The following is a 55,124-nucleotide window of genomic DNA, read 5'->3' as shown; positions in this document are numbered from 1 at the left end:
GTCGTCACCGCCGCCGCAGGCGACGGAGAAGGCGAGTACGGGCACGGCCACGAGGGTGGCCATGCGCAGCCGGGCGGTGGCGCGGGGGTTCGTCCTGAGGAAACTCATGCGCTTCACGTTCGCCGCCGCAGATGATGGCCCGTCCATGGCCACATGATGGGAACGTAACAATGCCCCCGGCCTGCGCGTCCACCCCCAGTACGGAGTAGGCGGAAACGGTCCCCGTGTGCCCATAATCGGCCCCATGCCGCATGTACTGCTCATCGAGGACGACGCGTCCGTACGGGACGGAATGGAGCTCGTGCTGCGCCGTCACGGGTACGACGTGGACACCGCCGCCACCGGCGAGCAGGCCCTTGCCCTGCTGGCCGGGGAGCGGGGCGCGCGGGTCGAACTGGCCGTACTGGACCTGATGCTGCCCGGCATGGACGGCTTCGAGGTGTGCCGCCGCATCCGCGCCCGCTCGGCGAGCCTGCCGGTCATCATGCTGACCGCGCGCGGCGACGACTCGGACATCGTGACCGGCCTGGAGGCGGGCGCCGACGACTACGTCGTCAAGCCGGTCACCGCGCCCGTCCTGGAGGCCCGCATCCGGGCCGCCCTGCGGCGTGCGGAACCGTCCGCGCGACAGCGTTCGGACGCCGATCTCGCCGGGCTGGTGATCGACCGCGCCGGGCTGACCGTCACCAAGAACGGCACACCGGTCGCGCTGCCGCCCACCGAACTGCGGCTGCTGCTGGAACTGTCGGCCTCCCCCGGCCGGGTCTTCAGCCGCGAGCAGCTCCTCGAATCCGTCTGGGACCACACCTACCTGGGCGACTCCCGGCTGGTGGACGCGGCGGTCGGCCGGCTGCGTGCCAGGCTCGAGGACGTACCGGCGAAGCCGCGCTACGTACAGACGGTGCGGGGCTTCGGCTACCGCTTCGGGCCGCTGTGAACCGTAGGGACGAAGGCAGGCGCGGCGTCGCCCCGAAGCGGCGCTCTTGGCGGCTCGTCGGCGGGCTGCGCGTCCGGCTCGTCGTCACCTTCGTCGTCGTCGCCCTGATCAGCGCAGTGACCGCGACCGCCCTCGCCTACCGGGACGCCCGTACCGCCGTCCTCCAGCGCACCCAGAACGCCGCCGTGAACGACCTCCGGGAACAGGTCGGCGCGGTCGCCGCCGACTTCGACGTACCGCCCGACCAGCAGTCGCTGTCCCGGTTCGCGGCGAAGGTCTCGGACGGCATCGGCGGGAAGATCGTGGTCGCCCGCTACCAGGACCTCACCGCGGTCTCCGACTCGCTCGCCGAGACGGAGGGCCGGATCACCGTCGAGCTGCGCAGCGCCGTCATGACCGGCGACGACGCCGCGTTCCAGCGCGTGCAGTGGCGGGGCGAGCCCTATCTGGTCGTCGGCACGCCCGTCACGTACGCCGACGGGGACCGCCGCACCTCCGACCTGGAGGTCTACGCGATCGCCGATCTGCGGGCCGAGCGCGACGACACCGCCGCCCTGCTGGACTCCGTACGCACAGGCATCGTGCCGGTGGTGCTGCTGGCCGCCGTCCTGGCGCTGCTGGCCGCGGGGACGGTCCTTCGTCCGGTACGGAAGCTGGGCCGGGCCACCCGTGAGCTCGCGGCCGGAGACCTCGGCAGCCGGGTCGCCGTCACCGGGCACGACGAACTCGCCGACCTGGCAACGACGTTCAACGAGACCGCCGACGCGCTCCAGGCTTCCGACGCGGAACTGCGCGAGCAGGAGGCGAAGGCACGCCGCTTCGTGGCGGACGTGTCGCACGAACTGCGCACCCCCCTCGCGGCGATGACGATGGTGGCGACCGTCCTGGAGGAGGACGCCGACCAGCTGCCGCCGGACGCGGCGCGGGCGGCCCGTACCGTCGGCGCGGAGACGGCACGGCTGTCCCGGCTGGTCGAGGACCTGATGGAGATCTCCCGCTTCGACGCCAAGGCGGTACGGCTGAACGCGGCCGAGACGGACCTCGCCGAAACCGTACGGGCGTCGCTGGCGCTGCGCGGCTGGACGGACCGGGTGCAGACGCACCTCCACGAGGGCGTACGGGCGGTGGTCGACCGGCGCCGCATCGACGTGATCGTCGCCAACCTGGTGGGCAACGCGCTGCGGCACGGAGCCCCGCCCATCACCGTGACCCTGGGGACGACCGTCGAGGCGGACGGGGAGTGGGTGACGCTGGAGGTCGCCGACCACGGTCCCGGGCTGCCGCCGGGGGCTCGGGAGCGGGTCTTCGACCGGTTCTACAAGGCGGACGCGGCCCGCACGCGTGGCGCGGCCGACGACAGCGGACAGGGCAGCGGCCTCGGCACTGCGATCGCGCTGGAGAACGCACGGCTGCACGGCGGCACGATCGACGTGGCCGACGGACCGCAGCGCGGCGCGGTGTTCACGCTGCGGCTGCCCCTGCGACGTACAGGAGAGGGGACGGAGTGAAGGTCCGGCAGGGGGTCGTGGTCGCCGCGCTGGGGATCGCTCTCATGGGCTGCGGCGTCAAGCCGACCGGAGTGATAGGCGCGGGCGAGCCCGCGTCCGGGCTGACGCGCGGCATGCGGCTGTACTACGCGTCCGCCGGCGGGCTGCGCGCAGTGCCCCTGATCGACAAGGAGGTCAAGGACCTCAACGCGGTGCTGAAGCTGCTCGCCGATGGGCCGGTACCCGCCGAGCAGCGCGAGGGGCTCACCTCTCTCGTCCGGATCGGCGGCTATTCGGTGACCGGATCGGGCACCCGCGTCACGGTGCGCCTCGACGGCCCCTATGCGGAGTCGGGGCGCGACCAGGGCACGGGGCAACTGGTGTGCACGCTGGCGCGCGCCCAGTCCGTGCTCGACCCGAAGGTCAGGACCGACGACGTCGAGGTCACCCTGCGGCCGTCCGAGGGCGCCGCGCTGGGCCCCTACCGGTGTGCGGAGTTCCTCAAGGGGTGAGGCCGGGCAGGTGGCCTTCTTCGTGCGCGCCCGCGCGCGATGAAGGCGGCCCGGAAAGTCCACAGACCCCGTCGCCGTGCACGGCCCCGCGACGATCCTGACGAGCGCACCGGCAGGAGAGGGGGAGTGTCAGCGCTGCCCGCCATCTCCTTCTTTCACGACAGTTGCACCGCGAAATGGGCCGGTCAGTTCCCGAAGGAGCGGGTCCGGGTCCTCGAGGAGGAACAGGTGTCCGCCGTCGGGGACGGTGCGCAGCTCGGCGCCGTCGATCTGCGCGTGCGCCCAGCGCGCCACCTCGATGGGGACGTTGCCGTCCGCCTCGCCGTGGAGGAACACGGTCGGTACCCGGACCGATCCCAGCGACTCGGGCAGCGGGCGGGAGTATCCGGCGAGATCGGCCATGGCCGCGTCCATGCCCTGGCGCCGGGCCTCGGTGGTGTCCAGCTCCGACAGTTCCTGGAACTCCGGTTCCCTCATGATCAGTTGGTCGGCGAGCGGCCAGGCATCGAGGTGCGGCTCACGGCTTTTCATGCGCTTGAAGATCCCCGTCCCCGCGAGCATCGGCCGGGCGATCACCGGGGCCCAGCGCACCAGCCTGTCCAGCCACTTCACGATCGGGATCCGGCGCGCGTACGCCTGTCGGGGTGCTCCGGGAACGGCGGCGCACGCAAGGATCAGCTTCGTCACCCGCTCGGGGTGCGCCTGGGCGGCGGACAGCGCGTATCCGCCGCCGCCCGATATCGCCACGAGCGGTGCCCGTTCGTGGCCGAGGTGGTCGAGCAGGGCCAGGAGGTCGTCGTTCCAGCGGTGGAAGCCACGGCCGGGCACGGGGTCGGTCTCGCCGTATCCGGGGCGGTCCGGGAAGACCAGACGGACGCCCGCCTCCGTCGCGGCCTGCCGCAGCGCCATGCCTTCGAAACGGCTGCCGGGGGTGCCGTGGAGCACGATCGCGGGCGGGGCGGCCAGGTCCCCGTACGAGCAGTACGCGATACGGCGCCCGCCGGGGGCCGTCAGACGGACGGTCCCGGGCAGATCCTGCAAGGAGGGGGTCATCTCTGCTCCTCATGCGATACGGGGGCGGCGGCAGCGGCGATCCCGCCGATGACGAGGTCGAGGCCGTAGGCGAACCGGCGGTCGTAGTCGTGGTGGTCGGCGAACACCGACATGGCCCGGCGCTCGGGCGGGAGCTGGAGCTGCTGCGGATCGCCGCGGCCGAGGTGGATCGCCACATGGCCGGTGACGAAGTCGTGCAGGGCGCCGTACGCGTACACGGCGGCCTCCTCGTCGAGTCCCGCGGTCTGCAGCGCGGCGACGACCCGGAGTGCGACGTCGTCCGCGCCGGGCCCGACGAGGGAGGCGCGGCGGTGCGCCTCAAGGATGACGGGGTGCCGCATGAGCAGGTCATGGAGCGTGTCCGCGAACAGCCGGACGACGCCGCGCCAGTCGTCCGGCCAGTCCACGGACCGGGTCACCTCGCCGACGATCCGGGACACCAGCGCGTGCTGGAGCGCGTCGATGCCGCCCGTCGTGCGGTGGACCGCCATCGGCGACACATCCAGCCGGTCGGCCACCACGCGGAAGGTCACCGCGTCGAGACCCCGTTCGTCGGCGATCTCGGTCGCCGCGTCCAGGATCGCGTCGAGCGTGACCGCCCGGGGACGGCCGTTCTTCGCAGTGCTTGCCTTCTCGACCACCATGCCGTCACCATATCGATACGCGTAACGAAACAGCAATGGGAGCATCCATGCCGCAGTTGCACGACCTCACGGCTCTCCAACTGGCCACCGCCTACGAGCGCGGAGACACGACTCCCGCCGAAGTCGTGGATCATCTGCTGGCCCGGATCGAGGACGGCGACCGGGTGGGTGCGTTCACCACCGTGTCGGCGGACCGGGCCCGTGCCGCCGCGGCCGAGGCCGGACGCACCCTGCGCGCCCGGGACCGCACGGAACTGCCGCGCCTGTTCGGCGTGCCCACCGCCGTCAAGGACCTGGAGGCCACCGCGGGCGTACGCACCACGCTGGGTTCCGCGCTGCTGCGCGACTGGATTCCCGACCACGACGACGAGATCGTCGATGTCATGGCCGACGCCGGACTGATCAGCCTGGGCAAGACCACCGTTCCCGAGTTCGGGGCCGCCTGCTACACCGAGCCCGAGGTGTCCGCCCCCGCGCGCAGCCCGTTCGACCTCACCCGCAGCGCGGCCGGCAGCAGCGGCGGTGCGGCGGCAGCGGTCGGTGCGCTGCTGGTGCCGATCGCCCAGGGCAGTGACACCGCCGGGTCCGTACGCTCCCCCGCGAGCGCCTGCGGCGTGGTCGGGCTGAAACCGAGCCGTGGGCTCGTCACGGCGGGCCCGAACGGCAACGACGGGATGGGGCTCTCCGTACGGGGGCCGCTCGCCCGCACCGTGCGCGACACCGCGGCGTTCCTCGATGCGCTGACCACCCGTACCGGAGTCGGCACCGTGCATCCGCCCCGCGTCGACAGCTACGAGCGCGCCTGCGACGCACCTGTCCCGCGGCTCCGGGTGGCGCTCGCGCAGGGCTCGGTCTCGGGGGCGCCCGTGGACGCCGAGGTCGCCGCCGCCGCCGAACTCACCGCCCGTACGCTGGCCGGGCTCGGCCATGCCGTCTTCGCCCGGGACCAGGCGCCGGACCCCGGGTTCACCGAGGGCTTCCGGGTGATGTTCACCGCGCTGGTCGGGGCCAGGACCATGGCGTTCGACGAGGCGGCTCTGCGTCCGGTCGTCCGCCATCTCCGGGCCGGCTCGAAGCAGTTCACCTCGGGCGAGCTGGCCGCCTCGATCGGTGTCGTCCAGGCCCGCGCGCGGGCCTGGACGCTCGACTACGCGGACGCCGACATCGTGATCACCCCGACCGTCACGACACCTCCGACGCTCATCGGCCGGCTCCGCAACGACGCGGATCCGGCGGCGGAGCTGGCCGCGATGACCGCCTTCACAGGCAACACCGTGATCGCGAACGCCACCGGGTTCCCGGCCATCAGCCTTCCCCTCGGCTGGAGTTCCGAGGGCCTGCCGCTCGGGGTTTCGCTCACGGCCGGATGGGGCCGCGAGGACCTCCTGCTCGGCATATCCGCGGCCCTGGAGGAGGCTCTGCCCTGGGCCCACCGCTACGTCGACCGGGCCGAGGCGCGGACACCTGCGGCGCCTTGAGCACGGACGTGGCCGCGCGGCCGACCGGGAGGGAACCTACTCCCCGGCGGCTTGCCCGAGGATCTCCTCGATCCGGGCCAGCTCCTCGTCGGCGAACTCCAGATCACGGACCGCCTCGACGCTGTTCTCCAGCTGGGCGACGCTGCTCGCCCCGACCACGGCGGACGTGATCCGGCCGCCCCGCAGCACCCACGCGAGCGCCATCTGCGCGAGGGACTGCCCGCGCGCGGAAGCCACCTCGTCGAGCGCCCGCAGCCGGTCCACCAGCTCCGGGGTGACCGAATCGGGCGTCAGGAAGGGGCTGCTGCCGGCCGCGCGCGAGCCTTCCGGGATGCCGCGCAGATAGCGGTCGGAGAGGATGCCCTGCTCCAGCGGCGAGTAGGCGATGGATCCGGCGCCCAGCTCATCGAGCGCCGTGAGCAGGCCGTCCTCGACCCAGCGGTCCAGCATCGAGTAGCGCGGCTGGTGGATGAGGAGCGGGGTACCCAGCTCCTCGAGGATCCGGGCGGCCTGACGGGTCTGCTCCGGCGAGTAGTTGGAGATGCCGACGTAGAGCGCCTTGCCCTGCCGTACCGCCGAGTCGAGCGCGCCCATCGTCTCTTCGAGCGGGGTGTCGGGGTCGGGGCGGTGCGAGTAGAAGATGTCGACGTGGTCGAGGCCGAGCCGGGTGAGGCTCCGGTCGAGCGACGAGAGCAGATTCTTCCTGGATCCCCACTCCCCGTACGGGCCGTCCCACATCAGATAGCCCGCCTTGGTCGAGATGACGAGCTCGTCCCGGAGCCGGGCGAAGTCCGTCCTCAGTGCGCGGCCCATCGCGGTCTCGGCGGCGCCGGGCGGCGGTCCGTAGTTGTTGGCGAGGTCGAAGTGGGTGATGCCGAGATCGAATGCCCGGCGCAGGATCTGCCCCTGGGTCTCCGGCGTCCGGTCGCCGCCGAAGTTGTGCCACAGACCGAGGGAGAGCGCGGGGAGCAGCAGTCCGCTGCGTCCGGTGCGCCGGTAGGGCATGGCTTGGTAGCGGTCGGCGGACGGGAGGTACATGCGGGCTCCACGGAAGAGGGGCGGTTGCGGTGCGCGGGGTCCAGGTTCGCCGACAACCATCCAGCAGTCCAACAGGAGATTCTGCTTGGATTCAGCGCTTATATTTCTCAATCATGGAGTTGCGTCAGCTGGAACATTTCGTCGCCGTCGCCGAGGAACAGCACTTCACGCGTGCCGCCGAGCGCCTCGCCGTGTCGCAGTCCGGTCTTTCCGCCTCCGTCCGGGCCCTGGAGCAGGAGCTCAGGACACCGCTCTTCAGCCGCACCACGCGCAGCGTGCGGCTGACCGAGGCGGGGCGCGCCCTGCTGGTGGAGGCCGAACGCACACTGGCGGGGGCGCGAGCGGCGAGGGACGCTGTCGATGCGGTACGGGGACTGCTGCGCGGCACGCTGTCGGTGGGCGTCGAGCAGTGCGTGCCCGGGGTACATCTTCCGCGTCTGCTGGCGGCCTTTCACCGTAGGCATCCGCTCATGGAGATCCGGCTCCGCCAGGAGGGCACCACGAGTCTGGTGGACGGGGTGGCCGGTGGGCGGCTCGATGCCGCCTTCGCCGCGACCGTCAGTGCCGTCGAGTGGCGAGGCGAGCTGATCCCGCTGGCGCGTGAGTCGATGGTCGTCCTCTGTGCCCCCGGTCACCGGTTCGCGACGGCGGACCGCGTCGCGTGGGGTGAGCTGCCCGGTGAGTCCTTCATCGACTTCCATCCGGACTGGGGTCCGCGGCGGGCGGCGGACGGGGCGTTCGCCGAGGCACGGGTGCGGCGCACGGTGGGGCTGGAGGTGAATGACGTGCACAGCCTGCTGGAGCTGGTGCACGAGGGGCTGGGGGTCGCGCTGGTGCCGCACCACTTCTCCCGTAAGCCCGAGGCCCGGGGACTGGTGGCGGTGGAGCTCGAAGGGCCCCGACAGCCTTACTACGAGAGCGTCGTGGTGCTGCCGGCGGCCCGGGCCATGAGCCCGGGCGCGCGGGAACTGATGGCGCTGCTCCGGAGTGACAGCGGGCTGTGAGGGCAGCGGGGGCGAGGGCGGTGCGACCGGTCATCCGCCCAGCGCCCTCGCGAACGCTCCCGCCTCCTGCGCGACTCCGCTGCAGGTGTCGACGGCCTTCGAGGTGTCCTCGTCGGTGCACTCCTGATCGCGAAAGGTGGCCCACTGGGAGAGTGCGCCGATTCCCTTGCGCCCGGCGAAGGTGCGCAGGGACGCCGCGTCGGCGAGGGTGAACGTCTCCCCGCCCACGTCGTTGACGCCGATCATCACGGTGATGTGCAGCGCCCGCCAGGCCGCGGTGTCCGACAGGCCCAGTACGTCGGTGAGCTGGTCGTGGGTTGCCTCGGCGGCCTGCTGCGCGTAGTCGCCCATGTCTCCGTCGTGGGAGGAGCTGTAATTCATCGCCATGATGTTCACCGCGGACACGTCGACGTTCCGCTGTGCGGTGTCGCTCAGCAGATCGGTCCCGGTCGCCTCCAGACCGTCCGGCATCACGGGCAGGGTGTACGTGACATCGAGGTCCCGCTCCTTCTGGAGCAGGCGCAGCGCCTGGTCGCGGCGGGTGATCGACGTCTGGTCGGTGAGTGCGGCGCCCTCGATGTCGAAGTCGGCCTTGTCCGCGCCGACCGCGTCGAGCACCTGCGCGTAGGCATCGGCCAGTTCCCGGGCGCTGTCGCAGGCGAGCGCGAGCTCGTTCCCCGCGGCCCCGCCGAAGGAGACCCGGACATCCGCGCCGGTCGCGGTGAGCGCGGCGATGCGCGAGGTCACCGCCTGGTCGCCGGCCTTCGCGGTGCCTCCCCACAGCGGGGTGCAGCGGTCGCCGTCGGCGATGACGAAGGCGAGGTTGTACGTGTCGGGGGAACCGGCCGAGTCCGTGCCGGCGGCGGTCGTGGCGCTGACGTACGGGGTGTACGCCGTCGAGGCCGTGGAGGAGCCGGGGCGGGCCCCCGGGCCCGCTTCCCGGTCCTGGTTCGCCGCCGTGCCGGTCGCGCAGGCGGAGCAGGCGAGCCCGAGTGCGAGCAGTCCGGCGACGACAGGAGTGATTCGCTTCGCGCGGCCGGCCGTGCCACCGGGGGAACGCTTCGGTGAAATACGCATGGTGTTTGCACCTGCTCTCGTGAAGGTTGTCCCGGAACGGCAACAAAGAGGGACCGGAACACACCGAAAACCTCTCACATGCCCGCCCTGGGTCCACACACAGGAAATTCATGGCCCGGAGTCGGAGAGAAGCGCCCCGAAAGCCCAAGCAGCAATCAGCAGCGGTGATTTGAGGATGAGTGGAGTACGGCGAAGCGGACCGTGGGGGCACTCGCTCTCTCAGCTCGTCAACAGGTTGACCGTGCATCCACAGCATTCGGCCAGCAAAGCCCCAGACTTCGCACATCGCCATTCGTCAACATGCGCAAATGCAATCCGACACCGCCATCGAGAATGATCCGGCCCCGTCCGTCCGCCGCCGCAAGCACGCCGGCGTGCCCAGGTCCCGTGCCGGGGCAGGAGCCGGGGCCCAGGAAGGGCCCGTATTCGTGGACAGCTCCGGGCGCCGGGCCAGGCTGCTGCGCCGCGCGGGCATCGCACTGGGCGTCGCCTGTGTCGGTTACGCAGCCGTGCTCGGACTCGCCTTCGTGGGAGGCATCTCCATGTCGCCCTCGCAGCTGCTCCCCTTCGACGGCGCACCCGCCGCGCAGGGTGGGCCGGCCGGGAACATGCCTCCGGGCACTGAAGAGGCACCACCGGGCGACCGGCCCGGCGTCGGGGCGGACGGGCAGCTGTCACCCGCCGCCTCCCCCTCTGTCTCCGCCACCACCGGCGCGGCCCGATGATCCGGACCCACGACCGTTCCGCGGCCGGACGACGGCACGCCACACCGGGCAGGATCGCGCGTGTCCGTCGTCAGGCGGTCCCCGAACCGCGGGTGGTCATCGCTCTTCTGCTGCTGCTCGGTCTCGTCTCCGTGATGCTGCTCGACGGCTATCTGCGGGCCGAAGTCGGAAACGACCAGCGGGTCCGCTCCGACGCGAGCGCGAGCGAGGTTCCACAGGGTGTCCTGGACGGTGGCCCCTTCCTCAGCTTCGAGGGTGGCACGGCGCACACTCGATCGGTGCCGGACAAGACGATCGTGCTCACCTTCGACGACGGCCCCGACCCCGAGTGGACCCAGCAGGTGCTCGACATCCTGGACGACAACGATGTGCCGGGCACATTTTTCCTGGTCGGCTCGATGATCTCGCGCTACCCGGATGTGGTGCGCCGGATGGTCGACGCCGGCAACGAGGTGGGCGTCCACACCTTCACTCATGTCGATCTCTCCTACCAGAGCGCGGCCCGCGTCACGCGGGAGATCGCACAGACACAGCTCGCTCTGGCGGGCGCCGCGGGCATCACGACGACCCTGTTCCGCGCCCCGTACTCGTCGACGAACGACGCCATCGACAACTACAGCTGGCCCGTCTACAAGAAGCTCGGCGCCATGGGCTACACCAGCGTCTTCATCGACACCGACAGCGAGGACTGGCAGAAGCCCGGAGTCAGCAGGATCGTCGAGTGGGCCACTCCGAAGAGCGGAAAGGGCGCTTCGGTGCTCTTCCACGACGCGGGCGGCAACCGGGCCCAGACACTCAAGGCGCTGCCGCGGTACATCAAGAAGATGAAGGCGAAGGGTTACACCTTCACCACGGTCAGCGGCGCACAGGCCACACGGAGCGCAGAGAGCACGCAAGGCGCACCGGGCGCACACGCCGCCCCCGGCAACGCCCTGCAGAGCAACCCCGACCAGGCCGCTCACCGGACCGCCGACACCGCCACCCGCTGGGAGGGCCGCGCCCTCCTCGCCGCGGTGGCCGTCGCGGAGTGGACCGTGCCCGGCCTGGCCGCCGCGCTGGTGGTGGTCGGAATCGCCGTGCTGGGCAGGTTCGGCATGATGCTCCTCCTCGCCCGGCGTCACTACCGGCAGCGCAACAGACGCCGGTTCGCCTGGGGACCCGCGGTCACGGAACCGGTGAGTGTGATCGTCCCCGCGTACAACGAGAAGGAGTGCATCGCCAATACGCTCAACTCACTGGCGGCGAGCACCCATCCGATCGAGATCATCGTTGTCGACGACGGTTCGACCGACGATACCGCCGAGATCGCCGAGTCGCTGGGACTGCCCAATGTCCGGGTCGTCCGCCAGGAGAACGCGGGCAAGTCGGCGGCGCTCAACAACGGTGTGCGGCAGGCGCGTTACGACATCGTCGTGATGATGGACGGCGACACCGTCTTCGAACCCGACACCGTGCACCGGCTCGTGCAGCCGTTCGGCGACCCGGAGGTCGGCGCGGTGGCCGGAAACGCCAAGGTCGGCAACCGCAACACCGTGATCGGCGCCTGGCAGCACATCGAGTACGTGATGGGCTTCAACCTCGACCGCCGGATGTACGACCTGCTGCGCTGCATGCCCACCATCCCGGGCGCGATCGGTGCGTTCCGCCGCGAGGACGTACTGGCCGTCGGCGGGATGAGCGAGGACACGCTCGCCGAGGACACCGACATCACGATCGCCCTGCACCGGGCCGGCCGGCGAGTCGTGTACGCCGAGCACGCACGTGCCTGGACCGAGGCGCCCGCGTCGCTGGGACAGCTGTGGCGGCAGCGCTATCGCTGGAGCTACGGCACAATGCAGGCGCTCTGGAAGCACCGCGGATCGGTCACGGACCGGGGACCCTCGGGACGCTTCGGCCGGATCGGCATGCCACTGGTCGTCCTCTTCCAGATCGTCACGCCCCTCTTCGCACCGCTGATCGATGTGTTCACGGTCTACGCGATGATCTTTGTGGACCTCAGGGCGTCCCTGCTGGCCTGGCTGGCCGTACTGGTGGTCCAACTGGTCTGTGCGGCATACGCGTTCCGCCTCGACGGTGAGAAGTACCGCTATCTGCTGATGCTCCCGCTGCAGCAACTGGCCTACCGGCAGCTGATGTATCTGGTGCTGATCCACTCGTGTGTCACCGCAGCCACCGGCGGCCGGCTGCGCTGGCAGAAGCTGAAGCGCACCGGCGAGGTCGGTACGCCCACGCCCGGCACGGAGGTGCGCTGATGGCGGGCGCACACCGCAGGGGGGCACCGCGGCCGTCGCCGCGTACGAAGGAACGGGGGGCACTCGTCGTCATCGACAGGCCGAACCCCGCACTGTCCGAGCCCTCGGATCCCGCTGCCCGAGGCGGCGGCCGTGACCGCTATTTCGACGCGCTGCGGGCCTTCGCCCTGGTGCGCGTGGTCACATATCACACCTTCGAATGGCCGTGGCTGGGACTGGTCTTCCCCTCGATGGGCGTGATGTTCGCGCTCGCCGGATCGCTCATGGCGCGCTCCCTGGAGCGCCCCGCCCGGCAGGTGATCCGCGGCCGGCTGCGCAGGCTGCTGATCCCGCTGTGGGCGTTCGCCCTGGTGCTCGGCGTGGCGATGCTGCTGCACGGCTGGCTGCCCGGCGCAGACGTCCTGTACTGGGTGCTGCCGGTGGGCGACCCACCCGGCAACGCATGGGGCGAACAGGCGTGGGCGGTGCTCTGGTACCTGCGCACCTACCTGTGGTTCGTCCTGCTGTCACCCCTTCTGCTGCGTGGATTCCGGATCGCCCCGCTCCCCGTCCTCGCTCTGTCACTCGTCCCCGTCCTGCTCCTGACGACGGTGTGGAGCGTGCCGGACGGACGTCTGGGCAGTGCGCTCAGCGATCTGTCGGTCTTCCTGTTCTGCTGGCTGCTGGGCTTCGCACACCGGGTGGGTGTCCTCGACCGGCTGCGCCCCGCCGTCGTCCTGGCCTCGGCGCCGGTTCTGATGGCGGCGGGCGGCTGGTGGGCCTTCCACCACCGGATCGACGGTTCCTACGACCTCGACGACATCCCGCTCGCCCAGGCGCTGTGGTCCGCGGGATTCGTCCTGCTGCTCCTGCGCTTCCGGCCGGACTTCGAGTGGCTCGCCCGCCATACGGTGGCGGACCGGATCGTGAAGGTCTTCAACGCCCGTGCCGTGACCATCTATCTGTGGCACGAGGTCGCGCTGATGGTGAGCGTGCCGTTGATCGACCTGATGTGGAATGTGCCGGCCCTCGAATGGGATCTTCCGCTGGACAGCATGTGGTTCCAGTTCGCCGTCGCCTGGGTGCTGATCGCCGCGGCGGTGGCGCTGTTCGGCTGGGTCGAGGACCTCGCGGCGAAGCGGGGGCCACGGCTGCTGCCGTGACCTCCTCGCCCGCCGGTCCCTGTGCTGCCGACCGACGGTGTTGTCAGCCGACGGCGCAGGACGGGGCCAGCACGAACCAGCGTGCGGGCAGGTCGATGCGGGTTCCGTCGGGCAGATACTCGGTCTGGGCCAGGACGGTGTCGCCGCCGGCCAGCGTGGTCAGACCGGCCGCCCGCAGCAGCTGAGGCACCTCCTCCTGCGTGGCGCCGGCCGGCTTGAGACCGTGGTCCAGGACCCGGCGCAGCTTCTCGGGCGGGCCGCCCGGTCCCTGCGCCACCTGCTGGAGCACCTCCTTGGAGGCCGGGGTCAGCTCGGCGACGAACGCCCGGCCCCGCTCCCCCACCATCGTCGCAACCGCCGCGGCCACGGCGGGCCTGGCCTCGGCCTCGCTCTGGTGGATCACCGCACGCATATAGACGTTGGTGTCGCCGATCCGCTCGTGCAGGGCAGCCACGGCCTCCGCGTCGACGAGGTCGAGCTGGGCGAACTCGGCCACGCCGTCGGGATCCGCGCGGTGTGCGTGCGCGATCGCCGCGTGCGAGAGGTCCACACCGATCGCGCGGGGGAAGCGGGTGGCGAGATAGCGGGTCTGGGTGCCGTTCCCGCAGCCGAGATCGACGACGGGCAGCGAGCTGTCGGCGTAAGGCAGGAGCAGCTCGCTGTGGGGTCCGGAGCTGAGGGAGGGGTCGGCGTCCCAGATCGCCTCACCGGGCGCGTCCGAGGTGGCGGACCAGAAGCCCTCCCACGCCTCGCGGTATCGCTGTGACACGTCCATATGCACTCCCGAGTCCGATTTTCCTGAGGCATTTCGCTCAGGTACGGACTACCGCCCCCGGGGCGGGCGCGGCAAGACCACGCGCAGCATCCACCGCCCGTGGAGACGTTCTTCACCAGGTGTGCGACCGGGGGCTCGGGATACGGCTGAGCGCCTGTTCGAACCAGACGGTCCTGCCGTGTGCCGTGCTGCTGCTGCCCCGTTCGCGGGCGAGGCTGCTCACCACCAGCAGTCCGCGGCCGGACTCGTCGTCGGCAGCGGCGTCGAGCAGCGCGGCAGGGGCGGGTTCGTCGTCGCTGACCTCGCAGAGCAGGGCGCCGGTGCGGACCGGACGGAGTCCGATGTGGTGGGTGCGGCCGTGCCTCGCCGCGTTGGTGACGGGCTCGGCGGCCATCAGCTCGGCGGCCTCCATCGCCTCCGGCAGCTCCCGGTCGAGGAGCTTGCCTCGGACCAGTCACCTCACCGTGCGCGGGCCACTTCGCCTGGGGCCAGGGCGAGTTGCCACCCTGCCACGTCGCCGTCCGGGATGCCGTTCAACCGGGCCATCAGCCCAGCGCCATGTCGTCCTTGCGGCCGCCGCCCGGGTTCAGGGCCGAACGGCCCCGTCACGGTGCCGGGCCGGCCGGTGAAGCCATCGGCCGGCCCGCACCCTCGGAACGGTCAGTCCTCGTGGCCGAGTTGGAGGTCGCGTTCGGTCCGTCCGCCACCCGCGACCTGGAGGACGGTGGCCACCGGCGGATACCCGGCCGCGATCACCGTGTACTCACCGGTGGACAGGTCCACGAACCGGAATGCGCCGTCGGGCCCGGTGGTGAGCGTGTCGACCACATTGCCCGCCGCGTCCAGGAGCGTGACCCGGGCGTCCTCGACGGGCCGGCCGCCGCTGGCCCGTACGACGCCGCGCAGCACCGCTCCACCGGCGAGTTCGATGTCCTGCCGGGTCTCCCTGGCCGCCTGCACGCTCACCGGCAGCGCGGCGGGCCGGAAGGCGGGCGCGCTGGCGGCGAGGGTGTACTCGCCGGCCACCAACTCCGTGATCACATAGCCGCCTTCGCGACCGCTGCGGGTGGACGCGACCACTTCGCCGCGTACATCGGTGAGGGTGACGGCGGCGTCGCGCACCGGGATGCCGTCGGCGGTGACGACGGTCCCGGCAAGGCGTCCCGCACCGCCGAGCACCACATCGAGCTCGACGGGCCGTTCGCCCACGGTGACGCTGACGGCCTGCGGCTGGTGGCCGCCGGCCGCGGCGATGAGGACGTACGAGCCGGAGCCGGGCACGCTCAGCGCGTACCGCCCGTCGTCCCCGCTCGCGCCCCGTCCGACCTGCTGTCCCTGGACGTCGATGAGAGTCAGGGCGGCGCGTGGGACCTTCGTACCGTCGGGGTGCTGGACGCTGCCGCACACCGGCACACCCGACAGGTACACGGGCGGCGGCGGTGCGGCAGCGGTGGTGCGGGCGGCGGGGATCGGTGCGGACTCGGCGGCGCTTTCGGAGCTGTGATGGGACACCAGCGGTTTCTCCTTGAGGAAGAAGGCGAAGAACAGGCCGAGCGCGAGCACCGGCACGAGGTAGAGGAAGATCCGCGGCATCGCGTCGGCGTATGCCTGGATGTAGCTGTCGCGCAGCGCGGGCTCCATGGCATGGACCAGCTGCGGGGTGATCGACTCGGGGTCGGGGAGGTCGGCGCCGGACGGCAGGCGGACGGCGAGCGCGTCCGCGAGGCGGCCCGCGAAGAGCGTCCCGAAGACGGCGGCGCCGACGCTGCCGCCGATCTGCCGGAAGTAGTTGTTGGCACTGGTGGCGGCGCCCAGGTCGGCGGGCTCCACGGAGTTCTGCACGGCGAGCACCAGTACCGGCATGACCAGGCCGATCCCGATGCCGAGCACGGCCTGCGCGATGCCGTATTCGAACCGCGGGGTGTCGGTTTCGAGCCGGGAGAGCAGCCACATGCCGGCCACCGAGACGGCGCCGCCCAGAATCGGATAGACGCGGTAGCGGCCTGTGCGGGAGATCAGCTGACCGGAGACGACGGAGGCGCCGACGATGCCGCCCATCATCGGGAGCATCAGCAGCCCGGATTCGGTGGCCGTGGCGCCGTCGACCATCTGCAGGAACGTCGGCAGATAGCTGGCGGCGCCGAACAGTGCGACCCCGACGACCGCGCCGACGAGCGCGGTGACATTGAAGATCGAGTCACGGAACAGCCGCAGCGGAATGATCGGTTCGGCTGCCCGGTGCTCGACGACGACGAACAGCAGGGCCGTTCCGGCGGCTCCGGCGGCGAGCCCCAGAATGGTGCGCGATCCCCAGGCGTACTCCGTACCGCCCCAACTGGTCAGCAGCACCAGGCAGGTGGAGGCGGCCGCGAGCAGCAGCGCGCCGAGAATGTCGAGGCGGGGCCGGACGGTGGGCCTGGGGAGTTTCAGTACGACGGTGATGACGGCGAGGGTGATCAGGCCGAACGGGACGTTGATGTAGAAGCACCAGCGCCAGGAGGCATGGTCGGTGAAGAAGCCGCCGAGCAGCGGGCCCGCGACCGAGGCGAGGCCGAAGGCTGCGCCGATGAGCCCCATGAAGCGGCCGCGTTCCCGGGGCGGTACGACATCCGCGATGATCGCCTGGACACCGATCATGAGTCCGCCGCCGCCGATGCCCTGGACGGCGCGGAAGGCGATCAGTTCGTCCATGCTGCGGGACCAGCCGGCCAGCGCGGAGCCGATGACGAAGACGACGATGGCGAACTGGAAGACGCCCTTGCGGCCGAAGAGGTCGCCGAGCTTTCCGTAGATCGGCAGCCCGATGGTGGAGGCGAGAAGGTACGCGGTGACGGCCCAGGACATCTTCTCCAGGCCGTGCAGCTCGCCGACGATCTTCGGCAGTGCGGTGGCGACGATCATCTGGTCGAGCGCCGCGAGCAGAAGCGTGAGCATCAGCCCGAGGAAGACCAGCCGGATATGGCGGGGGGTGGTCTCCGGCACGGCGGAAGGCGCGATGACTGCGGCTTCTTCCGCCTCTTCCGTCTTTTTCACGACAGGGAGCGGCGAGGGCGGCGTGGCCGCCGCCTCGTCGGCCCCCGCACCGCTCGGCTCGTCCTCCAACAGAGTGATCCCACCCACCACGTGCCGCTCCCCTTCGTCGCATCTGCGCCGCCCATTTCTCGCATTGAGCGACAAGGGAGGGCAAACGCGACGGGGGGCGCTGACGGCGCACTCGGGGGGCTTAGCCGCCGGTGGGAGCCACTACGGCGCACAACCGACGGGCCGAGAAAACCACCCGAACCGGTGAGGCCGGTCAAGAGAGGTCGGAGCTACTTCTCGACCTCGGTGGCAAGGTTCTGCAGCAGCTCGTCGTAGATCCGCCCAAGTCCCTTGGGCGCAAAGGTCTTCTCGAAGAATCCACCGATGCCGCCCGCGCCGTTCCAGACGGTCGACACGACCGCCTTCGACTTGCCCTCACCGGCCGGAGTGACGGTCCAGGTGGTGACCATCGAGGAGTTGCGGTCCTTCTCCACGAGCCGGCCGTCGGTGGGCTCGGTGACCTCCAGCAGACAGTCGCGCACCCGCTTGCTGGTGGCCTGGAGCTTCCAGTGGACGAGGGTGCCCTCGCCGTCACCGCCCTCACGCACCTCGTACTCGCTGAAGTGTCCGGGCAGCACCTTGCCCCGGACCTCCTTGTAGTCGGCCAGCGCGTCGAACACCGTCTCCGCGTCCGCCGCGATGACTCGCTCCGTCGTTGCCTCGACCTGCGCCATGGCTGTTCCTCCAGCACTCGGTTGTTCGGGGGTGTGCTGAGCCAACCACCTCCGGGACGCCGCTCAAAATCCGGGCCGGGACGAAGGGGAGAAAACGATCAAGGGAACAAGTGTTCTATTCTCTGTCCAGTGCTACCGAGGAGGCGTCCATGCGCTGGGACAATCTGGTCGACAACCCCACCAATACCGGGGCCAGCGCGCTCTTCACCGCTGACGCGGTGACCACGCGCACCTTTGACACCCCCGAATTCCGGGGGATCACCTTCCACGAGATCCGGGCCCGCTCGATCGTGAACCGGGTGCCGGGCGCGTCGCGGATGCCGTTCGAGTGGACCGTCAATCCGTACCGGGGCTGTACGCACGCCTGCGTGTACTGCTTCGCACGCAAGACCCACAGCTATCTGGACCTCGACACCGGAATCGACTTCGACTCCCAGATCGTCGTCAAGGTCAACGCCCCGGAGCTGCTGCGCAGCCAGCTGGCGTCCAGCCGCTGGCACGGCGCACACATCGCGATGGGGACCAATGTCGACTGTTATCAGCGCGCCGAGGGCCGCTACCGGTTGATGCCCGGCATCATCTCGGCCCTGCGCGATCACGCGAACCCGTTCTCGATCCTGACCAAGGGGACTCTGATCCTGCGCGATCTGGAGCTGCTGCGGCAGGCGGCCGAGGTCACCGATGTCGGCATCTCCGTCTCGGTGGGCTTCGTCGACGACGGGCTGTGGCGCACCGTGGAGCCCGGCACGCCCTCCCCCGAGCGCCGCCTCGACGCCGTCCGCACGCTGAGCGAGCACGGCATCGACTGCGGCGTGCTGATGGCGCCCGTCATCCCGTTCCTCGGCGACCACCCGGACCAGTTGCGCGCCACGGTCCGGGCGATCGCCGCCGCCGGGGCGACCTCGGTGACCCCTCTCGTCCTCCATCTGCGGCCCGGCGCCCGGGAGTGGTACATGCGGTGGCTCGGGCAGCGCCACCCCCATCTGGTACGGCGCTACGAGCGGCTGTACGCCGAGGGGGCCTATGCGCCCAAGTGGTACCAGCGGCGCATCACGCGGTACGTCCACGAACTGGCGGCCGAGTTCGGCATCGGCCCCTCGCACCGCGGCTCGGCCCGCCGGCTCCCCGTGCGTCAGGAGCAGCGGTCACCGCTCGACGGCCCCGAGCCCACCCAGCTGACCCTGCTCTGACCCGGCGGATCCGACACGGGCAGGCCTGGCGCATCCGACGCGGGCAAACGGGTCAACTCTCAACAGAACATGTCCTTCCGAGCGCGAATGTGGGGAGCATGCGGCGGGGGCTGCGCCACGCGCAGCCGTCTTTTCCCCACCACGGGAGGCCATATGACGAAACGTCCAGGAATTCTGTTCGCCGTCGGTGCGACGGTCGCCGGTCTGGTGACCGCCGCCCCGTCCCCGGCGACCGCCGACAACGGTGCGCAGCACACCGCAGCCGAGCTCAGATGGACCGGCTGCGGCACCAAGTCGTACCCGAGTCTGCAGTGCTCATCGGTCAGTACGCCGCTCGATCATGACGATCCGTCGGGCCGGCAGATCACCCTCGCCCTGTCCCGCATCCCACACACCGCGAAGACCTTCCAGGGGCCCCTGCTCGTCAACCCGGGCGGCCCCGGGGGCAGTGGCCTCTCGATGGCCGGCTTCGTGGCGTCCTCGCTGCCGAAGTCGGTTGCCGCGCAGTACGACGTGATCGGGTTCGACCCGCGCGGCGTCGGCAGGAGCGAGCCCGCGCTGGACTGCGTACCGAAGTATTTCGATCCGCTGCGCCCCGACTCGGTGCCGGACTCGCTCGCGGTCGAGGAGGCCAACCGCAACCGGGCCCGTTCGTTCGCGCAGGCATGTGGCGAGAAGTACCCGGATCTGCTGCCCTACATGGACACGGTCAGCGCCGCCAAGGACCTCGATGTGATCCGGCAGGCAACCGGTTCCCAGCAGCTCAACTACTTCGGGTACTCGTACGGGACCTACCTCGGCGCGGTGTACGCCAAGCTGTTCCCGCAGCGGGTGCGACGCCTGGTCCTCGACTCGAACGTCGACCCGGAGGGCGTCTGGTACGACGACAACATCGGCCAGAACTACGCCTTCGATGCCCGCCACAAGGCGTTCGCCGCCTGGGTCGCGAAGCACGACACCACGTACCGGCTCGGCAGCGACCCGGCGAAGGTCGAGGATGCCTGGTACGCGATGCGTGCCGCCGTCAAGGCGCAACCCGCGGGCGGGCAGGTCGGGGCGAGCGAGCTGGAGGACACCTTCCTGCCCGGCGGTTACTACAACGGCTACTGGCCCTATCTGGCCGATGCGTTCGCGGCGTATGTGAACGACCGGGACCAGGACGCGCTCGTGAAGGCGTACAAGAAGTTCGGCGCGGTCGACGCGAAGGCCGACAACGGGTACTCGGTCTACTCGGCCGTGCAGTGCCGCGACACCCAGTGGCCCCGTCAGTGGAACACCTGGCGCAACGACAGCTGGAAGGTGCACGACAAGGCACGCTTCTTCACCTGGAACAACACCTGGTACAACGCCCCGTGCGTCGACTGGCCGGTGGAGCCGCTGAACCCGGTACGGGTCTCCAACAACAGCCTGCCGCCGGTGCTGCTCTTCCAGGCCACCGAGGACGCGGCCACGCCGTACGAGGGTGGAGTCACCCTGCACCGCAAGCTGCGCGACTCCAGCCTGGTGGTCGAGCAGGGCGGCGGCAATCACGGCATCACACTGAGCGGCAACGACTGCCTGGACACCTATCTGGCGGACTATCTCGACAAGGGCACCGTCCCGCGCGGCAAAGGCATCCGGGCCGACGCGGACGCGGTCTGCGCCAAGTCTCCCGACCCGAAACCGCTGACCGGCAGGGCGGCGGCGAAGACGGCCCGGGGAACGGATTCCGGCAGCAGGGGCAGCACCCTGCACGGCCTGCTCGGCTTCCGCGGCTGACAGCCACGGACCCGGGCCGGATTCCCGTACGGGTCATCCTGACTCATGCGTCAGGATGACCCGTATGACGATACGGACCACACCCGATGTGCTCGTACGGGACATGACTGTCGACGACTGCGAGGCGGTCGCGAGAGTCCGGGTGCGCGGCTGGCAGGCCGCGTACGCCGGACTGATGCCGCAGTCGCATCTGGACGCCATGGACATCGCCGAGGACGCGGAACGGCGCCGTGGATTCTTCGCCGAGGGCAACCCGGTCGTGAATGTGGTGGCCGAACGGGCGGGCCTCGGTGTGATCGGCTGGGCCTGCTACGGCCCGTACCGCGAGAACGGCAGACGGCTGGCGCGGGGTGAGTTGTACGCGATCTATGTGCTGCCCGAGCAGATCGGGACCGGGGCCGGCCGCGCCCTGATGGCGCAGATGCTCACCCGCGCCACTGCGGACGGCTTCCCGGACCTGGCGCTCTGGGTGCTGAAGGAGAATGCCCCGGCCCGCCGCTTCTACGAGCGCTCGGGTTTCCTCCCCGACGGCGCCGAGGAGCCCTTCGAGGTGGACGGCGTACTCGTGCCCGAGGTGCGGTACGTGCGCCCCCTCGGCACCCCTTGAACGCGTCGGTGCCGGACCGGCCGGCAGAGGTCCGCGCTCTCAGACCCCCCGCAGGCAGCTGAGCGCGTCCCGTGCCGCGCCGCCCAGTCTCGGGTGCGGCAGCGCCGCCTCCAGAAGCGGGCGGGCCCGTTCGTCCCCGAGCTGCCCGAGCCCTTCCACGCAGGCGAGCGCCACCCGCCAGTGCGGATCGTCCGGGGCCAGGAGCCGCTCCAGGGTGCTCATCAGCGCCGGTACGGACTCCGGGGCCCGGAGCGCGGTGAGCAGCCGCACCGGGTGCAGGGCGTATGCGGTGCGCAGGGTGTTCGTTGCCAGGGCGGCGGCGGCCCGGGGTGTGCGGGGGTCGCCCAGGCGCGCCAGGGCGTGGGCGGCACAGACGCAGCGCTCCGGATCGCGGTGGTTGAGCAGCAGGACCAGCGGCTCGAAGGCCCGTCGGTCACCGCCGCAGCCGAGCCTGAACGCGGCGATCTCCCGCGCCCAGAGCGGGCGTTCGCGTTCCACGAGGACCCGGGCCAGTTCCTCGTCGTCGTCGGTGGCGAGCAGTCTGCGGTACGCCGCCGACTCCCCCGCCTCGTCCGCAAGCCGGTCCGTCAGCGACCGGAACTCCTCGTCCATGACCGTCAGCGTATCGGCGATGACAGTGAGTGTGAGCCGGACCACAGCAACTCGGGGCTGGCGTGCTCGATACCCACCGGTTAAGCTCATGTGAGCGGGACACACTCCCCGCCTGCTCCGGTGGCCTGGTGACGCAGCCACCCGGAGTGCTTGTCGGTTCGGCAGCTTCGCGAGACGTGACTCCGGGACAGAGTCCGTCACCCCTTCCCGGTCCGGGCGTGCCCAAAGCGCCTCGGCCTTGAGCACCACGACACGCAATTCCCGCACGCCCTGCGCCGGTTCACCTCTTCAGCGCGCACGCCGTGCTCCTCACAGTCGTCACTCATTGTCTGGAGTCCCGTGATGGACACCCCGCTCAGCACCATTGCCGTCGTCGGTCTCGGCACCATGGGCACCGGCATTGCCGAAGTCCTGGCCCGCGCCGGCCACGAGGTCATCGGTATCGACATCAGCGACGCGGCCGCCCGTCAGGCCGTCGCCGCCCTGGAAGCCGCGACCGCCCGCGCCGTGCGGCGCGAGCGGATCACGGAGGAGGAGCGCAGCGACGTCCTCGCCCGGTTCCGTACCTTCGGTGACCTCCGGGCCGCCGCGGAGGCGGAGCTGGTCATCGAGGTCGTGCCCGAGTCGTACGACATCAAGCAGCAGCTCTTCCGGGAGCTCGACGCGATCGTCTCCCCCGCCGCGATCCTGGCGACCGGCACCAACGCCCTGTCGGTCACGCGGCTCGCCGCCGAATCGCTGCACCCCGAGCGCGTGCTCGGTCTGCACTTCTTCAACCCGGCGCCCGCGATGAAGCTGGTCGAGGTGGTCTCCTCGGTGCTGACCGCGCCGCCGGCCGTCGAGGCGGTCACCGCGCTCGCCCGCAGCCTGGGCAAGGAGCCGGTCGCGGTCGGCGACCGGCCGGGCTTCGTCGCCGACGGGCTGCTGTTCGGGTACCTCAACCAGGCCGCCGCGATGTACGAGGCGAACTACGCCTCCCGTGAGGACATCGACGCGGCGATGAAGCTGGGCTGCGGCCTGCCGATGGGCCCGCTCGCCCTCCTCGACCTGATCGGGATCGACACCGCCCGTACCGTCCTGGAGGCGATGTACTCCGCGTCGCACGACCGGCTGCACGCCCCGGCCCCCATCCTCAGGCAGCTCAGTGAGGCGGGGCTGACCGGCCGCAAGTCGGGCCGCGGCTTCTACACGTACACGGAATCCGGCAGCCAGACCGTGGTGCCCGACGCACTGACCCCGCAGGAGAGCGCGTCGGAGGCAGGCGGGCGCACGGTGCGGTCGGTGGGCGTCGCGGGCTCCGGGACGATGGCCTCGGGGATCGCCGAGGTCTTCGCGAAGGCGGGCTACGACGTGGTGCTCGCCGCCCGCAGCCAGGAGAAGGCGGACACGGCGAAGGGCCGGATCGCCAAGTCCCTGGAGCGTTCCGTCACCAAGGGGCGGCTGACCGCCGAGGCGCGGGACGAGACCCTGGCCCGGATCACCGCAGCCGGTTCGCCGGACGCCTTCGCCGATGTCGATCTCGCGGTCGAGGCGGTCGCCGAGGACCTGTCGGTCAAACAGCAGTTGTTCGGGACGATGGACAAGGTCTGCAAGCCGGGTGCGGTGCTCGCCACCACCACCTCGTCGCTGCCGGTCGTGGCGATCGCGCGGGCCACCTCGCGCCCGCAGGACGTCATCGGGATGCACTTCTTCAACCCGGCGCCCGCGATGAAGCTGGTCGAGGTCGTCCGTACGGTGCTCACTGCCGACGATGTCCACGCCACCGTCCGCGAAGTGTGCGTCAAGGTCCGCAAGCACCCGGTGGACTGCGGGGACCGGGCAGGCTTCATCGTGAACGCGCTGCTGTTCCCGTACCTCAACAACGCGATCAAGATGGTCGAGGAGCACTACGCGAGCCTCGACGACATCGACGCCGCGATGAAGCTGGGCGGCGGCTACCCGATGGGCCCGTTCGAGCTCCTCGACGTCGTCGGACTCGATGTCTCGCTCGCCATCGAGAAGGTGCTGCACAGCGAGTTCCGCGACCCGGGCCTGGCCCCGGCTCCGCTGCTGGAGCATCTGGTGGCCGCCGGCTGCCTCGGCCGCAAGACGGGGCGCGGCTTCCGCGAATATGCCCGGCGCTGAGCCGGGAGCCGGGTGGGGCGGGCTGCTCGATCCTTCGGGCGGCCCGCCCCCACGGGCGCATTCCCCTGCACCGATGCAGTACGTTCACACCATGTCCCAGCCCGCCAGGTCCCCCCGTGTCTCCGCCGCGCCCGACACCCAGGAGAGTGCCGCAGGCACCCGCGCCGCCGCCCAACGGCTCAAAATGCGCCGCGAACTGGCCGCCGCGGCAATGGAACTCTTCGCCTCGAAGGGGTACGAGGCGACGACGGTCGACGAGATCGCGGGCGCCGCGGGAGTCGCCCGGCGGACCTTCTTCCGGCACTTCCGGTCCAAGGAAGAGGCGATCTTCCCGGACCACGACGACACCCTCGTCAGGGCCGAGGCCGTCCTCAACGCCGCCCCCGCGCACGAGCACCCGCTCGACACCGTCTGCCGCGGCATCAAGGAAGTCATGAAGATGTACGCGGCAAAGCCCGCGGTCTCCGTGGCCCGCTACAAGCTGACCCGTGAGGTCCCCACACTGCGCGAGGCCGAAATCGCCTCGGTGGCCCGCTACGAGCGGCTGTTCACGCGCTATCTCCTGGGCCACTTCGACGAGCGCGACCACCATGTCGGCAATGACGACCCGCTGCTCGCGGAGGTCGCGGCATCCGCCGTCGTCACCGCGCACAACCATGTGCTGCGCCGCTGGCTGCGGGCGGGCGGCGAGGGCGATGTGGAGGCCCAGCTCGACCACGCCTTCTCGATCGTCCGCGACACGTTCGGGACCGGCATCGGTGCGGGCCGGATCGCCGGCACCGAACCGGCGAAGCAGCCGGCCGCTTCGGTGACGTCCCAGGGCGAGGTACTCGTCACCGTGGCGCGGACGGACGCGCCGCTCGAAGAAGTGATGCGCACGATCCAGCAGGCACTCAAGAACCGCTGAACGGGGCGGCCCGGCCGGGCGGCCCCCGCTCGACTGGCGGGGGCGGTTCCCGGCCCGTACCGGAAACCCGGTTGCCGCGCCCGCACCCCGGTGCTGTGGTGTGCGGATGAATCATGATCGCGACACACTTCTGACCCTCTTCGACCGCGAAATGCGCGAGCACGCCCGCCCCGACGGCCCCGGCGTCCGGGTCGAGCGCACCGGTGATGTCGTACGGCAGGTCGGTGCGGCCGACGACTGGAACGGTGTCGTGTGGTCGGCCCCGGACCTGGATGCCGTACGGGCGGACGCGGCGATCGCGGCACAGGTGGCGCACTGCACGAGGCTGGGGCACGACGAGTTCGAGTGGAAGCTGTACGGGCACGACCGGCCGGCGGATCTGGCGGAGCGGCTGCTGGCGGCCGGTTTCGAGGCGGAGGAGCCGGAGACCCTGCTGGTCGCCCCGGTGGCGGACCTCTCGACGGCGGTGGAGCTGCCCGAGGGCGTCCGGCTGCGCACCGTGAGTGACGCGGACGACGTAGAGCTGATGGCCCGCGCCCATGAGCAGGCATTCGGCTCGGACTGGTCGCGGCTGCGGCATCAGGTGCTGGCCAGGCTGACCGAGGACCCGGACAGCTTCGTCGGCGTCCTTGCCATGGTGGGCGACGAGCCGGTGAGCTCGGCCAGGATGGAGCTGTACCCGGGCACGGGCTTCGCAGGGCTCTGGGGCGGCGGAACGGTCGAGGCGTGGCGCGGGAGGGGCATCTACCGGGCTCTGGTCGCCTTCCGCGCCCGGATCGCGGCGGAGCGCGGCTACGGCTACCTTCAGGTCGACGCCTCCGAGCAGAGCAGCCCGATCCTCCAGCGACTCGGATTCCTGGCCCTGAGCACCACGACTCCTCACGTGTACCGGCCCCAGCACTGACCGCATCCGGCGGGACAGAACCGCCGAAACACCTCTTGTGTTGCTCATGCGTGCCCTGCGGGTGACAAGTGAGAGAAATTGTTGGCACCGAGTGCCTTGCCAGGTGTCACGGAGTGCCATACGTTGAAGTTGTCCGGGCGGCCGGCGTGCTGAGACCTCACGTACGCCGGCTGTCCCCGCAAGCAATATGCCTGCGCGCCCGGGCGCCTGCGTCACAGGCAACCCCTTCCGCTCCACAGAGCAAGCCGAAGCTTTACCAGCCGAACCGACGGCAGCACCTCCACACCACACCGCTCCCCTCAGCTTGCAGGGACCCTCAAGCGTTCCCTCAGCGCCCCCATCCGCCGGAGGCACACCGTGAAGGAAATCCTGGACGCGATCCAATCGCAGGACAGCACCGCCGCAGACTTCGCGGCCCTGTCCATCCCTGAGTCGTACCGCGCGGTGACCGTGCACAAGGACGAGACGGAGATGTTCGCCGGGCTCACCACCCGCGACAAGGACCCCCGCAAGTCACTGCATCTCGACGAGGTTCCGGTGCCCGAGCTCGGGCCCGGTGAGGCGCTGGTCGCCGTCATGGCCAGCTCGGTGAACTACAACTCCGTGTGGACCTCGATCTTCGAGCCGATGTCCACCTTCGGCTTCCTGGAGCGCTACGGGAAGCTCAGCGAGCTCACCAAGCGCCACGACCTGCCGTACCACGTCATCGGCTCCGACCTGGCGGGCGTCGTCCTGCGCACCGGCCCCGGCGTCAACGCCTGGCACCCCGGCGACGAGGTCGTCGCGCACTGCCTCTCGGTCGAACTGGAGTCCTCGGACGGCCACAACGACACGATGCTCGACCCCGAGCAGCGGATCTGGGGCTTCGAGACCAACTTCGGCGGCCTCGCCGAGATCGCGCTCGTCAAGTCCAACCAGCTGATGCCGAAGCCGCAGCACCTCAGCTGGGAGGAGGCCGCGGCTCCCGGCCTGGTCAACTCCACCGCGTACCGCCAGCTCGTCTCGCGCAACGGCGCGGGCATGAAGCAGGGCGACAACGTGCTGATCTGGGGCGCCAGCGGCGGACTCGGTTCATACGCCACGCAGTTCGCGCTGGCCGGTGGTGCCAACCCGATCTGCGTCGTCTCCAGCGACCAGAAGGCGGACATCTGCCGGAAGATGGGCGCCGAGGCGATCATCGACCGCAACGCCGAGGGCTACAAGTTCTGGAAGGACGAGCACAACCAGGACCCGCGCGAGTGGAAGCGGTTCGGCAAGCGCATCCGTGAACTCACCGGCGGCGAGGACGTGGACATCGTCTTCGAGCACCCGGGCCGCGAGACGTTCGGCGCCTCGGTGTACGTGACCCGCAAGGGCGGCACGATCGTCACCTGCGCCTCGACGTCCGGCTACAACCACGAGTACGACAACCGCTACCTGTGGATGTCGCTGAAGAAGATCGTGGGCTCGCACTTCGCCAACTACCGCGAGGCGTGGGAGGCCAACCGGCTGGTCGCCAAGGGCAAGATCCACCCGACGCTGTCGAAGGTCTACTCGCTGGAGGAGACCGGCCAGGCCGCGTACGACGTGCACCGCAACCTCCACCAGGGCAAGGTCGGCGTGCTCGCGCTGGCACCGCGCGAGGGTCTGGGCGTGCGCAACGAGGAAATGCGCGAGCAGCACATCGACGCCATCAATCGCTTCCGGGACGTCTGACATGAGCGGGCGTCAGAAGGACCGCCCGTGGCTCATGCGGACGTACGCCGGTCACTCGACCGCCGAGGCGTCCAACGAGCTCTACCGGCGCAACCTCGCCAAGGGCCAGACGGGCCTGTCGGTCGCCTTCGACCTGCCGACGCAGACCGGGTACGACCCCGACCACATCCTCGCCCGCGGCGAGGTCGGCCGGGTCGGCGTGCCCGTGTCGCACCTCGGTGACATGCGCCGGCTGTTCCAGGACATCCCGCTGGAGCAGATGAACACCTCGATGACGATCAACGCCACCGCGATGTGGCTGCTGGCGCTCTATCAGGTGGTCGCGGAGGAGCAGGGCGCCGACGCCACGAAGCTCCAGGGCACGACGCAGAACGACATCGTCAAGGAGTACCTCTCGCGCGGGACGCATGTCTTCCCGCCCGGTCCTTCGCTGCGGCTGACCACCGACATGATCACGTACACGGTCAACCACATACCGAAGTGGAACCCGATCAACATCTGCAGCTACCACCTGCAGGAGGCGGGAGCCACTCCGCTCCAGGAGATCGCGTACGCCATGTCGACGGCGATCGCCGTGCTCGACGCGGTCCGTGACTCCGGGCAGGTGCCCGAGGAGAAGTTCGGCGATGTCGTCGCCCGTATCTCCTTCTTCGTGAACGCGGGCGTCCGCTTCATCGAGGAGATGTGCAAGATGCGCGCCTTCGGCCGCATCTGGGACCAGGTCACCCGTGAGCGGTATCGCATCACCGACGCCAAGCAGCGCCGCTTCCGCTACGGCGTCCAGGTCAACTCGCTCGGCCTGACCGAGGCACAGCCGGAGAACAACGTCCAGCGCATCGTCCTGGAGATGCTGGCCGTCACCCTCTCCAAGGACGCCCGCGCCCGGGCCGTCCAGTTGCCGGCCTGGAACGAGGCACTGGGGCTCCCCCGGCCCTGGGACCAGCAGTGGTCGCTGCGGATCCAGCAGGTGCTCGCGCACGAGAGCGATCTGCTGGAGTACGAGGACATCTTCGCCGGATCGCACGTCATCGAGGCCAAGGTGGACGAGCTGGTCACCGAGTCGCTCGCGGAGATCGACCGGATCCAGCAGATGGGCGGCGCCATGGCGGCCGTCGAGTCCGGCTACCTGAAGTCGGAGCTGGTCTCCTCGCACGCGCAGCGGCGGGCCCGGATCGAGGGCGGCGAGGAGAAGATCGTCGGCGTCAACATCTACGAGACGACCGAGCCGAACCCGCTCACCTCGGACCTCGACGGGGCGATCATGACGGTCGACCCCGCCAATGAGGCCAGGGTCGTCTCGGCGCTCCACGAGTGGCGCGACAACCGCGACGAGGCCCGTGCCTCCGAGGCGCTGGCCTCGCTGAAGAAGGCCGCGGCCGGCACCGACAACATGATGGAAGCGACTGTGGAGTGCGCCCGCGCGGGTGTCACCACCGGCGAGTGGTCGTGGGCGCTGCGCGATGTGTTCGGCGAGTTCCGGGCCCCGACGGGCGTCTCGTCCGCACCGGTCGCGGTGACCGCGGAGGCGGGCACGCCGCTCGCCCTGGTCCGCGAGAAGGTCGCCCGCACCGCCGGCGACCTCGGCACCGGACGGCTGCGGCTGCTGGTCGGCAAGCCGGGCCTGGACGGGCACTCCAACGGCGCCGAGCAGATCGCCGTACGGGCCCGTGACGCCGGGTTCGAGGTCGTCTACCAGGGGATCAGACTGACCCCCGAACAGATCGTCTCGGCCGCGCTCGCCGAGGACGTGCACTGCGTCGGTCTGTCGATCCTGTCCGGCTCGCACGCCGAGCTGGTGCCGGACGTGCTGAACCGGCTGCGCGAGGCCGGCGCCAACGACATACCCGTCATCGCGGGCGGGATCATTCCGCCCGCCGACGCCACCGCGCTGATCGACGCGGGCGTCGCCGCCGTATTCACCCCGAAGGACTTCGGCATCACGGAGATCATCGGCCGTATCGTCGACGAGATCCGGAAAGCGAACAAGCTCGACCCTCTGGAGGTCCCCGCATGACCCAGCCTGTGAACCGTCTGCGTCCGCGTCGCTCGTGCCTGGCTGTGCCGGGCTCGAACCCGCGGTTCCTGGAGAAGGCCCAGGGTCTCCCTGCCGACCAGGTCTTCCTCGACCTGGAGGACGCTTGCGCGCCGCTCGCCAAGGAGGGCGCCCGGCACCACATCGTCGACGCGCTGAACAACGGCGACTGGACGGGCAAGACCCGGGTCGTGCGCGTCAACGACTGGACGACGCACTGGACGTACCGCGATGTGATCACGGTGGTCGAGGGCGCCGGCCAGAACCTCGACTGCATCATGCTGCCGAAGGTCCAGGACGCCCAGCAGGTCGTCGCCCTCGATCTGCTGCTCACCCAGATCGAGAAGACGATGGGCTTCGAGGTCGGGAAGATCGGCATCGAGGCGCAGATCGAGAACGCCAAGGGCCTGGTGAACATCGACGACATCGCCGCCGCCTCGCCCCGTCTGGAGACGCTGATCTTCGGCCCGGCCGACTTCATGGCGTCGATCAACATGAAGACCCTGGTCGTCGGTCAGCAGCCGCCCGGATACGGCGCGGACGCGTACCACTACATCCTGATGCGCATTCTGATGGCGGCCCGTACGCACGACCTCCAGGCGATCGACGGTCCTTTCCTCCAGATCCGCGACGTCGACGCGTACCGCGAGGTCGCGGGCCGCGCGGCGGCGCTGGGCTTCGACGGCAAGTGGGTGCTGCACCCCGGTCAGGTCGACGCGGCCAACGAGGTGTTCTCGCCGTCGCAGGAGGACTACGACCACGCCGAGCTGATCCTCGACGCGTACGAGTGGTGCACCTCGGAGGAGGGCGGCAAGAAGGGCTCGGCGATGCTCGGCGACGAGATGATCGACGAGGCGAGCCGCAAGATGGCGCTCGTCATCGCGGGCAAGGGCCGCGCGGCCGGTATGCAGCGCACCTCCAAGTTCGAAGCGCCGGAGGCCTGACCATGCAGTTCGGACGCACATTCGAGGAGTTCGAGGTCGGTGCGATCTACAAGCACTGGCCCGGAAAGACGGTCACCGAGTACGACGACCACCTTTTCTGCCTGCTGACCATGAATCATCACCCGCTCCACATGGACAGCAACTACGCGGAGAGGACGACCGACTTCGGGAAGAACGTTGTCGTCGGCAACTACATTTACTCGCTGCTGCTCGGAATGTCCGTTCCGGATGTCTCCGGAAAGGCGATCGCCAACCTCGAAGTCGAGTCGCTGAAGCATGTCGCGCCGACCTTCCACGGCGACACGATCTACGGCGAGACGACCGTTCTGGACAAGACTCCGTCAAAGTCCAAGAACGACCGTGGAATCGTTTATGTGGAGACCAGTGGGTACAAGCAGGACGGCACGCTGGTCTGCGTGTTCCGTCGCAAGGTGATGGTCCCCACCCAGACGTACATCAAGGAGCGCGGCGGGGAGCAGCCCGGCCGCCCCGAGCTGAACCAGCCTTCGCAGAAGAACGTGGAGAAGTAGCCATGACGCGACTTGCCCAGACTGCCGGTCTCAACGATGTCCAGCAGGAAATTCTCTCCACGGTCCGGGATTTCGTCGACAAGGAGATCCTTCCGGTCGCGACCCAGTTGGAGCACCGCGACGAGTACCCGACCGAGATCGTCGAGGGGCTCAAGGAGCTCGGCCTGTTCGGGCTGATGATTCCCGAGGAGTACGGAGGTCTGGGTGAGTCGCTTCTCACATATGCGCTCTGCGTGGAGGAAATTGCCCGCGGCTGGATGAGCGTGTCGGGAATCATCAATACGCACTTCATCGTGGCGTACATGCTCAAGCAGCACGGCACACAGGAGCAGAAGGACACATTCCTGCCGCGGATGGCGCTGGGCGAGGTCCGGGGCGCGTTCTCGATGTCCGAGCCGGCGCTGGGCTCCGATGTCGCGGCGATCACTTCCAAGGGCGTCAGGGACGGCGATGAGTACGTCCTGAACGGCCAGAAGATGTGGCTGACGAACGGTGGCACGTCCTCGCTCGTCGCCGTGCTGTGCCGGAGTGACGAAGGCCACCCCGAGGGGACCGCCCCGCACAAGTCGATGACCACGTTCCTGGTGGAGAAGGAGCCCGGTTTCGGCGAGGTCCGGCCCGGTCTCACCATTCCCGGCAAAATCGACAAAATGGGCTACAAGGGCGTCGATACGACCGAACTCATCATGGACGGGCTACGTATTCCGGCCAATCGAGTACTGGGCGGCACCACCGGCCGAGGGTTTTACCAAATGATGGACGGCGTCGAGGTCGGCCGGGTAAATGTGGCTGCGCGTGGCTGTGGTGTCGCACAGCGTGCATTCGAGCTGGGTATTTCCTACGCCCAGCAGCGTCACACCTTCGGAAAGCCGATCGCCCAGCACCAGGCGATCCAGTTCAAGCTGTCCGAAATGGCCACCAAGGTCGAGGCCGCCCATGCGATGATGGTAAATGCAGCGCGCAAAAAGGACTCCGGGGAACGAAACGACCTGGAGGCAGGGATGGCGAAGTACCTCGCCTCCGAGTACTGCAAGGAAGTCGTCGAGGACGCCTTCCGGATCCACGGCGGTTACGGCTTCTCCAAGGAGTACGAGATCGAGCGCCTCTACCGGGAGGCCCCGATGCTGTTGATCGGTGAAGGTACCGCCGAGATCCAGAAAATGATCATTGGGCGCCGACTCCTCGAGGAGTACCGGTTCCAGGGGTGATTGTCCCTTTCGAGGCGATTTCGTCGCGAAGAAGATCACACCCTGTCACCCTCAGGCGGTGCCTTCAAGCCGTCCGACTCGGCTGCTGGCTTGCCCAGTTGCGGCTCGCAACCGATAACATCGCCGGAAAAGCCGCCGTCCCCCGTTGCCAGCGCGGCATCATCCGCTACGAAGGTCATCCATGCCCGACAGCCAAACCTCTGCACCACGCGGCGGAGTCCGCCTTGCGCGCGGAGCTTCGCCGTGGCTCCTCCCGACCGTCGCCACCGCGGCACTCAGCCTCGCCCGGGCCCGCAAGTCCGGACGCTGGGCCGCGGTGGCCGTGCCCACCACTGCGCTCGCGGCGGGCATGCTGTGGTTCTTCCGCGACCCCGAGCGTGAGATCACCCGGGGCCGGGTCATTTCGCCGGCCGACGGCGTGGTGCAGAGCATCATGCCGTGGAAGGACGGGCGCACCCGCGTCGCGATCTTCATGAGCCCACTGAATGTCCATGTCAACCGTGCGCCCCTGGCCGGCACGGTGACATCGGTCGAGCACATCCCCGGTGGGTTCGTTCCGGCGTTCAACAAGGAGAGCGAGAACAACGAGCGCGTTGTCTGGCACTTCGACACCGAGCTCGGTGACATCGAGATGGTCCAGATCGCGGGTGCGGTCGCCCGCCGCATCGTCCCCTATATCCCGCAGGGCACGAAGGTGGAGCAGGGCGAGCGCATCGGTCTGATCCGTTTCGGCTCCCGGGTCGACATCTACCTTCCGGAAGGTATCGATGTCGCGGTCGAGGTCGGCCAGGCCACCACCGCGGGGGTGACTCGAATTGACCGTGATTGATCCTGACACGCAGGCCGGCTGGGTGCCGGAGGCGGAGTCCGAGGAGGATGCCGGCGAGGACATGCCGCTCTCTCTGCGGCTGTCGATAGCGGACACCCTCACTCTCGGCAACGCGACATGCGGTTTCATGGCGGTGTACTTCACCACCACCGGAATCCTCATCCCGCACCTCACGGGCAGCGACGAGAGCGGTATGGCCCGGCACTCCGCGGCCACCGCCGTGATCCTCATGCTCATGGCCGCGGTGTTCGACCTCTTCGACGGGCTCGTGGCACGCAAGCTGCGCTCCTCGCCGATGGGTGCCGAGCTGGACAATCTCTCGGACCTGATCAGCTTCGGGCTCGCCCCGGCGTACTTCGTCCTCGTGTACGGCATGGTCGCGGACGACGCACACCAGCGGGTTTCGGCGCTGGCGGCGATCGTGGTGCTGCTGGCTGTGGTGCTCAGACTTGCCAGGTTCTCCTGCGTGACCATGAAGGACGGCATGTTCCAGGGCATGCCGAGCCCCTTCGGAGCGCTCACGGTCGTCTCGATCGTCCTCCTGGAGCTGCCCTTCGTACCGACGCTGCTCGCGATCGTCGGAGTGGCGTGGCTGATGGTCAGCCGGGTCGAGTACCCGAAACCCCGGGGCGTCCTCGCGGTGGCGATGCTCAGCTGGATCGTGGCCGCGATGGGTCTCCTTGCCGCTTGGGCGTTCGACGCCCCGGGCGGTCAGCTGCTTCTCCAGACCGGCTGTGCGCTGCAGGTGGTCCTGGGAGCGGTCATCCCGCTCTTCGCGACGGCACGGCGGGTGAACACCTTCCGCGGCAACCGGCGTGAGGCACGGGCGGCGCAGCTGCCGTAGCGGTACAGCAGATACGCAAGAGGGCCCCGGGTGCTCCCCAGCACCCGGGGCCCTCTTGCGTGTGCCGGTGATCCGACGACCGGCTGACGCACGTGTCCCGGTGCTCCCGCCCGCTGCACACCGCCCGGCCCTCAGCCGGGAACGAGCACGGCGGCCCCGTTCACCCTGTCGGCCGCCAGATCGGCCAGTGCCTGGTCGGCCCCGCTCAGCGGGTAGGTGCTCACCGTGACCCGGATGCCCACGCGCCCGGCCAGAGCGAGGAATTCGCGGCCGTCCTCGCGGGTGTTGGAGGTGACGCTGCGCAGATTGCGCTCCTGGAACAGGTGGCGCTGGTAGTTCAGCACGGGAATGTCCGACAGATGGATTCCGGCGATGGCGAGCGTGCCGGACCTGTCCAGTGCCTCCATCGCCACCGGCACCAGGTCGCCGACGGGCGCGAACAGGATCGCCGAGTCCAGGGGCTCCGGCGGACGGTCGTAGGCACCGCCAGCCGACGCGGCGCCGAGGTCGAGAGCGAGCGCGCGTGCCTGTGCCGAGCGGGTCAGCACATGAACGGTGGCGCCCTCGGCTACGGCCACCTGGGCAGCCAGATGGGCCGACGCGCCGAAGCCGTAGATTCCCAGCCGCCCGCCCTCCGGCAGCGCACTGCGCCTCAGCGACCGGTATCCGATGATTCCCGCGCAGAGGAGTGGTGCGAGCCGGACGGCGTCCTGGTCTTCCGGGAGCCGGTAGGCGAACGCCTCCGGAACCAGCGCCGTGTCGGCGAAGCCGCCGTCCGCGTCCCACCCCGTATAGGTGGACCGCGGGCAGAGGTTCTCCCGGCCGCCCAGGCAGTACCGGCAGCGCCCGCATGTTCCGCGCAGCCACGCTCCACCCGCCCGGTCGCCGACACGGAAGAGGCCGGCGCCGGCGCCGACGGCCGCCACCCGGCCGACGATCTCATGACCGGGGACCGTGGAGGGACGGCGCGGCAGGAGATCGCCCTCCGCTAGGTGAAGATCCGTGCGGCAGACACCGCACGCTTCCACGTTCAGCAGCAGCTCCCCGGGACCGGGGGCAGGCACCGTGCGGTGCACGCGTGCCAAGGGCCCGGTGCCGATCGGACCGGGTGTCCGGACGGCCCAGCCGCTCTGCTCAGCCGGGACGGACGCGGAGACATCCACACATCCAGCGTGCGGCGGCGGAGTCGGCGGGGCAACCGGCCCGTTGTCCGTAGGCGCATGAATGGGCCGACCGCAGTCGGTACACGGTTCGACAGCCGGGTCGACTCCCCTACTCTGCGGGACCACTACATCCTGGTGGTGGGCTGCGGCATACGCTCGGCGGCATGAGTCCCGTATCCCCCGGAACGCAGGTGAATCCCCGTCACAGCGGGTACGCGCAGCTGGTCGTCGTCCATCCCCCCTTCGCAGCCCCGCTCCGGCCCGACGAGCGGCCGTCCGCCACTGCCCACGACCCGGGGGCGGCCAGGGCTGCGGTGCTGTCCCTGTCAACCGTCTCGGTGATCCGCCATGAGCACGCTCCGTCCCGGCTGGAGCATCCGGGAAGCCCGGCCGGCCGGGAAGAGCTGGACGGCGTACGCGCGGCCGTATGGGGCTCCACGGTGAAGATCGGCGACCCGGCGCTTGTCGAGGACGGGGTACTGGCCAGTGCTTTGGAGGACGAGTTCCAGGCGCAGAAGAAGAAGCATCCGGATGCCCGGATCGTCGCTGTCTGCGAACGCGACTTCGGCGCCTCCTGCACGAAGATCCTTGTCGCTGTGCCCGGCACCCCGGATCTGATGGTCGAGGGCTTCGACGAGCTGGAGATCACCGGCGACCGGCGTGCGACTCTGGCCGCTGTGGGGATCGACCCCGACCGGCTGGGCAAGGGATACGACGTCAGTGGTGAAGGGTTCTTCGACTACGACGGCTTCCTCCACATGCTCACCGGCGGCGCCCTGTCCGTCTACGCGGATGAAGAGCGCTTCGAGTCGGCGTTCGTTGTCGATCGGAGCCAGGAGGGCGAGGACAGCATCTGCGAGGTCTGGTTTCCATAGCTGACGCCCTGGTGCCACAGCCGGAGATCTTGTGGCTGAGGCGGTGTCGCACGAAGCGGGCGGGAAGCGCGGTGAGGGCAGGAGCGCGGCCATGGCGCGGGCCGTCTCGGTGAGCAGGAGCGGGGCGGCGGCCAGGAACCGGAAGATCGTTGACAGCCGACAACTGACAGCTGCTGAACGTTACCGATGCTCATGACCACGCGGAATTGCTCACGAAACCGCGGAACCCGGAGTTCACCCGCGCTCCTGCAAGTGGCGGCAGGAGGGCTAAGGTTTCAACAGGGGCGCACCAAGAACGCCCAGGGACGTCATGCACCGACACCGCAGCGCACCGGACAGCACCCAGGAGCTCCTGGTCACCCTTGGACGTCTGGTCGATCAGGCGTTGGAGAACATCAGGCTGCAGCGAGCCCGGGCCGAGCTGGGTATTGCGCTGCAGCGGCACATGCTCCCGGCCGAACTGCCGGACTTTCCGGGAATCCGGATCGCGGCCCGGTACTCGCCCTCGCAGAACGGTCTGGCTGTCGGCGGTGACTTCTACGACGCGTTCTCGATGAGGGACGGAGTGGCGGGGATCGCCATCGGTGATGTGCAGGGTCACGGGGTGGAGGCCGCCGCCTTCATGGGTGAGGCCCGCGCCAGTCTCAGGGCCCTCGCCAGCGTCACGGACGACCCGGGGAAGGTGCTGGCCTGCGCCAACGATCTGCTGATCTCACTGGGCGGTGACCTGTTCACGACCTGTTCTCTGCTGAGCATCGACCCGAAGAGCGGTGAATTGTGCGTCGCCCGGGCCGGGCATGTCCCGGTCGTCTGGGGCAGCGACGGCGGCGCCTCGGGCATCTCCCTGGACACCGGCGGGGTGCCCCTGGGGATACTCCCCGGCCAGCGGTACCCCGTGACCCGCCGACGGCTGAAGCAGCCCGGGTATCTGGTCATGGTGACCGACGGGGTCGTGGAAGGACCGGCCTACCCGATGGACGAGGGACTGGCTGCGGTGTCCGCACTGGTCGGTACGGCGGACGGGGCCGATCCCGGCGAGCTGGCCTCGCGAGTGATCAAGGTGGCGGACCTGACCGGTCATGAGGACGACGCCGCTGTCCTCGTCGTCCGCTACGACGGTGTGCCGGGCGGCGGCTAGCGGGACGTCCCCGTTCGTCGGCCACGGCGGCCACGGCGGCCACCCGGGCTCCGGCCCGGCAGGGACGTACCTCGTTCGTCCGCTTCGTCGGCGTGGCGTCGGCGTGCCTGACCGGCCGGTCCGCCTCGACGTGGTGTCTGATGCTGTGGTGGTGGACAGCGCACAGCTCCGGCAGCACACGGCCACGGTCCTGACGTTCCTGGCGGTGGCCGTCTGCTACTTCGCGACGGCCCGTCTGGGGCTGCTCCAGCAGCTGGTGCGCGGCCAGGTCACGCCGCTGTGGCCGCCGACCGGGATCGCGGTCGCGGCGCTGCTCGTGTTCGGCATGCGGATCTGGCCGGGAATCGCGCTCGGCGCCCTCGTCGTCAACATTTTCATCGGGCCTTCCGTTGTACCCGTCCTGGTCATCGCGGCCGGAAACACCCTCGCTCCGATCTGCTCCTACCTGATGCTGCGCCGTGCCGGCTTCCACAACGACCTCGACCGCCTGCGGGACGCGCTGGCGCTGGTCTTCCTCGGCGCACTGGGCGGCATGCTGATCAGCGCGACCGTGGGCACCGGCATCCTGGTCCTGTCGGGGGCACTCCCGGCCGGTGACTTCCGGCCGACCTGGTCGGTCTGGTGGACGGGCGACGCCATGGGCGTCATGGTCGTCACGCCGTTCCTGCTCGTCGTCCGAAGGGCCCGATGGCCGCACGGCGTCGCCCTGCTCAGGTGGGCCGAGGCCGCCGCGCTGGTGGCGTGCACGGTGACCGTCACCCTCCTGGCGACCGACACCTCCAACGCTTCCCTGCTCTTCCTCGTTTTCCCGTGCCTGATCTGGGCCGCCTTCCGCTTCGAGCGGGCCGGCGCCGCGTGCTGCGCACTGGGCGTGTCCATCTTCGCGATCCTCGCCGCCGGCCGGATGACAGGTCCCTTCGCCCTCCACGGACTCCTCACCAACATGATCACGCTCCAGGCATTCAACGGAGCCACCTCACTCACGGCTCTGCTCCTCGCGGCGGTCGTCACCGAACGGAACCGCACATACCAGGAGATCAAGCGACTCTGTGCGCAACTCTCCGAGAAGGTGTCGCAGCAGGACACCTGAATCACTCCATCGGCCGTGCGGAGAGTGCGCGGAACCGTGATCCGAAGCAAGCTGATGGGCGAACGGCACCGCAACGAGGGCAACCGGACGCCGAGACTCGGCGGACGGGCGCCATAAGAGGTGGAGCCATGCCCCATGTGTCTGCGAGCGTCCATGTGTCCCGCCCCGCCGACGAGATCTTCTCGTTCCTCCGGGATCCGCGGAATCTGGCCGTGTGGTCATCGAGCATAGATCAGGTGATCGAGGGCCCGATCAGCACGGAACTCGGCGACGAGTACACCTGCAAGTTCCCGGGCAGGCGGCGGATGCATCGCCTCACGTGCACCGCGAGTACACCGGTCGAGTACCTGGCCTTCCGCGGTGCGCGCATGTGGACCCCGCTGGGCCGCCACTCCCCGGAACTCGAGTTCCGGCTGAGTCCGAGCCGGCAGGGAACGATGGTCAACGTTTCGGTCAAGCCCCATCTGGACGGCGGCATGATCATCCTTGCCCCGTTCGTGACGATGGCGTGGCGTCGTGATCTGCCGGCGGAGCTGCGGTGTCTGGCTGAGCTGCTCGCCGACGGGGACCGTCCCGATGCGGACACTACTGACGGTCAGGGGGCGGCACCCTCTGTGGGGTGACGCGGAGGGTGAGGCGGGGGTGCGGTTCCGGGAAGGGGCTGCTCCTGCCCGCCCTTCCCGGAACCGGGGCGGACTACAGCAGGAAGTCGCGCGCGATCGCCTCGGACGCCCGTTCCAGTAGTGGTCCCGCCTGGGCCATGGAGACCGCGGGGTCCGGTTCCAGGTCCGCGAGGGCGTACGCGCGGCTGATGCCCGCGCCGGCCAGGGCTTCCGGCTGCAGGGCGAGGCGGCCGCAGACCGCCACGACCTCGACGCCCGCGGCACGGGCTGCCGCGGCCACGCCTGCCGGGGCCTTGCCATGGAGGGTCTGCTCGTCGAGCGAACCCTCCCCGGTGATCACCAGCGTGGCGCGTGCCAGCGCGGGGGCGAAGCCGAGGACGTCGAGCATGACCTCGATGCCGGGGCGGAACCGGGCGCCGAGAGCGACCAGCGCCCCGTAGCCGATGCCGCCCGCGGCGCCTGCTCCGGGCAGCCGGGCGTGGTCCGGGCCCAGGACCGACGCGTAGTGGGTGAGCGCGGCATCGAGCGTCGCGATGTCGTCGTCGGTCGCGCCCTTCTGCCGGCCGTAGATCTCCGGTGCACCCTTCGGGCCTGTCAGTGGGTTGTCCACGTCGCTGGCGAGGACCAGGTCCACATCGGCCATTCGCGGGTCGAGGCCGGACAGGTCCGCCTCGGCCAGGTCTGCGAGGCCGCCGCCACCGGGGCCGACGGGCTTGCCGTCCGTGTCCAGGAAGCGGGCTCCGAGGGCGGCCAGCATGCCCGCGCCACCGTCCGTGGTCGCGCTGCCGCCGACGCCGAACACGATCGTCCGGGCACCCGCGTCGAGCGCCGCGGCCAGCAGCTCGCCGGAGCCGTACGTCGTAGCCGTGAGCGGGGCGAACACCCCTGCGGGAAGGTGCTGGAGGCCCGAGGCCTCGGCCATCTCCACCACCGCCGTGGTGTCGCGCAGCGCGTACGCCGCGGTCACCGGATCCCCGAGCGGCCCCGTCACCCGCACCTCGCGGCGCTCGAACCCGGCGGCCACCGCCGCCGCCACCGTGCCGTCGCCGCCGTCCGCCACAGGCAGGGTCTCGACCTGCACCCCGGGGACGACGCGCCGCAGCCCGGCCGTCACCCGCTCAGCGACCTGTACGGCCGTGAGCGAGCCCTTGAACTTGTCCGCCGCCACGAGCACGCGTGCGGTCTCCATCACTGCTCCGTCCGCCACCTTGAATCCCTTGCTTTCGAACAGGCAGTCGCGCCGTCCCGACCCTATCCGCAGCGGATACCCGCTGCCCAGAGCCGTCGTCGCACCGGCTCCGCTCCTACTACGCTGCCCGCGTGACCACCACTGATTACGCCACTTACATCGCGGGACTCCCCAAGGTTCTCGCTGCCGCGGCCACCGTGTTCCGGGACGTCCACGGGCGGGTGCTGCTCGTCGAGCCGAACTACCGGGACGGCTGGGCGCTGCCCGGCGGAACGGTCGAGTCGGACGAGGGCGAGAGCCCTCGGCAGGCCGCGCGACGCGAGACGGCCGAGGAGATCGGTCTCGATCTGGAGCCGGGACGGCTGCTCGCGATCGACTGGGCACGCGGCCCGAAGCGGCCACCGATCGCCGCGTATCTGTATGACGGCGGAGTGCTGGACGAGGCGGAGTTGAAGGCGATCCGGCTGCAGGAGGAGGAACTCCTGTCCTGGGAACTGGTCGAGCGCGACGACCTCGACCGCTATCTGCGCGGCGGTCTCGCGCTGCGTCTGAGGGCGGCACTGGATGTGCTCGATTCCAGCAGCGGTGCAGTGGAGCTGGAGGACGGCCGCCCGGTGGCCGGCTGACGTGCGCGCCCGCTCGCGCCCCGCACCCACCACCCGTCACGTATAGCCCGTATTCCCTTTGTGTCCCGTTGCCTTGACAGGGCGTCAGCTGATAGTCCGGTCGACAGCTGCCGGACACCCGAGTTCATGTGTCATTTGTCCGCAGTGCACGCTCGACCGGCATCATCCGAACTCCACGACAGCGGAGGGATCATGCGTACGCACACGGGACACCTCGGCGGGCTGCTGGCCACGATCGTCGCAGCGTTCGCCTGTACGGCAGTTGTCGCCACGGCGTCGACCGCGACCGCGGAGCCTGCGTCGGCCCCGGCCGCACACCGCAAGGTGCCGCTGTCGGTCGACGGCGGCGCGTGGCAGTCGGGTCATGTCCAGGGCATGGCCATCGACCGCCGCAAGGGCTTCATGTACTTCTCGATGACCAACCTGCTGGTCAAGACCGATCTCAAGGGCAACCCGGTCGGCTCGGTCACCGGATTCACCGGTCATCTCGGCGATCTGGACTTCAACGAGAAGGACGGCAGGGTCTACGGCTCGCTGGAGTACAAGGAGGCGAAGTCCTTCTACATCGCGATCCTCGACGTCGACCGCATCACCCGGATGGACATGGACGCCCAGTCCACTGGTGTCGTGTCGACCGTCTATCTGAGGGAGGTGGTGAAGGACTTCACCGCCGATATGAACGGCGATGGCGTCTTCGACGGCGACACGGCCGATACGCCCGATCACCGCTACGGCTGCAGCGGCATCGACGGCGTCGCGTTCGGCCCGGCGTTCGGCGACCGGCGCGGCAACCGCGGTGAGCGGAAGCTGACGGTCGCGTACGGCGTCTACGCCAACACGGGCCGCACGGACAACGACCACCAGGTGCTGCTCCAGTACGACGTCACACGGTGGAAGAAGTACGAGCGCCCGCTGACCGAGTCCGCCCCGCACACCAGCGGCCCCGCACGCGTCGACGGAAAGTTCTTCGCGTACACCGGAAACACCACGTACGGCGTGCAGAACTTGGAGTACGACGGCCACAGCGGCAACTGGCTGATGGCCGTCTACAAGGGCACCAAGCCGGGCTTCCCCAACTACTCGGTCTTCGCGCTGGACGGTGCGAGGAAGCCGGAACGCGGCCCCGTCCTCGGTCAGCAGAGGCCGGAGCGCGGTCTGCTGCTCCCCCTGCTGCGCGACGGGGCGCACGATGCGGCGACCGGCACGTACGGGTGGCCGGTGCCGGGGCAGTACGGGCAGTACGGGCTGGTCTCGCTCGACGACGGGCGGTTCTATGTCGCTCGGAGCGGCACGGTCCAGGACGGCGGCGTCACCAAGCAGACAGCCCGCGCCGTGCTGAACACCTGGACGGGCCGGACCCCGTCACCGTTCAGCCCTGTCGGTCCTGCGGCTTGACGTCCACCTCGCGCAGCGACTCCTCGCGCGCGGCGGTCCGCTTCGCTGCGGTGGCCGCGCGCGATGCAGTCGCGCACGACGAGTTCGAGCGTCCTGCGGGCTGCCGACGCCCGCGAGCACCATCGCTTCCACCACGGGTTCCGCATCGAGACCTGCAGTGACCACGGCCATGGGACGGGACCATGGCACCGGGTGAAATGACCTCGCGGGAGACGGCCGGCGCTGCGTACGCTCGTGCCATGACTCTCGTCGCGATCCTCAGCGGCGCCGGTATCTCCACGGACTCCGGCATCCCCGACTACCGCGGGCCCAATGGGCTTTGGCGCAAGGATCCGGAGGCCGAGAAGCTTGTCACGTACGACTTCTACATGGCCGATCCGGAGATCCGCCGCCGCTCCTGGCAGATGCGCCGCACCAGCGCGACCTGGGGCGCGGAGCCGAACGCGGCCCACCGGGCGGTGGCGGAGCTGGAGCGGTCCGGCACCGCGGTGCGGGTGATCACTCAGAACGTCGACGGTCTGCATCAGCGCGCCGGTCTGCCCGCCCGCAAGGTACTCGAACTGCACGGGAGCGCGCGCGAGACGGTCTGCACCCGCTGCCATGCCCGCTCCCCGATGGCCGAGGCGCTGGCCCGGGTGGAGGCGGGCGAGGCCGACCCGCCGTGCACCGTCTGCGGCGGCATCCTGAAATCGGCGACGATCATGTTCGGCGAGCGGCTCGATCCGGTGGTACTGGGCGAGGCGATGTCGATCGCCAAGGCCTGCGAGGTCTTCATCGCAGTCGGCACGACGCTGCAGGTGCAGCCCGCCGCCTCGCTGGCCGGGATCGCGGTGGACAACGGGGCGCGGCTTGTCGTGGTGAACGCGGAGCCCACACCGTACGACGAACTGGCCGACGAGACCATCCGCGAGCCCATCGGCACGGCGCTTCCCGCTCTGCTGAAGTCACTGGCCGCAGGCCCGGACACGGGTACGGGCTCCAGGGGCTGAGTGGTCGCCACGGCCGAGGAACGCTCAACCCTGCCGCAGTGGCGACGATCGAGCCGGGGGCGAAGGCGGGCTGTACGGTCCCCCGCAGGACCGAAGCATGGTTGCTGTGGCCCGCCGGGCACACCCTGACCTCATGTTCGACGAGGGGTCGACGACTGCCCCGGATCCGGCGGACGGCAGCCTGGCCGGTGCCCTCGCCCGGTACTCCCTCGTTCACACCCCGCCGGAGCAACTGCCGGACATTGCGCAGCGGCGCGGCCGACGGGGCGGTGGACACGGCCCGATCCGAAAGAAACGCCCTAGTGATCGAGTTCCTGCTGTATACGGCGCGAGGGGCGGAACGTGTACAGGTCGAGGATCTCGGGTGGGTCCACCAGCCCCGGGCCGCCCGCCTCGACCCAGGCGGCGATGTCCGTCACGGCGTCCGGGTCGTTGACCAGCCCGAGCCAGACCGGGCGGCCGCCCGCCCTGCGCCCCTGGGCGGAAGGCTGTACGACGATGACGTTGGCCTGCTCGCAGGCGTCCAGGCACTCGACAGCGCGGACCGTGGCGGCCTCGCCGAGTGAGCGGCGCAGCTCGGCGAGCTGACCGGCGTGGTCGACGTCCGGGATCTTCGGTGTCCCGCAGCAGCAGCCGCGGCAGACGCTGACGGTGGGGCGGGGCGTGCCCTGGGCGGGGTCGGCCTTGCGGGTACGGCGGCTCATACGGGGACGCCTCCGGTGTCGGCGCGGATGATCAACGTGGGACTCTACCGATCACTTCGCCGGATCGAACACCTGCACTCCCCCGTCGGCCGGTGAGGTAGAGTGGATGGCTGCGAAGGGGAGTAGCCCCGCAAACCGGTCGTCGACACACTGGAGCCCCCGGGTTCCCGGTGGCCGGGCCCGTAGTTCCTTACGGGCGGGCGAGACCTTCGGTCAGGTATGACGCGCCCGCGCCCCGTGGGCGCTGACGTCATGCCGGGCCGAGTGGTCCTCCGAAAAGCCCGAGTGGCGCTTCGCGAAGGCCCGGGGCCCGGCTCCTACAGAAAGCCACCCGGAATGCACCTCGACCCCCTGGCGATCCTCACCGCCTTCGGGCTGATCTTCCTCGCGGAACTCCCCGACAAGACGATGTTCGCGTCGCTTGCCATGGGCACCCGTATGCGACCGCTGTATGTCTGGTTCGGTACGTCGTCCGCCTTCATCGTGCACGTCGCCATCGCCGTCGGGGCGGGCAGCCTGATCGGGCTGCTGCCCGACTGGATCGTCAAGCTCGTCTCGGCGTCCCTCTTCGCGTTCGGGGCGTTCATGCTGCTGCGCAACGGCGGCGGCGATGACGAGGAGGAGGGCGGCACCAAGACGGTCACCGGCTTCTGGCCGGTCTACTCGACCGCATTCATGGCGGTCTTCATCAGCGAGTGGGGCGACCTCACCCAGATCACCACGGCCAATCTGGCCGCGAGCAACGGCACCTGGTCCACCGCGATCGGGTCCGCGGCCGCCCTGATGTCCGTCTCGGCGCTGGCGCTGCTCGCGGGGCGCTTCATCGCGAAGCGGGTGCCCCTCAAGACGGTTCAACGGATCGGCGGGCTCTGCATGCTGGGGCTGGCGATCTGGACCCTCGTGGAGATCTTCACCGGCTGACGCCTCCACCGCTGCGGCGCTGCTTCGGCTTTTTCGTGTGTGGCTTCCGGACGGGCTCGGACCAGGTCTTCCGAGCCCGTCCTCGCGTTTCTCGCACGGGCGGCGTCAGAAGAGTGCCGGGGTGTCGTCCTGCGTACCGTTCTCGAAGGCCAGCAGCCGCTGCTTGCGGTCGAGCCCGCCGCCGTAGCCGGTGAGGCTGCCGGAGGCGCCGATGACACGGTGGCAGGGGACGATGATGCCCACCGGATTCTTGCCGTTGGCGAGGCCCACCGCGCGTGAGGCGCCCGGTTTGCCGAGGAGCTCGGCCAATTCGCCGTACGAGCGGGTCTCGCCGTACGGAATCAGCTGGAGCTGCGCCCAGACGCTGCGCTGGAACGGGGTGCCGTCCAGATGCAGCGGCAGGTCGAACTCGCGCAGTTCACCGGCGAAGTAGGCGTCGAGCTGGCGGATCGTCTCCGCGAAGGGGCGTGGGTCGAGGTCGCCGAAGGTCTCCTCGGGCGGGCGGTGCCGCTGGTCCGTCATATAGAGGCCTGCGAGGACTCCGTCAGTGGCCACGAGAGTGAGCGGACCGTACGGGCTGTCGACGACCGTGTGCTGCCGGGTCACGTCACGCGTATGTGTCGCGGTCATGGATGAACTTCCCAACTTGCTCATGCGGGCAGGTGGTTGATGGGGTGATCGTCCACGGTCCAGAGATACTGGACCGCGTACGCCCGCCAGGGCCGCCAGGCCGCCGCGCGGGCGGTGAGCGCTGCGGGTGTCGACGGGAGGCCCAGTTGCTCGGCCGCGCGCCGGATGCCGAGGTCGGTGGGGAGGAAGGCGTCCGGGTCGCCGAGCGCCCGCATCGCGATCACTTCGACGGTCCAGGGGCCGAAGCCGGGCAGGGCGGTCAGCTCGGCCCGCGCCTTCTCCCAGTCGGTGTCGGTGCCGAGTTGCAGTGTGCCGTCGGCGAGTGCGCCGACGAGTGTGGTGAGGGTGGTGCGGCGACTGCGCGGCAGGGCGAGCTGTTCGGGGTCGAGCGCGGCAAGGGCCTCGGGGGTCGGGAAGAGATGGGTGAGGCCACCCTCCGGGTCGTCGACGGGGAGGCCGTGGGCGGTGACCAGGCGGGCCGCGTGGGTGCGGGCGGCCGCGGTCGAGACCTGCTGACCGAGCACCGCTCGTACGGCGAATTCCGCACCGTCGACGGTACGCGGCACCCGCCGGCCCGGCGCCTTGTCGACCAAGGGGCCGAGCAGTGGATCGACGCGCAGCTGGTCGTCGACGGCCACGGGGTCGGCGTCCAGGTCGAGCAGCCAGCGGCAGCGGCTGATCGCGAGAGTGAGATCGCGCGGATCGGTGAGGGAGAGCCGGCAGGCGATGTGGTCGGGGTGCGGGGTGAGGGCGACGATGCCGTGTCCGTAGCGGAGGGTGAGCGTGCGGCGGTAGGCGCCGTCGCGCCACTCCTCGACGCCGGGGACCGCGGTCGCGGCCAGGTGCCCGAAGAGGTTGGTGGGGTTGAGCGGGGCCCGGTACGGCAGTCGCAGCGCCATCACGCCCGGAGTGGGCGACGGTGTCGCGGACCGGGCGGCGCGGCTGCGCAGCTCGCCCGGGGCCAGTGCGAAGACCTCGCGGACGGTGTCGTTGAAGGTACGGATCGAGGAGAACCCGGCGGCGAACGCGACCTCGGCCATGGGGAGCCCGGTCGTCTCGATGAGCAGACGCGCGGTCTGGGCGCGCTGCGCACGCGCCAGGGCCAGCGGGCCGGCGCCCAGCTCGGCGAGCAGCTGGCGCTCGATCTGCCGGGCGGAGTAGCCCAGCCGGGCCGCAAGACCGGGGACGCCTTCGCGGTCGACGACGCCGTCCCGGATGAGTCGCATCGCACGGGCGACGGAGTCGGCACGGGCGTTCCACTCCGGGGAGCCGGGGCTGGTGTCGGGGCGGCACCGCTTGCAGGCCCGGAATCCGGCCTGCTGGCAGGCGGCGGCGCTGGGGTAGAAGGTCATGTTCTCGACCTTGGGCGGCACGACGGGGCAGCTGGGGCGGCAGTAGATCCGGGTGGTCAGGACCGCCGTGAAGAACCAGCCGTCGAAACGGGCGTCCTTGGACCGGACGGCCCGCACGCAGCGCTCGGTGTCGGTGTGCATGGTTCAAGGATCGGTCACCGGGCTCCTGCGGGCTGGCGAAAATCCGACATCAACCTTGCGCTGCCAGGACCTCTTCGAATTCATCATCTCGCGAACAAAACAGACGGGATCGTGATCGACCTTGAGCAGAATGACCCAAAGGGCGATCAACGAGCATGGACAGCACCCTGCTGGTCCTCTCCGGACACCCGGCCCTGGAGTTCCGGTCGCCGGCGCAGGACAGACAGCCGGGTGCGGAGTGTTCGGAGGAACCGGTCCGGTTCGTCCTCAGCAAACAGGGCCGGCCGGTGGTCTCGGGGCAGGAGATCTTCCTGCCGCCGCGACCCGGCCGGACGCGCAATGGTCACCGGCGCCGAGGACGACGGCCGAAGCGCGGCCCCCTCCGGGCCGGGTGGCCGGCCGGCCGCACCCCTCCCGCCGGGGATCACGACCGACCGCCACCCGTCACGAACGACCGGGTCACCAGGAGGACTTGGTGACTCCGGGGAGGAATCCGGCATGGGCCTGCTCGCGCATACGGACGCGAGAAAGCCCGAACTTCCGCAGATACCCCCGCGGCCGCCCGTCCACGCCGTCCCGGTTTCGCACCCGGGTCGCGCCGGCGTCGCGCGGCTGGCGCCGGAGCTCGTCCATGGCGGCGCGGCGTTCGGCATCCGTCGAGGACGGCCGACGGATGACCTCCTTCAACTCGGCGCGGCGGGCGGCATATCGCTCGACGATCTCCTTGCGCTTCTCGTTCTGCGCGATCTTGCTCTTCCTGGCCATCAGACCTTCACTCCCCTGGCACGGATACGGGCGACGGCCGCCTCGATCCCGATGTTGTCGATGGCCTTGATCGCCTTGGCGCCGAGCGTCAGCCGGACGCTCCGGCCTTCGCTCGGCAGCCAGTACCTCTTGCGCTGAATGTTGGGGTCGAAGCGGCGCGAGGTGCGCCGGTGCGAGTGGGAGATGTTGTTGCCGAAGCCCGGCCGGGCGCCGGTCAGTTGGCAGTGGGCGGACATGGCGCTACCTGCTTCCCACGGCGGACCGCTTGTTGGAAATGGAAATCATTGCCATATAGTAGCGCCCATGGCTCGCAACGAACTACGCCCGGTCATCAGGCTCCGCTCCACCGCAGGCACCGGCTACACGTACGTCACCCGTAAGAACCGCCGGAACGACCCGGAGCGCACGGTTCTGCGCAAGTACGACCCGGTCGCCCGCAAGCACGTCGACTTCCGCGAACAGCGCTGACCGCCCCACCCCACCCAGAAGGACACCGTCATGAAGCCCGGAATCCACCCCGCCTACGGTCCCGTCGTCTTCCGCGACAAGGCCGCCGGCTCCGCCTTCCTCACCCGTTCCACCGCGACCGGCGACAAGACGGTCGAGTGGGAGGACGGCAACACCTACCCCGTCGTCGATGTCGAGATCTCCTCCGCGAGCCATCCCTTCTACACGGGCGCTGCCCGCGTTCTGGACACCGCCGGACGCGTCGAGCGGTTCGAGCGCCGCTACGGCCGACGGGGGGCGAAGTGATGCGGGACCAGGCCCGGTTGCCCGTCGTGATCGTCGGCGGCCTGCACTCCGACGCCCGCAAGGAGGTCGTGGACCGACTGCTGCGCATCGTCCCCGGCAGCGTCGCACTCCACCACGATCTGTCCGCCGCCACCAAGGGCACCGTGCGGCGCCTCGTACGGGACGCATCGGGTGAGCTGTCCCACGGCGACGCCCCGCTCGTCGACGACTGCGCCTGCTGCGCGCTGCGCGAGGATCTGGTCCCCGAGCTGGAACGGCTGGCCGGCAGCGGTCCGACCCGGCTGGCGATCGTCGAGCTGTGGGACTCCGTCGAGCCCCGGGCGATGGCCGAGGCCGTCGTCGCGCACGGCGGTCACGTACTCGAACTCACCAATGTGATGACCGCCGTCGACCCCGCGCTCGTGCTGCCGTACCTCGGCAACGGCGACGACCTGGCCGAGGCGGGTCTCGCGGCGGCCACCACCGACCGGCGAACCGTGGGAGACACCTGGGCGCGACAGCTGGAGTACGCGCCCGTGCTCGCCCTCGTCGACAACGAAACGGCCGACGACGAGGACCGCGCGCTGCTCACCCAGCTCCACCCGACCGCACGTCAGGTGCCCGCCGGCTCGGGCGAACTCGGCCGGCTGGCCTTCGCGGGCTTCGACGTGGAGACGGCGGCTGCGGCCCAGCACCCCGCCTGCGCCCTGCTGCCGCAGGAGGCGGACGAGGCCGGGGTCGCCACGCTCGTCTGGCACCGCCGCCGCCCCTTCCATCCCGAGCGGCTCTACGAGGCGCTGGAAGACCTGTGCTGCGCTGCCGCGCGCAGCCGGGGCCGGTTCTGGCTCGCCGACCGCCCCGACACCCTTCTGGCCTGGGACGCCGCCGGTGGTGCGCTCTGTGTGGAGAGCGCAGGGCCGTGGCTGGCGTCCCTGCCGGACGCGGCCTGGGACATGGTGCCTCCCATGCGCAGGGTGGCGGCCTCGCTCGACTGGCACCCCGAGCACGGCGACTGCTGCCAGCACCTCGTCTTCACCTCCCCCGGCCTCGACCGCGACGGGCTGGCCGGACTCCTCGAATCCTGTCTGCTCACCGACACCGAATACGCCGCAGGACCCGAGGCGTGGAAACAGCTCTCGGCCCCCTTCGACTCGCTCCTCGACCCGGTTTCCTGACCCCGCACCGAACGCGGCGGCGCAGCCCTCATCTCCAAGGAATGTCACATGGCACGACGCAACGATCCCCACAAGCCGCTGAAGTCCCGCCCCAATCCGCTGGACACGGCCGAGATCACCTACATCGACTACAAGGACACCGATCTGCTGCGGAAGTTCATCTCCGACCGCGGCAAGATCCGCAGCCGTCGCGTGACCCGGGTCACCGCACAGCAGCAGCGGCAGCTCGCCCGGGCGATCAGAAATGCCCGCGAGATGGCCCTGCTGCCCTACGCGCACAGGTGACAGCGCATGGGTGCGTGCGTTCGCCGGACCCGCCCCGGCCCGTCGGACGCACGCAGCCTCCTCGCGTCAGTGCCCCGCGTACGCGGCGCGCCCATCAGCCCTGTGCGGCGAGGACCTCTTCGAACTCCGCATACGCATGCGCGTCGAACAGCACGAACCGCACCTCCTCGACGGGCAGGGCGGCCTCCTCCAGAACTGTACGGACGGCGATACGCGCCCCGTCGTCCATGGGCCAGCCGTAGATCCGGTCGAGATGGCGGGGAAGGCGACGGTGCGTGCCCCCAGCTCCGCAGCCACACGAAGCGATTCGCGGTAGCAGGAGGCGAGGAGCGCGGACCGGTCCTCGGCGCCGCTCCAGACCGGCCCCACGGTCTCAAGCGTTGACCCACAGTTCACGCAGCCAGTGCTACTGCCCGAGTCCCCGTGTCGAGAGGGAACGTGGCGACCTCCCCTGCGTAAGTCTTCAACTCCGCCGTACGACCATCCGAGGCGATGACAACCGAGACGGTGTCGGGCGCGGGCCGGCCGTGGGATCCGTCGAAGCGAAGCTCGGTCATTTGCACAGGCGCCGGGAAGACATCGCCGTACTCGAATCTCACGCCGCTCACGCCGACATAGACCTTGGCCCCCCAACTGATCAGCTTCTCGCGCCGCTCAACTGGCTCCGCAGCGTCCCACCAGGCGGCGTACGTCAGCGCCGGACATTGGCAGCCCATCCCTGGACAGCCGCTGAGGTGGGCCTGCACATCCACCCAGCGCTTCACGGGCTTGGTGTCCGGCGCCGTGGTCAGGGCCTCACGTTCCGTCGCTACCTCGCCAAGGTGGGCGGCGTACTTCACGGCCGACAGGCGACCTGCCTTGAACTCGGACTCAAGCTGCGTCATGCGACCGTCGAGGATCGCGACCCGTATCGCCTTCGAATCGTCCGCAACCGTCTTCTGTTCTTGAACGGGGAGATGGCCGACCTGGAACTTGAACGCCGCTTCAATCAGCGCATACAGCTCCTCCGCTGGCCAAGTATGGCCTTCACATCGACCCAACCCTTTGGACGGCCGTCCGTTGCATCTGATGCGGGTCATCTTGCTTCGCGAACGAGCAGTGCCATCGCCTCCCTTCATCCAGTACAAGGCTGGCCACTGCGCTGCACCGGGACCATCGCAGAATACGAAGCCACGAATCGGAGACGGATTCCTTGGTCCCTGCGTCTTCCTCACCAGGGCGATGACCTGCTGCAGCTGCAGCCACTCGACCTCCGTGAGGACGGGCTCCCCTAGCATGATGGGAAAACCGTCGGGATGCCGCACCACCGTTCCGTCAGCCCGTACATATTCGCCAAGCAACGAGCGCGATGACAGCACACGCATCACAGCCGTCGCTCCCCATCGAGCCCCCCGGGGCTTGGCTTTGTCGCCTTCCAGACGAGTCCGGTTCCCTCCGTCGGCGGTTCCCGCTCGAATCCGGGCGATGTCGTTACTCGTCGGAATTTTCCCAGCGTTCAGCCAGTCGGCCAGGGCTCCGTCGTTCTCGCGATCGGTCGGGAATGATCACGTGAGTCCGAGGGTCGCCAGTGGCCGGGTCATGTCCCGCGCGTGATGGCGCAGGCCCTCGGCGATGTTGTCCCGTCCGGCCAGTCGGAGCGCGCCGATGGCGAGGTTGCGCAGGGAGGCCATCGCCCGTGGTGCATTGCCGGTCCGGACCCGTGAGGCGTCCTCGCCGAACGTCACGTCCCTGACATGGTGCTCACGGTTCTCGATCGCCCAGTGCCCGCGAACGCGTTCTGCCAGGTCGGCTGGTGCCGCCTGGTGGGCCGTCAGGCTGGTGATCGCGTAGACGCGTTCGAGTGTGACCTTGCCGGTGCGCACGGTGCCCCGCCTGCGGACGATCTGCAGGGCCTGGTCGGCGTGCGGGAACGGCAGCCCGGGCACGGTGACGGCCTTCAGTCGGCGGATCTCGTCACGGCCGTGAGCCGCGGTGCGGGTGCGGTCCATCAGCGGCACCTCCTTCCACGGCAGGTTCTTCACCAGCACGTGGAGAGTCGGGTGGTTGCCCTTGAGCACGGCGATGTAGTGCGCGCCCTTCTCCTCGACGAGGAACCTCGCATGGTCGGTCTGGGTCAGCAGCGCGTCGAAAGTGACCACCGCGCCGGTCAGGTCCAGCGGGTCCAGCAGCGGCCGGAACGCGGTGATCTCGTTGCTCTTGGCGTCGACCTCGCGCTGAGCGAGCACGACGCCGTCGCCACGCAGCGCGGACAGCAGGTGGACACGGCGGCCGTCGGCGCGGACAGCGCCGCGCACGGACTTGCCGTCCACCGCCGACCGCCGCCCGCACCGGGCGGGACGGCGAGTGTTCGTCCTGGCCGGCGGCGCGGGAGTCGTCCGCACGGGCGGTGAGCCGGCTGCCGATGGCCTCGTCGAGCGCGTCGCCGTCGATACGCTGCAGCACACGGCGCACGGTCGCCTCGCTGGGCGCCCGGTAGGGCCGTTCCGGATCGCGCAGCATGGCCCCGCAGTGGAGAAGCAGCCGGTCAGGGGCGTCGGCGGCCCACTCGGCGATCGCGGTCAGGGACTTCGCTCCGGCCAGGACCGAGCAGGCGGCCAGGGCCAGAACGTACGCCGGCGGGTGGCGCTGGCCACGGCAGCAGCGCGGGTCGGGCAGACAGCGCAACCAATCCAGCAGGCCGGGCAGTTCACCCCGACGGACCGGAGGAGAACCGGCGAGTTGACCCAGCCCGGCAGGTACAGGAGATGATGACGCGGCAGGCACGGTCTTCCGTTGTGGTGATCAGGGAACTCGACACTCCATGATCACTGGGAGTCGTGCCTGCACGTGCACCTACCGAACCGCCACATTACGGCCGAGTCGGGGTATCAGACCCAGACCGACTACATCGGGCCAACCGCGAGAACGACGGAGCCCTGGGGGGCATCCGACAGCGCGACCGCGGACTACTTGCACGACATCTTCGAACCCACGGCCCGCGCAATTGACGGCCTGGAAAAGGCCCTCAAAGCCGTCGGTCTACTCGATGAGGCCCTCGCACTCGATCTCCGCCGGCCACAGGAGTACTTCGGCCGTGTCTGGGCCACCGCCTTCCGCGCTCAGGAACTAGCCCAACACGAGACGGACGGGACCGCAGCATGAGGCCCACCGTGCCCGAGGCTGCCATCGCCGCTCGCAAGCGCCAGAGCGAGGAGAAGCTCGCCTGGGTCGAAACTGCGATCCGCCATCTACGCCGCGAGCGCGGGCGTCTCACTGTCAAGGCGATCGCTCAGCGCGCGGGCGTCTCCGCCACGTTCCTCTACGAGAACGCCGGCGCCCGCGCCCTCGTGAAGAACGCTGTCGCCGACAGCCGCAGCCGCCATGACCTGAAGAACCAGCACGAACACGATCGCGTTGAGGCCACCTGGCGCGAGCGCGCACTCAACGCCGAGGCGGAGCTGGCCCGAGCCCAGAAGGAGGTACGCACTCAGCGGCAGCGCATCGGTGAACTCATGGGTGAACTACGCGACTTCGACCAGATGGTCCCCGGCGAGTCGGTGCAGGCTCTCACCACCGAGAACACCACCCTCAAACACCGGGTCAACCAGCTCACACTGGAGCACCGCAGGCTCCAAGAACGACTCGAAGGTGCCCGCTCCAACCTCCGCTTCGCCGACAAGCGCATCGCGGACCTCGAGGTTCAACTCCTGGAACAGGACCCCTCATGCACCCCGCCCCCGATTCCGCCGCAGTCGCTCTCGACCGCCAGACGATCCACGCCCTCGCGTCGGTCATGAGGCAACTGGAAGCGTTCCTCGACGAGTGCGACGGGGTCGTTTCTCATGGGCCACCGAGGACGAACGCGGCACCAAGAACGCCCGGTGAGTTTGTCCACGAACGTCCGGGCCGGTCAGTTCAGCAGGGCAGCCGTGAACGTCTTGCGGTGGTCCACCAGCCAGGTCTGCATGCGGTCCCAGCGTTCCCATCCACCACGCTCGGCCAACGCCTCGAGATAGGCAGGGTCTCCGCCGGCCACGCGGCGGGCGACGAAGGCCCGGCAGACCTCCGTGGCCTGCTCGATGACGCAGGGCAACTTGGCGCGGTCCCCCTCCGAGAGGCCGTAGCTGTCGGCAAGAATCCGCAGCCGTGCGGCCGCATCCAGCCCGGGGGGATAGAAAGCGGCCGCAGACCCGGGATCGAGCATGGGCACCCAATAGCGGGCAGTCATGGCGATGTCCCAGAGGGCACGGCCCGGGGCCGCCAAGTCGAAATCGATCACGGCCGCGGCACGACCGTCGCGGAAGACGACGTTTTCCGGGCACACATCGTTGTGGCACAACATCGTTCCTCCCTCCGGGTCGGCAAGGTCCGGGGGCCACTCGGCACGGGTGTCGACCGCGACGACCGCGCTGGTCTCATGCAGACGCCGCAGCAAACTCCCCACGGATTCGAGGGCAGAGTTCGTCATCGCCCAGTCCGGGAACGGCGGCAGAGCCACGTCGCCAGGGATGAAAGTCAGCTGCTCACGGCCATCCGCGGTGAGACCGACAGGGCCCGGCGCCCCGTCGAAGCCGTGCTCCTTCAGCGCAAGGAGATAGGCATGCAGGGCGCGCGCGTTGCGCGGTGCCGGTCGCTCCACCAACTCCCCCCGGCGGAAGACCGCCCCCGCGTTCACCATCCCGCCGACCAGCGCCTCGTCTTCAGCCGTCATGAGGATCACGCTATCGCCAGATCGACCCCGCGCGGGCCGGGCCGCAAACTCGGCACAAACAAGCGCCCAAGGCTCACACGCAAGATCGGGGCCACCCAAGCTATGCCTGTCAGGGACACAGCCCAGGGGACCCCGGGAGCCCCCCAACTGAGCTGTACCGAGTCTCGTAGCGGCCGGTTTGTGTGGTTTCAGGCGGCGTTCGTGGTCGCCTGGGATCGGTAGTGCTGGGCCTCGAATTCCTCGGGTGGGAGGTAGTCGAGGGCGGAGTGAATTCTCTCGGTGTTGTACCAGCCGACCCATTGGACGACGTCACGTTCGACCTGGTCAGCGTCCTGCCAGGGTCCTTGGTGCTCGATCAGCTCAGCCTTGAACGAGCCGTTGAGGGCCTCGGCCATGGCGTTGTCGTAGCTGTCTGCGACGGAGCCGACGGACGCTGCCGCGCCAGCCTCCAACAGCCGCTCGCCGTAGTGAATCGACACGTATTGGCCGGATTCAACCGGTCGTTGCAACACCAGCTTGTTGAAGCAACTGTAGCTGCTCGTTGAACGCCTCGGCGGGCGTCTTCCAACCGAGCGTCT

General features: G+C 69.7%; 54 protein-coding genes and 4 pseudogenes (1 of these 58 running past the window's edge). 34 read left to right on the top strand and 24 right to left on the bottom strand.

Translation table 11 applies throughout. From position 1 onward, the window contains the following. Positions 1–108, bottom strand: the start of a protein-coding gene (locus ACFVYE_RS07395) for a hypothetical protein (RefSeq protein ID WP_383960198.1). It extends 546 nt beyond the left edge of the window; 108 of the gene's 654 nt are visible here — the first part of the coding sequence; the start codon lies at positions 106–108; the stop codon falls past the left edge of the window. A 136-nt stretch (positions 109–244) separates the two neighbouring features. Between ACFVYE_RS07395 and ACFVYE_RS07390 the strand changes: the two genes are divergently transcribed. Genes ACFVYE_RS07390 through ACFVYE_RS07380 form a run of 3 tightly spaced genes read left to right on the top strand, consistent with a single transcriptional unit; the run spans position 245 to position 2,936 of the window. Next, the gene (locus ACFVYE_RS07390; RefSeq protein ID WP_383960201.1) at positions 245–937 is read left to right on the top strand and encodes a response regulator; all 693 of its coding nucleotides are present in this window, start codon (positions 245–247) and stop codon (positions 935–937) included. Further along, the gene (locus tag ACFVYE_RS07385) at positions 934–2,445 is read left to right on the top strand and encodes an ATP-binding protein (protein WP_383960204.1); all 1,512 of its coding nucleotides are present in this window, start codon (positions 934–936) and stop codon (positions 2,443–2,445) included. Before ACFVYE_RS07390 ends, ACFVYE_RS07385 begins: the two co-directional genes overlap by 4 nt. Next, positions 2,442–2,936, top strand: coding sequence for a hypothetical protein (locus tag ACFVYE_RS07380; protein WP_383960207.1), 495 nt, complete (start codon positions 2,442–2,444; stop codon positions 2,934–2,936). Before ACFVYE_RS07385 ends, ACFVYE_RS07380 begins: the two co-directional genes overlap by 4 nt. Positions 2,937–3,065: 129 nt before the next feature. Here the strand turns inward: ACFVYE_RS07380 and ACFVYE_RS07375 are convergent, their stop codons facing one another. Both ACFVYE_RS07375 and ACFVYE_RS07370 read right to left on the bottom strand, forming a co-directional pair. Further along, positions 3,066–3,989: an alpha/beta fold hydrolase gene (locus tag ACFVYE_RS07375; RefSeq protein WP_389604505.1), complete on the bottom strand. Its 924-nt coding sequence runs from the start codon at positions 3,987–3,989 to the stop codon at positions 3,066–3,068. Then, positions 3,986–4,633 carry a TetR/AcrR family transcriptional regulator gene (locus ACFVYE_RS07370; protein ID WP_389604503.1) on the bottom strand — a complete coding sequence of 216 codons (648 nt, stop codon included), beginning with the start codon at positions 4,631–4,633 and terminating at the stop codon, positions 3,986–3,988. Before ACFVYE_RS07370 ends, ACFVYE_RS07375 begins: the two co-directional genes overlap by 4 nt. 47 nt (positions 4,634–4,680) lie before the next feature. On the opposite strand from ACFVYE_RS07370, the gene ACFVYE_RS07365 reads away from it, so the two are divergent. Further along, positions 4,681–6,111: an amidase gene (locus ACFVYE_RS07365; RefSeq protein ID WP_383960216.1), complete on the top strand. Its 1,431-nt coding sequence runs from the start codon at positions 4,681–4,683 to the stop codon at positions 6,109–6,111. 36 nt (positions 6,112–6,147) lie between these two features. On the opposite strand, the gene ACFVYE_RS07360 is transcribed toward ACFVYE_RS07365, so the two are convergent. After that, positions 6,148–7,149 carry an aldo/keto reductase gene (locus tag ACFVYE_RS07360; RefSeq protein WP_383960218.1) on the bottom strand — a complete coding sequence of 334 codons (1,002 nt, stop codon included), beginning with the start codon at positions 7,147–7,149 and terminating at the stop codon, positions 6,148–6,150. A 113-nt stretch (positions 7,150–7,262) separates the two neighbouring features. On the opposite strand from ACFVYE_RS07360, the gene ACFVYE_RS07355 reads away from it, so the two are divergent. Then, positions 7,263–8,153, top strand: a complete 891-nt coding sequence (locus tag ACFVYE_RS07355) for a LysR family transcriptional regulator (protein WP_383960221.1) — start codon at positions 7,263–7,265, stop codon at positions 8,151–8,153. Positions 8,154–8,183: 30 nt separating this feature from the next. Here ACFVYE_RS07355 and ACFVYE_RS07350 read toward each other — a convergent pair whose 3' ends face one another. After that, on the bottom strand, positions 8,184–9,230 hold the full coding sequence (locus ACFVYE_RS07350; protein WP_383960224.1) for a chitinase: 1,047 nt from the start codon (positions 9,228–9,230) through the stop codon (positions 8,184–8,186). Between the two features lie 308 nt (positions 9,231–9,538). On the opposite strand from ACFVYE_RS07350, the gene ACFVYE_RS07345 reads away from it, so the two are divergent. From ACFVYE_RS07345 to ACFVYE_RS07335, 3 genes are read left to right on the top strand one after another with little or no spacing between them, the layout of a single operon-like run. Continuing rightward, positions 9,539–9,955, top strand: coding sequence for a hypothetical protein (locus ACFVYE_RS07345; RefSeq protein WP_389604500.1), 417 nt, complete (start codon positions 9,539–9,541; stop codon positions 9,953–9,955). Further along, positions 9,952–12,207, top strand: coding sequence for a bifunctional polysaccharide deacetylase/glycosyltransferase family 2 protein (locus tag ACFVYE_RS07340; RefSeq protein ID WP_389604498.1), 2,256 nt, complete (start codon positions 9,952–9,954; stop codon positions 12,205–12,207). The genes ACFVYE_RS07345 and ACFVYE_RS07340 overlap by 4 nt, the downstream gene beginning before the upstream one ends. Further along, entirely contained in the window at positions 12,207–13,349 is a 1,143-nt protein-coding gene (locus tag ACFVYE_RS07335; protein WP_389604496.1) for an acyltransferase, read from the top strand. The genes ACFVYE_RS07340 and ACFVYE_RS07335 overlap by 1 nt, the downstream gene beginning before the upstream one ends. Before the next feature lie 43 nt (positions 13,350–13,392). On the opposite strand, the gene ACFVYE_RS07330 is transcribed toward ACFVYE_RS07335, so the two are convergent. The 4 genes and pseudogenes from ACFVYE_RS07330 to ACFVYE_RS07315 all read right to left on the bottom strand — a co-directional run bounded on the left by ACFVYE_RS07330 (position 13,393) and on the right by ACFVYE_RS07315 (position 17,879). Further along, the gene (locus ACFVYE_RS07330; protein WP_383960235.1) at positions 13,393–14,124 is read right to left on the bottom strand and encodes a methyltransferase domain-containing protein; all 732 of its coding nucleotides are present in this window, start codon (positions 14,122–14,124) and stop codon (positions 13,393–13,395) included. Positions 14,125–14,236: 112 nt separating this feature from the next. Then, positions 14,237–14,717, bottom strand: a pseudogene (locus ACFVYE_RS07325) (ATP-binding protein); the annotation flags it as partial. Positions 14,718–14,784: 67 nt separating this feature from the next. Continuing rightward, complete coding sequence (locus ACFVYE_RS07320) at positions 14,785–17,247, bottom strand: MFS transporter (protein WP_389604494.1); 2,463 nt, start codon at positions 17,245–17,247, stop codon at positions 14,785–14,787. 188 nt (positions 17,248–17,435) lie between these two features. Further along, a complete protein-coding gene (locus ACFVYE_RS07315; RefSeq protein WP_327271869.1) occupies positions 17,436–17,879 on the bottom strand; it encodes an SRPBCC family protein in 444 nt (147 codons plus the stop codon). A 149-nt stretch (positions 17,880–18,028) separates the two neighbouring features. Between ACFVYE_RS07315 and ACFVYE_RS07310 the strand changes: the two genes are divergently transcribed. The 3 genes from ACFVYE_RS07310 (at position 18,029) to ACFVYE_RS07300 (ending at position 21,434) form a co-directional block, all read left to right on the top strand. Further along, entirely contained in the window at positions 18,029–19,069 is a 1,041-nt protein-coding gene (locus ACFVYE_RS07310) for an Rv2578c family radical SAM protein (protein WP_389604492.1), read from the top strand. A gap of 153 nt (positions 19,070–19,222) precedes the next feature. After that, entirely contained in the window at positions 19,223–20,827 is a 1,605-nt protein-coding gene (locus ACFVYE_RS07305) for an alpha/beta hydrolase (protein ID WP_383960244.1), read from the top strand. A 64-nt stretch (positions 20,828–20,891) separates the two neighbouring features. After that, the gene (locus ACFVYE_RS07300; protein WP_383960246.1) at positions 20,892–21,434 is read left to right on the top strand and encodes a GNAT family N-acetyltransferase; all 543 of its coding nucleotides are present in this window, start codon (positions 20,892–20,894) and stop codon (positions 21,432–21,434) included. Positions 21,435–21,473: 39 nt separating this feature from the next. Here the strand turns inward: ACFVYE_RS07300 and ACFVYE_RS07295 are convergent, their stop codons facing one another. Continuing rightward, on the bottom strand, positions 21,474–22,046 hold the full coding sequence (locus tag ACFVYE_RS07295) for an adenylosuccinate lyase (RefSeq protein ID WP_383960249.1): 573 nt from the start codon (positions 22,044–22,046) through the stop codon (positions 21,474–21,476). A 342-nt stretch (positions 22,047–22,388) separates the two neighbouring features. Between ACFVYE_RS07295 and ACFVYE_RS07290 the strand changes: the two genes are divergently transcribed. The 10 genes from ACFVYE_RS07290 to pssA all read left to right on the top strand — a co-directional run bounded on the left by ACFVYE_RS07290 (position 22,389) and on the right by pssA (position 34,063). After that, entirely contained in the window at positions 22,389–24,170 is a 1,782-nt protein-coding gene (locus tag ACFVYE_RS07290; RefSeq protein ID WP_389604489.1) for a 3-hydroxyacyl-CoA dehydrogenase family protein, read from the top strand. A gap of 91 nt (positions 24,171–24,261) precedes the next feature. Next, positions 24,262–25,077: a TetR family transcriptional regulator gene (locus ACFVYE_RS07285; RefSeq protein WP_383960254.1), complete on the top strand. Its 816-nt coding sequence runs from the start codon at positions 24,262–24,264 to the stop codon at positions 25,075–25,077. A gap of 106 nt (positions 25,078–25,183) precedes the next feature. Beyond that, positions 25,184–25,981, top strand: a complete 798-nt coding sequence (locus ACFVYE_RS07280; RefSeq protein ID WP_383960257.1) for a GNAT family N-acetyltransferase — start codon at positions 25,184–25,186, stop codon at positions 25,979–25,981. Between the two features lie 357 nt (positions 25,982–26,338). Next, positions 26,339–27,676 (top strand): crotonyl-CoA carboxylase/reductase, encoded by a 1,338-nt coding sequence (gene ccrA / locus ACFVYE_RS07275; protein ID WP_383960260.1) that lies wholly within the window; start codon positions 26,339–26,341, stop codon positions 27,674–27,676. Position 27,677: 1 nt separating this feature from the next. After that, a complete protein-coding gene (locus tag ACFVYE_RS07270; protein WP_383960263.1) occupies positions 27,678–29,690 on the top strand; it encodes a protein meaA in 2,013 nt (670 codons plus the stop codon). Then, positions 29,687–30,652 (top strand): CoA ester lyase, encoded by a 966-nt coding sequence (locus tag ACFVYE_RS07265; protein ID WP_030971713.1) that lies wholly within the window; start codon positions 29,687–29,689, stop codon positions 30,650–30,652. The genes ACFVYE_RS07270 and ACFVYE_RS07265 overlap by 4 nt, the downstream gene beginning before the upstream one ends. 2 nt (positions 30,653–30,654) lie before the next feature. Continuing rightward, positions 30,655–31,182, top strand: a complete 528-nt coding sequence (locus ACFVYE_RS07260) for a MaoC family dehydratase (RefSeq protein WP_389604485.1) — start codon at positions 30,655–30,657, stop codon at positions 31,180–31,182. A 2-nt stretch (positions 31,183–31,184) separates the two neighbouring features. Then, the gene (locus ACFVYE_RS07255) at positions 31,185–32,390 is read left to right on the top strand and encodes an acyl-CoA dehydrogenase family protein (protein WP_383960268.1); all 1,206 of its coding nucleotides are present in this window, start codon (positions 31,185–31,187) and stop codon (positions 32,388–32,390) included. Positions 32,391–32,571: 181 nt separating this feature from the next. Then, positions 32,572–33,219: a phosphatidylserine decarboxylase gene (locus ACFVYE_RS07250; RefSeq protein WP_383960271.1), complete on the top strand. Its 648-nt coding sequence runs from the start codon at positions 32,572–32,574 to the stop codon at positions 33,217–33,219. Next, positions 33,206–34,063 (top strand): CDP-diacylglycerol--serine O-phosphatidyltransferase, encoded by an 858-nt coding sequence (gene pssA, locus ACFVYE_RS07245; RefSeq protein ID WP_383960273.1) that lies wholly within the window; start codon positions 33,206–33,208, stop codon positions 34,061–34,063. Before ACFVYE_RS07250 ends, pssA begins: the two co-directional genes overlap by 14 nt. A 131-nt stretch (positions 34,064–34,194) precedes the next feature. Here pssA and ACFVYE_RS07240 read toward each other — a convergent pair whose 3' ends face one another. After that, positions 34,195–35,226 carry a zinc-binding alcohol dehydrogenase family protein gene (locus ACFVYE_RS07240; RefSeq protein ID WP_389604482.1) on the bottom strand — a complete coding sequence of 344 codons (1,032 nt, stop codon included), beginning with the start codon at positions 35,224–35,226 and terminating at the stop codon, positions 34,195–34,197. Between the two features lie 164 nt (positions 35,227–35,390). On the opposite strand from ACFVYE_RS07240, the gene ACFVYE_RS07235 reads away from it, so the two are divergent. From ACFVYE_RS07235 to ACFVYE_RS07220, 4 genes are all read left to right on the top strand, one after another. Beyond that, complete coding sequence (locus ACFVYE_RS07235; protein WP_389604480.1) at positions 35,391–36,101, top strand: DUF6333 family protein; 711 nt, start codon at positions 35,391–35,393, stop codon at positions 36,099–36,101. Between the two features lie 310 nt (positions 36,102–36,411). Then, entirely contained in the window at positions 36,412–37,239 is an 828-nt protein-coding gene (locus ACFVYE_RS07230) for a PP2C family protein-serine/threonine phosphatase (RefSeq protein WP_383960282.1), read from the top strand. Between the two features lie 133 nt (positions 37,240–37,372). Further along, the gene (locus tag ACFVYE_RS07225; protein WP_383960285.1) at positions 37,373–38,329 is read left to right on the top strand and encodes an MASE1 domain-containing protein; all 957 of its coding nucleotides are present in this window, start codon (positions 37,373–37,375) and stop codon (positions 38,327–38,329) included. A 128-nt stretch (positions 38,330–38,457) separates the two neighbouring features. Continuing rightward, complete coding sequence (locus tag ACFVYE_RS07220; RefSeq protein WP_383960288.1) at positions 38,458–38,952, top strand: SRPBCC family protein; 495 nt, start codon at positions 38,458–38,460, stop codon at positions 38,950–38,952. A gap of 73 nt (positions 38,953–39,025) precedes the next feature. On the opposite strand, the gene ACFVYE_RS07215 is transcribed toward ACFVYE_RS07220, so the two are convergent. Continuing rightward, complete coding sequence (locus tag ACFVYE_RS07215) at positions 39,026–40,141, bottom strand: glycerate kinase (protein ID WP_383960290.1); 1,116 nt, start codon at positions 40,139–40,141, stop codon at positions 39,026–39,028. 131 nt (positions 40,142–40,272) lie between these two features. Here ACFVYE_RS07215 and ACFVYE_RS07210 point away from each other — a divergent pair, with 131 nt between their 5' ends. Continuing rightward, on the top strand, positions 40,273–40,767 hold the full coding sequence (locus ACFVYE_RS07210) for an NUDIX domain-containing protein (RefSeq protein WP_383960293.1): 495 nt from the start codon (positions 40,273–40,275) through the stop codon (positions 40,765–40,767). Between the two features lie 192 nt (positions 40,768–40,959). Then, positions 40,960–42,162, top strand: a complete 1,203-nt coding sequence (locus tag ACFVYE_RS07205) for a hypothetical protein (RefSeq protein ID WP_383960296.1) — start codon at positions 40,960–40,962, stop codon at positions 42,160–42,162. Here ACFVYE_RS07205 and ACFVYE_RS07200 read toward each other — a convergent pair. Further along, a pseudogene (locus ACFVYE_RS07200) lies at positions 42,137–42,333 on the bottom strand (DUF2191 domain-containing protein). The gene ACFVYE_RS07205 and the pseudogene ACFVYE_RS07200 overlap by 26 nt on opposite strands. 68 nt (positions 42,334–42,401) lie before the next feature. On the opposite strand from ACFVYE_RS07200, the gene ACFVYE_RS07195 reads away from it, so the two are divergent. Beyond that, on the top strand, positions 42,402–43,151 hold the full coding sequence (locus tag ACFVYE_RS07195) for an NAD-dependent deacetylase (protein ID WP_383960297.1): 750 nt from the start codon (positions 42,402–42,404) through the stop codon (positions 43,149–43,151). A 299-nt stretch (positions 43,152–43,450) separates the two neighbouring features. Here the strand turns inward: ACFVYE_RS07195 and ACFVYE_RS07190 are convergent, their stop codons facing one another. Then, positions 43,451–43,855 carry a (2Fe-2S) ferredoxin domain-containing protein gene (locus ACFVYE_RS07190; protein ID WP_383960300.1) on the bottom strand — a complete coding sequence of 135 codons (405 nt, stop codon included), beginning with the start codon at positions 43,853–43,855 and terminating at the stop codon, positions 43,451–43,453. A 336-nt stretch (positions 43,856–44,191) separates the two neighbouring features. Between ACFVYE_RS07190 and ACFVYE_RS07185 the strand changes: the two genes are divergently transcribed. Then, positions 44,192–44,776: a TMEM165/GDT1 family protein gene (locus ACFVYE_RS07185; RefSeq protein ID WP_114247589.1), complete on the top strand. Its 585-nt coding sequence runs from the start codon at positions 44,192–44,194 to the stop codon at positions 44,774–44,776. A 105-nt stretch (positions 44,777–44,881) separates the two neighbouring features. Here ACFVYE_RS07185 and ACFVYE_RS07180 read toward each other — a convergent pair whose 3' ends face one another. The 4 genes from ACFVYE_RS07180 to rpmB all read right to left on the bottom strand — a co-directional run bounded on the left by ACFVYE_RS07180 (position 44,882) and on the right by rpmB (position 47,900). After that, positions 44,882–45,406 (bottom strand): methylated-DNA--[protein]-cysteine S-methyltransferase, encoded by a 525-nt coding sequence (locus ACFVYE_RS07180; RefSeq protein WP_383960303.1) that lies wholly within the window; start codon positions 45,404–45,406, stop codon positions 44,882–44,884. Between the two features lie 20 nt (positions 45,407–45,426). After that, the gene (locus ACFVYE_RS07175; RefSeq protein ID WP_383960306.1) at positions 45,427–46,899 is read right to left on the bottom strand and encodes an AlkA N-terminal domain-containing protein; all 1,473 of its coding nucleotides are present in this window, start codon (positions 46,897–46,899) and stop codon (positions 45,427–45,429) included. Positions 46,900–47,358: 459 nt separating this feature from the next. Further along, positions 47,359–47,664 carry a 30S ribosomal protein S14 gene (gene rpsN / locus ACFVYE_RS07170; protein ID WP_383960309.1) on the bottom strand — a complete coding sequence of 102 codons (306 nt, stop codon included), beginning with the start codon at positions 47,662–47,664 and terminating at the stop codon, positions 47,359–47,361. Continuing rightward, on the bottom strand, positions 47,664–47,900 hold the full coding sequence (rpmB, locus tag ACFVYE_RS07165; protein WP_383960312.1) for a 50S ribosomal protein L28: 237 nt from the start codon (positions 47,898–47,900) through the stop codon (positions 47,664–47,666). Before rpmB ends, rpsN begins: the two co-directional genes overlap by 1 nt. A 67-nt stretch (positions 47,901–47,967) precedes the next feature. On the opposite strand from rpmB, the gene rpmG reads away from it, so the two are divergent. From rpmG to rpsR, 4 genes are read left to right on the top strand one after another with little or no spacing between them, the layout of a single operon-like run. Continuing rightward, entirely contained in the window at positions 47,968–48,132 is a 165-nt protein-coding gene (rpmG, locus tag ACFVYE_RS07160) for a 50S ribosomal protein L33 (RefSeq protein ID WP_383960314.1), read from the top strand. Between the two features lie 30 nt (positions 48,133–48,162). After that, the gene (locus ACFVYE_RS07155; RefSeq protein WP_383960317.1) at positions 48,163–48,417 is read left to right on the top strand and encodes a type B 50S ribosomal protein L31; all 255 of its coding nucleotides are present in this window, start codon (positions 48,163–48,165) and stop codon (positions 48,415–48,417) included. Continuing rightward, a complete protein-coding gene (locus ACFVYE_RS07150) occupies positions 48,417–49,571 on the top strand; it encodes a CobW family GTP-binding protein (RefSeq protein WP_383960320.1) in 1,155 nt (384 codons plus the stop codon). The genes ACFVYE_RS07155 and ACFVYE_RS07150 overlap by 1 nt, the downstream gene beginning before the upstream one ends. 48 nt (positions 49,572–49,619) lie before the next feature. Then, the gene (rpsR, locus tag ACFVYE_RS07145) at positions 49,620–49,856 is read left to right on the top strand and encodes a 30S ribosomal protein S18 (protein WP_383960322.1); all 237 of its coding nucleotides are present in this window, start codon (positions 49,620–49,622) and stop codon (positions 49,854–49,856) included. Positions 49,857–49,950: 94 nt separating this feature from the next. Here rpsR and ACFVYE_RS07140 read toward each other — a convergent pair. The 4 genes and pseudogenes from ACFVYE_RS07140 to ACFVYE_RS07125 all read right to left on the bottom strand — a co-directional run. Further along, positions 49,951–50,330, bottom strand: a pseudogene (locus tag ACFVYE_RS07140) (macro domain-containing protein); the annotation flags it as partial. After that, positions 50,249–51,223: a hypothetical protein gene (locus ACFVYE_RS07135; protein WP_383960339.1), complete on the bottom strand. Its 975-nt coding sequence runs from the start codon at positions 51,221–51,223 to the stop codon at positions 50,249–50,251. The pseudogene ACFVYE_RS07140 and the gene ACFVYE_RS07135, both read right to left, overlap by 82 nt. 177 nt (positions 51,224–51,400) lie before the next feature. Beyond that, on the bottom strand, positions 51,401–52,165 hold the full coding sequence (locus tag ACFVYE_RS07130; protein ID WP_389604473.1) for an ISAs1 family transposase: 765 nt from the start codon (positions 52,163–52,165) through the stop codon (positions 51,401–51,403). A gap of 148 nt (positions 52,166–52,313) precedes the next feature. After that, positions 52,314–52,619: pseudogene (locus tag ACFVYE_RS07125) on the bottom strand (transposase family protein); the annotation flags it as partial. A 374-nt stretch (positions 52,620–52,993) separates the two neighbouring features. Between ACFVYE_RS07125 and ACFVYE_RS07120 the strand changes: the two are divergent. Continuing rightward, positions 52,994–53,632 (top strand): DUF6262 family protein, encoded by a 639-nt coding sequence (locus ACFVYE_RS07120; protein WP_389604471.1) that lies wholly within the window; start codon positions 52,994–52,996, stop codon positions 53,630–53,632. 113 nt (positions 53,633–53,745) lie between these two features. On the opposite strand, the gene ACFVYE_RS07115 is transcribed toward ACFVYE_RS07120, so the two are convergent. Together ACFVYE_RS07115 and ACFVYE_RS07110 are read right to left on the bottom strand one after the other, a co-directional pair. Beyond that, positions 53,746–54,546, bottom strand: coding sequence for a phosphotransferase (locus tag ACFVYE_RS07115; protein WP_389604728.1), 801 nt, complete (start codon positions 54,544–54,546; stop codon positions 53,746–53,748). A gap of 188 nt (positions 54,547–54,734) precedes the next feature. Next, on the bottom strand, positions 54,735–55,025 hold the full coding sequence (locus ACFVYE_RS07110) for an integrase core domain-containing protein (protein WP_389604469.1): 291 nt from the start codon (positions 55,023–55,025) through the stop codon (positions 54,735–54,737). Positions 55,026–55,124 lie beyond the last annotated feature (99 nt).

This window comes from Streptomyces sp. NPDC058239, assembly GCF_042882185.1.
Taxonomy (GTDB): domain Bacteria; phylum Actinomycetota; class Actinomycetes; order Streptomycetales; family Streptomycetaceae; genus Streptomyces.
This window is presented reverse-complemented; position numbering and strand designations above follow the sequence as displayed.

Coding starts and splice junctions, on each gene's coding strand:
- ACFVYE_RS07175 (WP_383960306.1), bottom strand. CDS start 46,899: ATGCACACCGACACCGAGCGCTGCGTGCGGGCCGTCCGGTCCAAGGAC.
- ACFVYE_RS07315 (WP_327271869.1), bottom strand. CDS start 17,879: ATGGCGCAGGTCGAGGCAACGACGGAGCGAGTCATCGCGGCGGACGCG.
- ACFVYE_RS07270 (WP_383960263.1), top strand. CDS start 27,678: ATGAGCGGGCGTCAGAAGGACCGCCCGTGGCTCATGCGGACGTACGCC.
- ACFVYE_RS07350 (WP_383960224.1), bottom strand. CDS start 9,230: ATGCGTATTTCACCGAAGCGTTCCCCCGGTGGCACGGCCGGCCGCGCG.
- ACFVYE_RS07290 (WP_389604489.1), top strand. CDS start 22,389: ATGGACACCCCGCTCAGCACCATTGCCGTCGTCGGTCTCGGCACCATG.
- ACFVYE_RS07155 (WP_383960317.1), top strand. CDS start 48,163: ATGAAGCCCGGAATCCACCCCGCCTACGGTCCCGTCGTCTTCCGCGAC.
- ACFVYE_RS07285 (WP_383960254.1), top strand. CDS start 24,262: ATGTCCCAGCCCGCCAGGTCCCCCCGTGTCTCCGCCGCGCCCGACACC.
- ACFVYE_RS07185 (WP_114247589.1), top strand. CDS start 44,192: ATGCACCTCGACCCCCTGGCGATCCTCACCGCCTTCGGGCTGATCTTC.
- ACFVYE_RS07330 (WP_383960235.1), bottom strand. CDS start 14,124: ATGGACGTGTCACAGCGATACCGCGAGGCGTGGGAGGGCTTCTGGTCC.
- ACFVYE_RS07390 (WP_383960201.1), top strand. CDS start 245: ATGCCGCATGTACTGCTCATCGAGGACGACGCGTCCGTACGGGACGGA.
- ACFVYE_RS07235 (WP_389604480.1), top strand. CDS start 35,391: ATGAGTCCCGTATCCCCCGGAACGCAGGTGAATCCCCGTCACAGCGGG.
- ACFVYE_RS07280 (WP_383960257.1), top strand. CDS start 25,184: ATGAATCATGATCGCGACACACTTCTGACCCTCTTCGACCGCGAAATG.
- ACFVYE_RS07215 (WP_383960290.1), bottom strand. CDS start 40,141: ATGGAGACCGCACGCGTGCTCGTGGCGGCGGACAAGTTCAAGGGCTCG.
- ACFVYE_RS07260 (WP_389604485.1), top strand. CDS start 30,655: ATGCAGTTCGGACGCACATTCGAGGAGTTCGAGGTCGGTGCGATCTAC.
- ACFVYE_RS07205 (WP_383960296.1), top strand. CDS start 40,960: ATGCGTACGCACACGGGACACCTCGGCGGGCTGCTGGCCACGATCGTC.
- ACFVYE_RS07310 (WP_389604492.1), top strand. CDS start 18,029: ATGCGCTGGGACAATCTGGTCGACAACCCCACCAATACCGGGGCCAGC.
- ACFVYE_RS07190 (WP_383960300.1), bottom strand. CDS start 43,855: ATGAGCCGCCGTACCCGCAAGGCCGACCCCGCCCAGGGCACGCCCCGC.
- rpsN (WP_383960309.1), bottom strand. CDS start 47,664: ATGGCCAGGAAGAGCAAGATCGCGCAGAACGAGAAGCGCAAGGAGATC.
- ACFVYE_RS07370 (WP_389604503.1), bottom strand. CDS start 4,633: ATGGTGGTCGAGAAGGCAAGCACTGCGAAGAACGGCCGTCCCCGGGCG.
- ACFVYE_RS07250 (WP_383960271.1), top strand. CDS start 32,572: ATGCCCGACAGCCAAACCTCTGCACCACGCGGCGGAGTCCGCCTTGCG.
- rpsR (WP_383960322.1), top strand. CDS start 49,620: ATGGCACGACGCAACGATCCCCACAAGCCGCTGAAGTCCCGCCCCAAT.
- ACFVYE_RS07300 (WP_383960246.1), top strand. CDS start 20,892: ATGACGATACGGACCACACCCGATGTGCTCGTACGGGACATGACTGTC.
- ACFVYE_RS07265 (WP_030971713.1), top strand. CDS start 29,687: ATGACCCAGCCTGTGAACCGTCTGCGTCCGCGTCGCTCGTGCCTGGCT.
- ACFVYE_RS07220 (WP_383960288.1), top strand. CDS start 38,458: ATGCCCCATGTGTCTGCGAGCGTCCATGTGTCCCGCCCCGCCGACGAG.
- ACFVYE_RS07120 (WP_389604471.1), top strand. CDS start 52,994: ATGAGGCCCACCGTGCCCGAGGCTGCCATCGCCGCTCGCAAGCGCCAG.
- ACFVYE_RS07295 (WP_383960249.1), bottom strand. CDS start 22,046: ATGGACGAGGAGTTCCGGTCGCTGACGGACCGGCTTGCGGACGAGGCG.
- ACFVYE_RS07150 (WP_383960320.1), top strand. CDS start 48,417: ATGCGGGACCAGGCCCGGTTGCCCGTCGTGATCGTCGGCGGCCTGCAC.
- ACFVYE_RS07305 (WP_383960244.1), top strand. CDS start 19,223: ATGACGAAACGTCCAGGAATTCTGTTCGCCGTCGGTGCGACGGTCGCC.
- ACFVYE_RS07375 (WP_389604505.1), bottom strand. CDS start 3,989: ATGACCCCCTCCTTGCAGGATCTGCCCGGGACCGTCCGTCTGACGGCC.
- ACFVYE_RS07355 (WP_383960221.1), top strand. CDS start 7,263: ATGGAGTTGCGTCAGCTGGAACATTTCGTCGCCGTCGCCGAGGAACAG.
- ACFVYE_RS07115 (WP_389604728.1), bottom strand. CDS start 54,546: ATGACGGCTGAAGACGAGGCGCTGGTCGGCGGGATGGTGAACGCGGGG.
- ACFVYE_RS07360 (WP_383960218.1), bottom strand. CDS start 7,149: ATGTACCTCCCGTCCGCCGACCGCTACCAAGCCATGCCCTACCGGCGC.
- ACFVYE_RS07230 (WP_383960282.1), top strand. CDS start 36,412: ATGCACCGACACCGCAGCGCACCGGACAGCACCCAGGAGCTCCTGGTC.
- ACFVYE_RS07345 (WP_389604500.1), top strand. CDS start 9,539: ATGCAATCCGACACCGCCATCGAGAATGATCCGGCCCCGTCCGTCCGC.
- rpmG (WP_383960314.1), top strand. CDS start 47,968: ATGGCTCGCAACGAACTACGCCCGGTCATCAGGCTCCGCTCCACCGCA.
- ACFVYE_RS07195 (WP_383960297.1), top strand. CDS start 42,402: ATGACTCTCGTCGCGATCCTCAGCGGCGCCGGTATCTCCACGGACTCC.
- ACFVYE_RS07180 (WP_383960303.1), bottom strand. CDS start 45,406: ATGACCGCGACACATACGCGTGACGTGACCCGGCAGCACACGGTCGTC.
- rpmB (WP_383960312.1), bottom strand. CDS start 47,900: ATGTCCGCCCACTGCCAACTGACCGGCGCCCGGCCGGGCTTCGGCAAC.
- ACFVYE_RS07365 (WP_383960216.1), top strand. CDS start 4,681: ATGCCGCAGTTGCACGACCTCACGGCTCTCCAACTGGCCACCGCCTAC.
- ACFVYE_RS07255 (WP_383960268.1), top strand. CDS start 31,185: ATGACGCGACTTGCCCAGACTGCCGGTCTCAACGATGTCCAGCAGGAA.
- ACFVYE_RS07335 (WP_389604496.1), top strand. CDS start 12,207: ATGGCGGGCGCACACCGCAGGGGGGCACCGCGGCCGTCGCCGCGTACG.
- ACFVYE_RS07340 (WP_389604498.1), top strand. CDS start 9,952: ATGATCCGGACCCACGACCGTTCCGCGGCCGGACGACGGCACGCCACA.